General features: G+C 69.0%; 45 protein-coding genes (1 of these 45 running past the window's edge). 24 read left to right on the top strand and 21 right to left on the bottom strand.

The window, feature by feature from the left end; all coding sequences use genetic code 11:
- The 4 genes from JGU66_08925 to JGU66_08940 all read right to left on the bottom strand — a co-directional run.
- Positions 1–236 (bottom strand): hypothetical protein (locus tag JGU66_08925; protein ID MBJ6760885.1); only part of this gene is annotated, 236 nt, incomplete at its 3' end.
- A 267-nt stretch (positions 237–503) separates the two neighbouring features.
- Positions 504–1,340, bottom strand: a complete 837-nt coding sequence (locus tag JGU66_08930) for a fatty acid desaturase (protein ID MBJ6760886.1) — start codon at positions 1,338–1,340, stop codon at positions 504–506.
- A complete protein-coding gene (locus JGU66_08935) occupies positions 1,337–2,761 on the bottom strand; it encodes a cytochrome P450 (protein MBJ6760887.1) in 1,425 nt (474 codons plus the stop codon). The genes JGU66_08930 and JGU66_08935 overlap by 4 nt, the downstream gene beginning before the upstream one ends.
- Positions 2,762–2,778: 17 nt before the next feature.
- Positions 2,779–4,806, bottom strand: coding sequence for a lipoxygenase (locus tag JGU66_08940; GenBank protein MBJ6760888.1), 2,028 nt, complete (start codon positions 4,804–4,806; stop codon positions 2,779–2,781).
- A 268-nt stretch (positions 4,807–5,074) separates the two neighbouring features.
- Here JGU66_08940 and JGU66_08945 point away from each other — a divergent pair, with 268 nt between their 5' ends.
- A complete protein-coding gene (locus tag JGU66_08945) occupies positions 5,075–6,076 on the top strand; it encodes a hypothetical protein (GenBank protein MBJ6760889.1) in 1,002 nt (333 codons plus the stop codon).
- On the opposite strand, the gene hemH is transcribed toward JGU66_08945, so the two are convergent.
- The 6 genes from hemH to JGU66_08975 all read right to left on the bottom strand — a co-directional run bounded on the left by hemH (position 6,042) and on the right by JGU66_08975 (position 14,402).
- Positions 6,042–7,112: a ferrochelatase gene (gene hemH / locus JGU66_08950; protein MBJ6760890.1), complete on the bottom strand. Its 1,071-nt coding sequence runs from the start codon at positions 7,110–7,112 to the stop codon at positions 6,042–6,044. The two genes, JGU66_08945 and hemH, sit on opposite strands and share 35 nt — an antisense overlap.
- Before the next feature lie 12 nt (positions 7,113–7,124).
- Complete coding sequence (gene apaG / locus JGU66_08955) at positions 7,125–7,511, bottom strand: Co2+/Mg2+ efflux protein ApaG (protein MBJ6760891.1); 387 nt, start codon at positions 7,509–7,511, stop codon at positions 7,125–7,127.
- Positions 7,512–7,568: 57 nt separating this feature from the next.
- Positions 7,569–8,561, bottom strand: coding sequence for a TerC family protein (locus JGU66_08960; GenBank protein MBJ6760892.1), 993 nt, complete (start codon positions 8,559–8,561; stop codon positions 7,569–7,571).
- A 93-nt stretch (positions 8,562–8,654) separates the two neighbouring features.
- Entirely contained in the window at positions 8,655–10,799 is a 2,145-nt protein-coding gene (gene glgX, locus JGU66_08965; protein ID MBJ6760893.1) for a glycogen debranching protein GlgX, read from the bottom strand.
- A complete protein-coding gene (gene treY, locus JGU66_08970; protein MBJ6760894.1) occupies positions 10,796–13,903 on the bottom strand; it encodes a malto-oligosyltrehalose synthase in 3,108 nt (1,035 codons plus the stop codon). Before treY ends, glgX begins: the two co-directional genes overlap by 4 nt.
- A gap of 178 nt (positions 13,904–14,081) precedes the next feature.
- Positions 14,082–14,402 (bottom strand): SWIB/MDM2 domain-containing protein, encoded by a 321-nt coding sequence (locus tag JGU66_08975; protein ID MBJ6760895.1) that lies wholly within the window; start codon positions 14,400–14,402, stop codon positions 14,082–14,084.
- A gap of 310 nt (positions 14,403–14,712) precedes the next feature.
- On the opposite strand from JGU66_08975, the gene JGU66_08980 reads away from it, so the two are divergent.
- The 5 genes from JGU66_08980 to JGU66_09000 all read left to right on the top strand — a co-directional run bounded on the left by JGU66_08980 (position 14,713) and on the right by JGU66_09000 (position 23,519).
- Positions 14,713–15,690 carry an NAD-dependent epimerase/dehydratase family protein gene (locus JGU66_08980; GenBank protein ID MBJ6760896.1) on the top strand — a complete coding sequence of 326 codons (978 nt, stop codon included), beginning with the start codon at positions 14,713–14,715 and terminating at the stop codon, positions 15,688–15,690.
- 102 nt (positions 15,691–15,792) lie between these two features.
- Positions 15,793–16,458 (top strand): HAD-IB family hydrolase, encoded by a 666-nt coding sequence (locus JGU66_08985; GenBank protein ID MBJ6760897.1) that lies wholly within the window; start codon positions 15,793–15,795, stop codon positions 16,456–16,458.
- Positions 16,459–16,483: 25 nt separating this feature from the next.
- Entirely contained in the window at positions 16,484–18,094 is a 1,611-nt protein-coding gene (locus JGU66_08990; GenBank protein ID MBJ6760898.1) for a DUF2088 domain-containing protein, read from the top strand.
- Positions 18,095–18,111: 17 nt separating this feature from the next.
- Positions 18,112–22,494 carry an AMP-binding protein gene (locus tag JGU66_08995; GenBank protein MBJ6760899.1) on the top strand — a complete coding sequence of 1,461 codons (4,383 nt, stop codon included), beginning with the start codon at positions 18,112–18,114 and terminating at the stop codon, positions 22,492–22,494.
- A complete protein-coding gene (locus JGU66_09000; GenBank protein ID MBJ6760900.1) occupies positions 22,491–23,519 on the top strand; it encodes an NAD-dependent epimerase/dehydratase family protein in 1,029 nt (342 codons plus the stop codon). Before JGU66_08995 ends, JGU66_09000 begins: the two co-directional genes overlap by 4 nt.
- 4 nt (positions 23,520–23,523) lie before the next feature.
- Here the strand turns inward: JGU66_09000 and JGU66_09005 are convergent, their stop codons facing one another.
- Positions 23,524–23,679 carry a hypothetical protein gene (locus JGU66_09005; GenBank protein MBJ6760901.1) on the bottom strand — a complete coding sequence of 52 codons (156 nt, stop codon included), beginning with the start codon at positions 23,677–23,679 and terminating at the stop codon, positions 23,524–23,526.
- Positions 23,680–23,681: 2 nt separating this feature from the next.
- Positions 23,682–24,560 (bottom strand): GGDEF domain-containing protein, encoded by an 879-nt coding sequence (locus JGU66_09010; protein ID MBJ6760902.1) that lies wholly within the window; start codon positions 24,558–24,560, stop codon positions 23,682–23,684.
- A 184-nt stretch (positions 24,561–24,744) separates the two neighbouring features.
- On the opposite strand from JGU66_09010, the gene glgC reads away from it, so the two are divergent.
- Together glgC and JGU66_09020 are read left to right on the top strand one after the other, a co-directional pair.
- Positions 24,745–25,974: a glucose-1-phosphate adenylyltransferase gene (gene glgC / locus JGU66_09015; GenBank protein ID MBJ6760903.1), complete on the top strand. Its 1,230-nt coding sequence runs from the start codon at positions 24,745–24,747 to the stop codon at positions 25,972–25,974.
- Positions 25,975–25,982: 8 nt separating this feature from the next.
- Positions 25,983–26,528: a GNAT family N-acetyltransferase gene (locus JGU66_09020; GenBank protein ID MBJ6760904.1), complete on the top strand. Its 546-nt coding sequence runs from the start codon at positions 25,983–25,985 to the stop codon at positions 26,526–26,528.
- On the opposite strand, the gene JGU66_09025 is transcribed toward JGU66_09020, so the two are convergent.
- The 3 genes from JGU66_09025 to JGU66_09035 all read right to left on the bottom strand — a co-directional run bounded on the left by JGU66_09025 (position 26,521) and on the right by JGU66_09035 (position 29,527).
- Positions 26,521–26,943 carry a hypothetical protein gene (locus JGU66_09025; GenBank protein MBJ6760905.1) on the bottom strand — a complete coding sequence of 141 codons (423 nt, stop codon included), beginning with the start codon at positions 26,941–26,943 and terminating at the stop codon, positions 26,521–26,523. The two genes, JGU66_09020 and JGU66_09025, sit on opposite strands and share 8 nt — an antisense overlap.
- 152 nt (positions 26,944–27,095) lie before the next feature.
- On the bottom strand, positions 27,096–28,520 hold the full coding sequence (locus JGU66_09030; GenBank protein MBJ6760906.1) for an RtcB family protein: 1,425 nt from the start codon (positions 28,518–28,520) through the stop codon (positions 27,096–27,098).
- A 134-nt stretch (positions 28,521–28,654) separates the two neighbouring features.
- Positions 28,655–29,527 (bottom strand): SDR family NAD(P)-dependent oxidoreductase, encoded by an 873-nt coding sequence (locus JGU66_09035; protein ID MBJ6760907.1) that lies wholly within the window; start codon positions 29,525–29,527, stop codon positions 28,655–28,657.
- A gap of 58 nt (positions 29,528–29,585) precedes the next feature.
- Between JGU66_09035 and JGU66_09040 the strand changes: the two genes are divergently transcribed.
- Positions 29,586–29,987, top strand: coding sequence for a helix-turn-helix transcriptional regulator (locus JGU66_09040; GenBank protein ID MBJ6760908.1), 402 nt, complete (start codon positions 29,586–29,588; stop codon positions 29,985–29,987).
- Here the strand turns inward: JGU66_09040 and JGU66_09045 are convergent.
- Together JGU66_09045 and add are read right to left on the bottom strand one after the other, a co-directional pair.
- Positions 29,953–30,732: an SDR family oxidoreductase gene (locus JGU66_09045; GenBank protein MBJ6760909.1), complete on the bottom strand. Its 780-nt coding sequence runs from the start codon at positions 30,730–30,732 to the stop codon at positions 29,953–29,955. The genes JGU66_09040 and JGU66_09045 overlap by 35 nt on opposite strands.
- Before the next feature lie 84 nt (positions 30,733–30,816).
- Positions 30,817–31,977 carry an adenosine deaminase gene (gene add, locus JGU66_09050; protein ID MBJ6760910.1) on the bottom strand — a complete coding sequence of 387 codons (1,161 nt, stop codon included), beginning with the start codon at positions 31,975–31,977 and terminating at the stop codon, positions 30,817–30,819.
- Between the two features lie 35 nt (positions 31,978–32,012).
- Between add and JGU66_09055 the strand changes: the two genes are divergently transcribed.
- The 4 genes from JGU66_09055 to JGU66_09070 all read left to right on the top strand — a co-directional run bounded on the left by JGU66_09055 (position 32,013) and on the right by JGU66_09070 (position 36,712).
- The gene (locus tag JGU66_09055) at positions 32,013–33,098 is read left to right on the top strand and encodes a PQQ-like beta-propeller repeat protein (protein ID MBJ6760911.1); all 1,086 of its coding nucleotides are present in this window, start codon (positions 32,013–32,015) and stop codon (positions 33,096–33,098) included.
- A 55-nt stretch (positions 33,099–33,153) separates the two neighbouring features.
- Positions 33,154–34,386, top strand: a complete 1,233-nt coding sequence (locus JGU66_09060; protein MBJ6760912.1) for an FAD-dependent oxidoreductase — start codon at positions 33,154–33,156, stop codon at positions 34,384–34,386.
- The gene (locus JGU66_09065) at positions 34,383–35,222 is read left to right on the top strand and encodes a GNAT family N-acetyltransferase (protein ID MBJ6760913.1); all 840 of its coding nucleotides are present in this window, start codon (positions 34,383–34,385) and stop codon (positions 35,220–35,222) included. Before JGU66_09060 ends, JGU66_09065 begins: the two co-directional genes overlap by 4 nt.
- A gap of 71 nt (positions 35,223–35,293) precedes the next feature.
- Positions 35,294–36,712: a cytochrome P450 gene (locus tag JGU66_09070; protein ID MBJ6760914.1), complete on the top strand. Its 1,419-nt coding sequence runs from the start codon at positions 35,294–35,296 to the stop codon at positions 36,710–36,712.
- On the opposite strand, the gene JGU66_09075 is transcribed toward JGU66_09070, so the two are convergent.
- On the bottom strand, positions 36,684–39,005 hold the full coding sequence (locus tag JGU66_09075) for a UvrD-helicase domain-containing protein (GenBank protein ID MBJ6760915.1): 2,322 nt from the start codon (positions 39,003–39,005) through the stop codon (positions 36,684–36,686). The genes JGU66_09070 and JGU66_09075 overlap by 29 nt on opposite strands.
- Positions 39,006–39,127: 122 nt before the next feature.
- Here JGU66_09075 and JGU66_09080 point away from each other — a divergent pair, with 122 nt between their 5' ends.
- The 4 genes from JGU66_09080 to JGU66_09095 are packed head-to-tail and all read left to right on the top strand — an operon-like array spanning position 39,128 to position 42,115.
- Positions 39,128–39,598, top strand: coding sequence for a PaaI family thioesterase (locus JGU66_09080; protein MBJ6760916.1), 471 nt, complete (start codon positions 39,128–39,130; stop codon positions 39,596–39,598).
- Between the two features lie 42 nt (positions 39,599–39,640).
- Positions 39,641–40,363 carry a sigma-70 family RNA polymerase sigma factor gene (locus JGU66_09085; protein ID MBJ6760917.1) on the top strand — a complete coding sequence of 241 codons (723 nt, stop codon included), beginning with the start codon at positions 39,641–39,643 and terminating at the stop codon, positions 40,361–40,363.
- The gene (locus tag JGU66_09090) at positions 40,356–40,907 is read left to right on the top strand and encodes a hypothetical protein (GenBank protein MBJ6760918.1); all 552 of its coding nucleotides are present in this window, start codon (positions 40,356–40,358) and stop codon (positions 40,905–40,907) included. Before JGU66_09085 ends, JGU66_09090 begins: the two co-directional genes overlap by 8 nt.
- 8 nt (positions 40,908–40,915) lie before the next feature.
- The gene (locus tag JGU66_09095; protein MBJ6760919.1) at positions 40,916–42,115 is read left to right on the top strand and encodes an AraC family transcriptional regulator; all 1,200 of its coding nucleotides are present in this window, start codon (positions 40,916–40,918) and stop codon (positions 42,113–42,115) included.
- 34 nt (positions 42,116–42,149) lie between these two features.
- Here JGU66_09095 and JGU66_09100 read toward each other — a convergent pair whose 3' ends face one another.
- Together JGU66_09100 and JGU66_09105 are read right to left on the bottom strand one after the other, a co-directional pair.
- A complete protein-coding gene (locus JGU66_09100) occupies positions 42,150–43,340 on the bottom strand; it encodes a zf-HC2 domain-containing protein (protein MBJ6760920.1) in 1,191 nt (396 codons plus the stop codon).
- A gap of 43 nt (positions 43,341–43,383) precedes the next feature.
- Positions 43,384–44,055: an RNA polymerase subunit sigma-70 gene (locus tag JGU66_09105; protein MBJ6760921.1), complete on the bottom strand. Its 672-nt coding sequence runs from the start codon at positions 44,053–44,055 to the stop codon at positions 43,384–43,386.
- A gap of 426 nt (positions 44,056–44,481) precedes the next feature.
- Here JGU66_09105 and JGU66_09110 point away from each other — a divergent pair, with 426 nt between their 5' ends.
- The 4 genes from JGU66_09110 (at position 44,482) to JGU66_09125 (ending at position 48,562) form a co-directional block, all read left to right on the top strand.
- Positions 44,482–45,189, top strand: a complete 708-nt coding sequence (locus tag JGU66_09110; GenBank protein MBJ6760922.1) for a metallophosphoesterase — start codon at positions 44,482–44,484, stop codon at positions 45,187–45,189.
- Positions 45,190–45,395: 206 nt separating this feature from the next.
- The gene (locus tag JGU66_09115) at positions 45,396–47,159 is read left to right on the top strand and encodes a VWA domain-containing protein (protein ID MBJ6760923.1); all 1,764 of its coding nucleotides are present in this window, start codon (positions 45,396–45,398) and stop codon (positions 47,157–47,159) included.
- A 28-nt stretch (positions 47,160–47,187) separates the two neighbouring features.
- Positions 47,188–48,174, top strand: coding sequence for a hypothetical protein (locus JGU66_09120; GenBank protein MBJ6760924.1), 987 nt, complete (start codon positions 47,188–47,190; stop codon positions 48,172–48,174).
- 19 nt (positions 48,175–48,193) lie between these two features.
- Positions 48,194–48,562, top strand: coding sequence for a hypothetical protein (locus JGU66_09125; GenBank protein ID MBJ6760925.1), 369 nt, complete (start codon positions 48,194–48,196; stop codon positions 48,560–48,562).
- A gap of 8 nt (positions 48,563–48,570) precedes the next feature.
- Here JGU66_09125 and JGU66_09130 read toward each other — a convergent pair whose 3' ends face one another.
- A complete protein-coding gene (locus JGU66_09130; GenBank protein MBJ6760926.1) occupies positions 48,571–48,828 on the bottom strand; it encodes an acyl-CoA-binding protein in 258 nt (85 codons plus the stop codon).
- A 244-nt stretch (positions 48,829–49,072) separates the two neighbouring features.
- Between JGU66_09130 and JGU66_09135 the strand changes: the two genes are divergently transcribed.
- From JGU66_09135 to JGU66_09145, 3 genes are all read left to right on the top strand, one after another.
- Positions 49,073–50,893, top strand: a complete 1,821-nt coding sequence (locus JGU66_09135; protein MBJ6760927.1) for a hypothetical protein — start codon at positions 49,073–49,075, stop codon at positions 50,891–50,893.
- 32 nt (positions 50,894–50,925) lie between these two features.
- Complete coding sequence (locus JGU66_09140; GenBank protein ID MBJ6760928.1) at positions 50,926–52,749, top strand: hypothetical protein; 1,824 nt, start codon at positions 50,926–50,928, stop codon at positions 52,747–52,749.
- 73 nt (positions 52,750–52,822) lie between these two features.
- Positions 52,823–57,671 carry the 5' portion of an amino acid adenylation domain-containing protein gene (locus tag JGU66_09145; protein MBJ6760929.1) on the top strand. It continues 2,489 nt past the right edge of the window, so 4,849 of the gene's 7,338 nt are visible here — the first part of the coding sequence; the start codon lies at positions 52,823–52,825; its stop codon lies beyond the right edge, outside the window.

Raw genomic sequence — 57,671 nt, forward strand, 5'->3', positions numbered from 1 at the left:
AGCGCGCCCGCGCCCGCTCCCGAGTTGTTGTAGGCATTGCCGCCGCGCGCGCCCACGGCCTTCACGTTCACCGCGTAGACGTTCGCGGGCACCGTGAAGCTCTGGAGCCCACCCGTGTAGTTGAACGTCTGGGTTGTCTGCCCATGCGCGGAGCCCGACAGAAATCCCGTGGTGAGCACCGCCGATACCGCGAGGAACTTCGATATTCCGAGCCTGACTGAATGCGTCTTGGACATCGCGACCACTCCTGCCATGCGGGTTGTCGTGGCCGACACCGGCCACCGCGCAAGCCCATGAGCAAGAGACACGCCACCATGTGTATTGAAGACAACACAGACACCGCGCCCGAGCCCCAGCCTGGGACTCGGCTCGCGTGCGTCTCCATGGGACACAGGTGCGTCCTGGCAGGAAGCTGACGGGTCTACGGGAGCCCATGTCCAACCGGACTCACCGCGAGGAGGCGGGCCCCAGACGTGGCCCCGCCTCCCATGCACCGCCGAGCGTCAGGAGGCCACAGCCTCGGCGGAGGGCTCGATTTGAGCCTCCGTGTTGGTCCACACGAAGGGAATTCCCGGCTGCCGGTAGTGCGTGGCGGGGATGTCCTTCTCCAACTGCGCGTGCAACTCGGGGAGCTGCGACCAGTGCAGGCCATGCTTCGCATGGTGCGCCGTGTGGTAACCCAGGTTGCCCGTCAGCAGGTTGTAGCCCTTGTGCAGGATGTTGAAGGACGCCTGCGTGTGCTCGGTCGCCTCCAGGCCCGTGTGATGGAAATACGTGGCCCACACCGTGACGAACAAAGACGCGCACATGGGCAGCAGGAACACCCAGAGCGCGTTGTACCAGTCATGCCAGAACAGCGCGCCGAGCAGCACCACCTGCAACGCGGCCATGCTCGTGAAGATGCGCAGGACGCGCGGGTGCTCCAGGCCCACCTTGAAGGCGCGCGGATACGCGACCAGCGCCGTGATGAACGAGTACTCCAGCTCGCCCATCGTGGTGCCGTCCTTGCGCTTCCAGCGGGACTCGTCCTTCTCCTGGTCCAGGTAGTTGCGGTGATGGCCCAGCACGTGGTGCAGGAACCACGCGTGGGACGTCACACCGGTCTGAAAGGCAAACACCACCTCGAGGATCCGATTCGGCAGGGCATGCCGGAACATCGGGACGTGCTGGTGGTGGTGGTTCCACGCGCTGATCCACCCCTTCGGAATCACCCACAGGGCGAGCCACAGGATGGGGAACCACCAGCTCCGCGCCTGGAGATAGACGGTCAGGTCCAACGCGAAGGCACAGAAGAACAGCAGGACAGGGATGCGGTCTCGGGGATGCCGGAACAAGGTCATGCGGATTCCACTGCGGGGGTGTCGCCAGGGGGTTGGAGGGACTGCGGGGGCCGCTCCAACAGTCTACCGGTGACGCCCTTGGGAAGAACGACCCCGAAGAAGAATCCCTCCTCGAACGGGGCCGTGGAGTCCACTTGCACCCTCGCACGCGCCGCGAGGGTCGCCAGCGCCGTCTGGAGATACACGACGGCGAAGGCCCCTCCCACGCACGCGCGCGGCCCACGCCCGAAGGGGAAGAAGTAGCCGCTCCCCAGCGGGTCCCTCGCCACGCCGCCGTCGAGCCACCGCTCGGGGACGAACTCCTCGGCGCGGACCCAATGCGTCGGGTCCCGGTGAAGGTGCTGGTTGGAGATCATGATCATCGCGCCCGCCGGCAGCGTCACGCCCGCCAGCTTCGCGTCCGCCGCGGGCGTGCGGGTGAAGACCCGGACCGCGGGCAACAGGCGCATGGCCTCATAGGCGACCGCCTCCGCCCAGGGCGCCCGCCGGAGCGACTCGAAGGTCCACGGCCCCTCACCCAGCGCGGCGGCCTCGGCCGCGAGGCGGGCCTCCGCGGCGGGGAACTTCTGGAGCTGGTGGAACGCTCCCACCAGGGTCGTGCTCGAGGAGAAGACGCCGCCGTAGAAGAACGTCCCCAGCAGGTGCGCCAGCCGCTGCTCGGGCAGGTCCGGCATCTCGCGCAGCGTCCATGACAGCAGGTCCACCCCATGAGGGCGGGGCTTCGCCCGCGCGGCGCGGACCTTCTGGGCGAACAGGCCATAGAACCGCTCGCGCGCCTGCTCGAAGCCCTTGGGCAGGGAGACGAAGCGCAAGGGCAGCTTCGCCTGGATGCGCGCGTCCGCGCCCTTCGCCATCAACATGAAGTCGTCATAGGCCGAGTCGGGCAACGCCTCGCCCACCACCACGGTGGCGAAGGTGTCGAACGTCAGCCGCCGCAGCACGGGCGTGAGGTCCACCGGCCCCGCCGCGAACAAGCCCTCCACGGCCTGAGCGACAGTGGCCTGCATGGGCCCCACCTGCGCCGCCAGCCACGCGGGAGACCACGGCTGCTCCAGAGGGTCACCCCGGCGCTTCTCGGCCCAGTCCTCGCTCTGCTTCGCGATGAACATCGTGTCGTTCGTCACGGTGGGACGGACTTGATCGCTGATGGCGCCCTTCTCGAACTCCAAGCGGCGCGTCTCCATCACCTCTTCGATGAGCGCGGGGTCGTTGAGCACCACGCCCGGGCTGGCGCCCATCCAGATGAGCGTGACGCCGCCGTACTCACGGCCATAGCGCGCGCAGACGTCCCAGGGCGTGGCGCCGAGGAAATCCCCCAGCGTGCCGAGCACTCCGGGCGCGGGCCCGGGCAACGAAGCGAAGGCCTTGCGACGAGCGCCGAAGAACAGGTTGAACACGCCGCGAGAGAACAGGTTCGGCAAGGCGCCTCCAGGGCGTCTCAGACAGTGATGCCGCAGGGAATCCGGTCAGGCTGCAGGACGGTGTACGGCACATCGCGCTGGGCGTTGCGCACCTTCACGGCCTCGAGCTGGGCGCTCAAGCGCGCATGGAAGCGCTCGCGAATGGCGTGAAGCGCGGGCTCGTGGAAGTACTCCTCGTGCCAGCCTCCCGCGTGGAGCAGGTACTCCTCATCATCCCCGAAGCTGGAGAGCGCCCGGCCAATGGCCACCTGCCACAGCGTCTGGGATTTGGTGGGAATCATCGCGGCGATGTCCGCCGGCCCCAGCTTCCCCTTCTCACGCGGCGGCGCGCGGCGAAGGCACAGCGGGGCGTTGGGCACGAAGGCGTAGTGCTCGTACTGGAGATAGTTCACCGCGGCGTGCTGCACGCTCACCGAGAACAGGACGGTGGTGAGGATCTCCACCAGGTCCTCCACGCGGTGGAGCGTCGCACACGGCAACTTCTCCACGGGAAGGCCGTGCGCGGTGAGGTCCTCCCACCAGCGCTGCATCTCCCCATCGGCCACCAGGTCGGCGTCGGTCGCATAGAAGTGCCGCAGGACTCCGCCCACGTACTCCTCCAGCGCATCCCACAGCGGGAGCGACTCGTCGCGATAGGGATAGTCCGGCAGCACGGAGGGCTCCAACACCCCGCGCCGAGCCAGGTCGCGGCGCGGCTGGTTGTCCCGCAGGGTCCAGCGCGCGAAGCCCTTCTTGCCCAACTGGAGGTGCCCCTTGTCCGGGCCTCCCGTGGCGATGAAGTCGTCGAACACCGCGCCCTCGGCCAGCAGGCCCTTGCGCGCCCCGTCGTTGATGGCGAGCGTGTAGCGGAAGTGCCGGCGCAGCAGTTTGTAGACGGGATGCGGATCCGGCAGGTTGCGCATCGTCGCCAGGACGAAGGGCTCGGCAATGAAGTGGGTCCGCAGCGCGTGCGACACCATCTGGTGCGTGTTGCCCTCGCTGCACCGCACGTAGATTTTCGCGGCCAGCCAGTCGTACTCCCCATCGTTCGGCGTGAAGACGGGGTCCTGCCTCGCGTCGCGTCCCAGCTGGATGGCGAGCGGTCTCAATCGCTGGCTGTCATCCAGGAACAACAGACACCGGGCAGCGGGCGCCCAGCGGCGCTCCTCCTCGCCCTCCTTCCCCACCTTCCGGAACATCGGGATGTCTTCGAGGATCTCGAAGTCGATCAAGAAGACGCGCTGGGCCTCGAACGCGCCCGCCAGCGTCAGCCCCGGGGACAAGAGCCCGCGGACCTCATGGTCCGTCAGCGGCATTCCCTCGGGAAGCGCGCGCATGAGCGTGACATGGATGGGATTGATGCCCTGCACCGCTTGCCGCGCGAACTCGTGGTCGTCCTTCCAGCGGTGCGACAGCTGGGGCAGCTCGATGCCCTTGAAGAAGTCGAAGATGTCCACCAGCCCGTTCCACGCGCTCGCCAGCATGGGCAGATGCAACTGGATGGCGGCCAGTGTCTTGGCGATGACCACCTCGTAGCTGCCCTCGCGCAAGCCTCGGTAGAGCTCATCCTTCGGCAGCGGCCTCGCTTCGCTGATGTCGAGCGCGCCGGGCAGCCCTTGCGTGGCCTCGGGCGAACGCCAGACATACATCTGCTGCCGGACCTGGAGTTGCTCCAGTCGCGCGGACGCCTCGCGCTCGCTGCGCGCGTGCTGCGGAAGTCTCGCCGTTCCTTCCAGGACCTCGGCGTGGGCACCACTCAGAATCCAGCGGAAGAAGGGGAAGTGCCATTGCCGCTCCCCCGAGGACACCTGGACCGTGTCGAGCAGCCAGTCCCCCGCCACGCCACCCGAGTTGCTCAGGCGCAGGAGCAGCAGCTCACCCACGTCGCGGTCCGTGACGGAGTAGACCTCCTCCGAACCGGCCTCGAAGTCATTGTGAAAGCGCCGGTCCAGGGCATGCGACGCGCTCTCTCCCTCCGTCCCCACCAGGACGACGGAGATGGTCCCGTCCGTCCCCGCCCCCAACCGTGCGCTCGTGCGAATCGTGAGCTTGTACTCGACAGTCATGACCCTCTCGGCTTTCGCGGGCAGACCGTAGGACGCGACAAAAGTACCCGCAAATGAAGTCCCCCACCCTTTGGAATGCCTTGAAAGTACTGAAGTACACGCTCTCTTCGGCCTGTTGGGATGATCCGGAAGAAGGCAACGCCTGGAGCCCAAACCATCCCATGCGACAGGCGCGTCTCCCCGCGTCAATGCATGACACGGCCACTCGCCGGCTTGAACTCCCGTGGGGCCCTCGATATCCCGCGCCGGTACTCAGGAGCGTCCCAACGTGAAGCGAAGCCTGTCTGGATTGGTCGTCGCCCTCGCGCTCACCGCCTGCAAGGAAGAGCCGCGCGGGAAGATGGAGCCGATTGCCCGTCCCCCCACGCCCGCGGGTGCGCCGGCCGCTCCCGTGGCGAAGGCCGCAGCGGAGGTCCCCGCAGAGGGCTCCGTGCTGCTGCGCTGGAAGCTGGCCAAGGGCGACCCCCGGGTCTTCCGCCTGTCGCTCACGCCGGAAGCCGCCGCCGCCAGTGAGCCCGCCACGCCCCCCGCGCGCGCCGACAAGAAGAAGGGCCGCGACGCCAAGGCCAAGGCCGAGGCCCCCGAGCCCGCGCCGACGATGACGCCCACCGAGCTGACCTATCTGCTGGAGCGCACGAGCGGCGGGGACGCGCTGCTGCGAATCACTCCCGCGAGCGGCGCCCCAGACGAAGCCAGCCTGAGCGACCGCGGCTTCGTGCTGGAGGGACTCCAGGGCGCCACGCGCAACACCGCGACGCTGGTGCTGGAGCTGCCGCGTGACGCGGTCCGCGTGGGCGACACCTGGTCGCTGGCCACCGAGCTGGTGGTGCCCGACGTCTTCGGCCGCGACTTCCACCGCACCGCGAGCGAGCGCCACAACCGCGTGAAGCTGGCCGCCCTGACGCCCGCGGAGAACGGCGAGCAAGTGGCCGTCATCGAGTACGACCTGGGCGAGCAGCTCTCCGGCACCGTCCCTCCCGGCTACAAGCCGCCCGACGCGCGCCCCGGGGCCGACGAGGGCAAGAAGACCTCGGGCACGCAGGACGTGGCGGTGGACGTGAAGGTCACCGCGCGCGGCGAGTTCCTGGTGAAGGCCGGACACTGGCGCACGTGGGAGGGCACCTTCACCACCGTGACGAAGGGCCCCTCGCGCGCCGCCGTGCAGCTCCCCGCGGGCACGCAGAAGGTGCGCCTCAGCGCGATGGACGCCGCGCCCGCCGCGCCTTCCGCGCCCGCTACCCCGCCAGCGGCTCAGCCGGCCGCGCCGTAGCGCCGTCCGACGCGCGCACCAACTGGACCACCGCGTCCACCCACGCCGGGTGGGCGTTGAGGGAGGGGACGAGCGTCAGCGACTCTCCTCCGGCCGCCACGAACTGCTCACGCGCGCGCAGGCCCACTTCCTCCAGCGTCTCCAGGCAGTCCGCCACGAACGCCGGGCACATCACCGCGAGCCGCTTCACGCCGCGCACGGCCAGCTCGGGCAGCACCTCGTCCGTGTAGGGCTTCACCCACGGCGTCCGCCCCAGCCGGGACTGGAACGACACGGTGTAGCCCTCCGGCTTCAGCCCGAGCCGCTCCGCCAACATGCGCGCCGTCGCGTAGCACTGCGCGCGGTAGCAGTGCCGGTTCACGTCGGTGAGCGTGTCGCAGCACTTCGACGAGGCGAGGCAGTGGCTCCCGGACGGGTCGCTCTTGCGCATGTGGCGCTCGGGCAGCCCGTGGAAGCTGAACAGCACATGGTCCGCGCGGGCCTCGGAGATGACCGGCCGCGCCACCGTGGCGAACGCATCGAGGAAGCCCGGCGCGTCGTAGAACGCGGGCACCGCGCGCACGTTGGGGACGTCCCAGCCCTCGGTCATCACCTCGTAGAGGCGCGCCAGCGAGGACGAGGACGACGACGTGGCCTCCTGCGGGTACAGGGGCAGCACCGTGAAGTCCGTCACCCCCCGCGCGCGCAGCGACGCCACCGCGTCCGGCAGCGAGGGATTGCCATAGCGCATGGCGAGCGCCACCTCGTACTCGCCCTTCAGTTGCTCGGCCACCGCGGCGGTCAGCGCCTTGCTGTGCACGAGCAGCGGCGAGCCCTCCGGCATCCACACTTTGCGATAGGCCTCCGCGCTCTTGGCGGGGCGGAACGGCAGGATGAAGAGGTTGAGGAGCAACCAGCGGCCCACCGGGTGGATGTCCACCACGCGCGGGTCGCTCAAGAACTCGCGCAGGTAGCGCCGCACCGGCCCGGACTCGGGCGCGTCCGGCGTCCCCAGGTTGATGAGCAGGAGCCCCCGCTTCGCGCTTGGCATGGCCATGGAGCGCGGGCCTCAGTGCAGCGCGTTCGGCAGCGTGAGGGCGAACTCCGCGATGCGCGCATCGAAGTGCGTGCCATCCGGGCGCACCATCGCGTAGGTGCCGCGCATGGTGCCGAACGGCGTGCGCAGCATCGCCCAGCTCGTGTACTCGAAGCGCTCGCCCGGCCCCAGCTTCGGCTGGCGCCCCACCACTCCCTCGCCCTTCACCTCTTCGACCCGGCCCTCGGAATCAGTGATGACCCAGTGCCGGCTCTGGAGCTGCGCGGGTGCCTCACCCTCGTTCATGATCTCCACCTTGTAGGTGAAGGCGAACTGGCCGGACTCGGGCGCGCTGCGCTCGGGCCAGAAGGCTGGCCGCACGGTGATGCGAATGCCGTCGGTGGTGGCGGAGGAAGACATGTCTCCACATTTGGCCGGCGCGCCGCCGAGACGCAAGGAAAAGACCCGCCCGGGGGCCTAGCTCTTCACGCGCTTCCGGTCCTGCTCGGCTTCCGTCGAAGACGTGGACTCCGGTGACGTGGACTCTGGCTCGGGAGGACGCGGCCAGATGAACGACGCCCCAATGGCCAGCGCCAGGGTGCCCGCGATGACGCCCAGGGAGATGCCGGTGGAGACGTGGATGTCGAAGAACTCGATGAGCATCTTCACGCCCACGAAGGCGAGGATGACGCTCAGCGCCAGCTTCAGGTAGTGGAACCTGTCCATCAAGCTGGAGACCACGAAGAACAGCGAGCGCAGGCCCAGGATGGCGCAGACGTTGGACGAGTAGGCGATGAAGGCGTTGCCGCTCAAGCCCAGCACCGCGGGGATGGAGTCCACCGCGAACAGCAGGTCCGTGGCCTCCACCACCAGCAGCACGACGAACAGCGGCGTCACCTTGCGGCGGCCGTCCTCGGTGATGAAGAAGTGGCTGCCCTGCCCTTGGCTCGCCACGGGCAGCACGCGCCGCGCCACGCGCACCACCAGCCCCGCCTCGGGATCCGCCTCGTCGTCGTCATCCGAGACGAGCATCTTCACCGCGGTGAAGACCAGGAACGCGCCGAAGATGTAGAGGATCCAGTGGAAGCGCCGCACCAACTCCGTGCCCGCGATGATGAGGCAGGCGCGCATCACGAAGGCGCCAAGGATGCCCCAGAACAGCACGCGGTGCTGATGCTCGGGCGCCACGCGGAAGTAGCTGAAGACGAGCAGGAAGACGAAGAGGTTGTCGACGCTGAGCGCGTACTCGACCACGTAGGCCGTCAGCCACTGCGTGGCGTGGGTGCTCCCGGCGAAGTGCCAGATGCCGCCGGCGAACGCGAGGCTGAGGGACACCCAGACGAGCGTCCAGAGCCCCGCCTCCTTGGGCGTCACCACGTGTTCCTTGCGATGGAACAGCCCCAGGTCCAGGGCGAGCATCGCCAGGACGAAGACGTTGAAGCCCACCCAGATGGACAAAGGTGTTTGCACGTGCGTTTCCTGGCTCAGGACGAACCGGAGCGCACCCTAGTGGCGGGCGGCCCCCGGCGTCGACCCCTCCGTAACGCAGCGCGTGCCGGGTGGCTACTCCCATTCCGTGGCGGGACGTCTCAGCACCAGCACGGAGCGCCCACCCACCTGCACCCGGCCACCCGCGGGGGTGTGCGTGCGCTGTGACTCGCCGCATGCGGCGGTGTCCACCACCAGCTCCCAGTCCGCGCCCCACTCGAGCGCGGGCAGCAAGAAGGTGATGGGCTCGTGGTGCGCGTTCATCAGCACCAGCAGCGTGTCGCCGACGATGCGATTGCCCTCGTCATCCGGCGTGGCGATGGCGTCTCCGCCCAGCAGAAAGCCCAGGGAGCGGACGTAGGGCTTCTCCCAGTCGTCCTTGCGCATCTCCTTGCCGTCGGGCCGGAACCACGCGAGGTCCTTCAGCTCGCTGTCCCAGATGTGCGCGCCGCGGAAGAAGCGGCGCTTGCTGAGCACCGGCTGCTCGCGCCGCAGCTTCGCCATCCGCACGGTGAAGTCGAGGAACTGCCGCTGGGTGTCGCTCAAATCCCAGTTCACCCACGCCAGCTCGTTGTCCTGGCAGTAGGCGTTGTTGTTGCCGTGCTGGGTGCGGCCCATCTCGTCGCCGGCCACCAGCATGGGCACGCCCTGGGACAAGAAGAGCGTGGCGAGGAAGTTGCGCTTCTGTTGCTCGCGCAGCGCGTTCACCTTCGGGTCGTGCGTCTCGCCCTCCACCCCGCAGTTCCAGGAGTGGTTGTCATTGGCGCCGTCCCGATTGTCCTCGCCGTTCGCCTCGTTGTGTTTGTCGTTGTAGGTGACCAGGTCGTGCAGCGTGAAGCCATCATGCGCGGTGACGAAGTTCACGCTCGCGGTGGGCTTGCGCCCGGAGAGCGCATACAGGTCCGAGCTGCCCGTGAGCCGATAGCCAATCTCCGCCGCCTGCCGGTCATCGCCCTTCCAGTAGCGGCGAATGGTGTCTCGGTACTTGCCGTTCCACTCGCTCCACAGCACCGGGAAGTTGCCCACCTGGTAGCCGTAGTCGCCCACGTCCCACGGCTCCGCGATGAGCTTCACCCGGCTGAGCACCGGGTCCTGATGGAGAATCTGGAAGAAGGCCGCGCGCGTGTCATAGCCCTGCCGGTCTCTGCCCAACGTCGTGGCCAGGTCGAAGCGGAACCCGTCCACATGCATGACCTCCACCCAGTAGCGCAGCGAGTCCGCCACCAGCTTCAGGGCGTTGGGGTTCGTGGCGTTCCACGAGTTCCCGCAGCCGGTGAAGTCCATGTAGTAGCGCGGGTCCTTCTCCGCGAGCCGGTAGTACGCGCCGTTGTCCAGGCCCTTGAAGGACAGCGTGGGCCCCAGGTGATTGCCCTCGCACGTGTGGTTGTAGACGACGTCGAGGATGACCTCGAGCCCCGCGCGGTGCAGCAGCTTCACCATCCCCTTGAACTCGGCGACCTGCTCGCCGCGCGAGCCCGAGGCGCTGTAGCGCGCGTCCGGAGAGAAGAAGTTGAGGGTGTTGTAGCCCCAGTAGTTGGTGCGCCCCTTCTGCGACAGGAAGGGCTCATCCATGAACGCGTGGATGGGCAGGAGTTCCACGGCGGTGACACCCAGGCGCTTGAGGTGCTCGATGGCGGCCGGGTGCGCCAGTCCCGCGTAGGTGCCACGCAGTGACTCGGGCACTCGCGGGTGTCGCTTGGTGAAGCCCTTGACGTGCAGCTCGTAGAGGACCGTCTTGTGCCACGGCGTCTCCAAGCGCCGGTCCCCTTCCCAATCGAAGTCATCCGTCAGCACCACGCCCTTGGGCACGCCCCACGCGTCGTCGCGCAGGTCCGGCTCCAGGTCCTCGGCGCGAGGCGACGGGGCATAGCCATACAGCGGGGCCGTGGGGTCCACGCGGCCGTGGAGCGCGCGCGCATACGGGTCCACCAGCAGCTTGTGCGGGTTGAAGCGCAGGCCCTTCTTCGGCTCGTAGGGGCCGTGCACGCGCAGGCCATACAGCGCGCCCGGGCGCACGTCCGGCGCGTAGCCGTGCCACACGTGGTGCGTCATCTCCAGCAAGGGGAAGCGGCGCAGCTCGCGCGCCGGATTCGCGGGGTCGAAGAGGCAGACCTCCACCTTCCGGGCGTGCTCGCTGCAAACGGCGAAGTTGACGCCGCTCCCGTCAAACGTGGCGCCCAGGGGGAACGGCCTCCCTGGAAGCACCTCGGCCCGCCTCATCCCGCGCTCCTCTCCGGCTCCAGCAGCACCACCGGGAACTCCGCGAGCAGCGGCGCGAGGGGCAGCACGCCGCCGCCCGACCCACGCTCGGGCCGCACCCGCCGCCCCGTGAAGACATTGCGGAACATCATGCCCGCATATGCCTCGGGAAGGTCCAGGAACGTGCCGTCGTGGGCTCCCGCCAGCCCGCCCGGCGACTCCAGCGCGGAGAGCGTGAAGCGCGGCGCACAGGCCACCACCACGCCCGCCGCGTGCTCCCGCGCGAAGGCCACCCCCGCCTGGGCCCGAGGACCGGCGAGGTCCAGCGCCCGGTAGCCCCCCGCACGAAAGAGCGCGGGCCACCGCTGGCGCAGGCGCAGTCCCTCGGCCAGGAGGTAGAGCTTCGCCCGGCCGTCATCCAGGTCCCGCGTGAGCTGCGCGCACACGCCAGGGCGGTCCACCTCCGCGGCGGCGTCCAGCTCCGCGAGCCACCGCGCCCGCAGCGCGAAGTCCACGGGCCGGCGGTTGTCGGGATCCACCAGCGACAGGTCCCACAACTCGGAGCCCTGATAGGTGTCCGCCACGCCGGGCGAGGCCAGCTTGAGCAGGAGCTGGCCGAGCGCGTTGTGTTGCCCCGCCCGTTCGATGCGGCGCTTGAAGGCCTCCACGTCTTCCAGGAAGGCCGTGCCACGCCGAGGGTCGAAGCACGCGTCCACGAAGCGCGCCATCGCTTCGTCATAGGCGCTGTCCGGGTTGGTCCACGAGGTGCGGACCTTGGCCTCCTTGATGGCCTTGCCCATGTACTCGCGCACGCGGCGCTGGAAGTCGTCGCGCTCCGGGCCCGCGAGCACCGACCCCATCGGCCAGGCGCCCACGACCGTCTGGAAGAAGAGGTACACGTCGTTGGGACTCGGCGCGGGCCCCGAGGGCAGCTCCTCGACGAAGCGGGCGGTGAGCCGGCCCCAGCGACGCACGCGCTTGCGCCACTCCTCGGGCAGCTCGGTGAGCACGTGGATGCGCGCGCGCACGTCCTCGCTGCGCTTGGTGTCGTGCGTGCTGGTGGTGAGCATGCTCGCCGGCCAGCGCTCCGCGCGCTCCTGGTTGCGCAGGTGGAAGGTGGTGGCCCGCACGCCAAAGCGCTCCGGCTCTCCACCCACCTCGTTGAGGCTCACCAGCCGGTTGTAGAGGTAGAAGACCGTGTCCTCCAGCCCCTTGGCCATGACAGGCCCGGTGAGCTGTTGCAACTTCATGGCGAAACGCAGCATCCCCGCGCGCTCGGGCTCGGCCACGTGCTCCGGGTAGCGGCGCAGGAGGATGTCGCGCAGGAAGTCGAAGATGGAGGCGTTGGTGGTGGCGTTGCGCTCCTTGGCCCGCTGGATCGTCCACTCGATGTACTGCACGTCGCGCGCGTCCAGCTCGGGGCGCCAGCCGTCCACGTAGGTGCGATAGACGGGGAACAGCGCGATGAACTCGATGAGCGCGCGGCGCAGGCTGTTGAGCGTGAAGTCGCGCGTGCGGCGGTTCAGCTCGGAGATGCGATTGAGCTCGTGCGCGAGCACGTTGATCTCACTCGACATGGAGTCGCGCATGATGAGCCGCTTCTTCTCGTACACGAGCTCCGGGAAGTCCTGGCGTCCGCCGATGAAGCGCTCGTAGGTCTCCGTCAGGTGCGACTCCGCCGCGGGGTGGACGAAGAGGCCGCTCACCGCGTTGGCGAAGCGGTAGCCCGTGGTGCCGTGCACCGCCCACGACTCGGGGATGCGCTCGCGACCGCCTTGAATCTTCTCCACCGCGACGAACAACGACTTGCGCAGCGGGCTGTCGGGGTGCGCGGTCACCTCGGCGCGCCAGAGCTCGCGCAGCCGCGCCTCCACCTGCGGCCAGCGCGCATCGTCGGCGGTGCCTCGCGCCGAGAAGAGCGCGCGCGCCTTCTCCACGAAGAAGCCCTCTTGCAGGTCCAGGAAGTAGGCGGTGGGGTCGAACAGGCCGTCCGGATGGTCGATTCGCAGCCCGGTGACGCGGTCCTCGCCCAGCCACTGGAAGACGCGCTGGTGCGCCTCCAGGAAGACGTCCGGGTCCTCCATCCGGATGGCCGCCAGCCCGTTGATGTCGAAAAAGCGACGGTAGTTGATCTCCTCTCCCGCCACGCGCCAGTGGGCGAGCCGGTAGCTGCACCGCGCGAGCACCGCGTCCAGCAGGTCGAACGAGCGCGGATTGCCCGGGCTCCCGTTGAACACATGGACGTTCTCCTCCACGTACTGCGCCAGCTCGGGGCTCGCCGTCACCACCGCGGCCAGCCTCCGCTTGATGACCTCCTTCTCGCGGTGCCGCTCGATGACCTTGGCGCGCTCCAGCTCGGTGCGCGGCGGGAGGTGCTCGATGGCGGTGAGGATGGAGAGCAGCTCCACGAGGGGAGGAGCGTCCGCGCCCAGCCGCGCCTCCAGCCGCTCCAGGCCCTGCCGGAGAATTCGCCCGTACTGACGCGGGGCCACCGGCAGGAGGTGGTCGTAGTAGTGGAGGAAGAACGCCCCGTCACGGAAGGACAGGCGCAGCTCGCCGCGCTCCAGGACGATGCCGTACTGGTCTCCGAGGATGGGCAGCAGCACCTTGTCGCGCAGCTCGTCCTTCACCGGCCGCCAGTCGATGTCGAACGTCCGCGCGTAGAGCGAGGCCGGTCCATTCTCCAGCACGTCGAACCACAGGCGGTTGTCCCGCTCGATGCCCATGTGGTTGGGCACCACGTCCAGCACCTGCCCCATGCCGTGCTGGCGCAGCGTGGCGCCGAGCGCGGCGTGGTGCTCCGCGGTGCCCACCTCCGGGTTGAGCTGCTGGTGGTCCACACAGTCGTACCCGTGGGGGCTGCCCGGTGTCGCCTTCAGGTAGGGCGACGCATACAGGTCACTGACCCCCAGGCGCGCCAGGTACGGCACCACCGCGCGGGCGTGCTGGAAGGTGAACCCCTGATGGAACTGGACGCGGTACGTGGACAGCGGCGGAGCGCGGCGTGACGCCAGCGCCTCCTGGACCCGCGCGTAGAGCCCCCTGGCCAAGGCCTCCACCGCCTCGGCGTGGCGCGCGCCTCCGGCGGATGGAGGCCCCTCCTCTTCCAGCCCGTCGAGCAACATGCGGCTGAGAGGTAGGGCCTGGGCACCGCGCCCGCCAGCCGCGCCGGCGGACTTCGACGTCCAGCCAACGCTCCAGGGGCCCGAGATGACTGCCGACAAGCAGAGGGCCCGCCACGCATTCACGCGGGCGAGCCCTCAAGATACAGAAGCCGAAGCGACCCTCGCGGGTCCGGCTAGATCAGCTGAGCTGCTTGTTCACCAGCGAGGTCATCTCGAACATGGTGACGTTCTTCTTGCCGCCGAAGATGGGCTTGAGCTTGTCGTCGGCGTTGATCTGACGCTTGTTCTTGGCGTCCTGCAGGCTGTTCTTCTTGATGTACGCCCACAGCTTCTTGACGACCTCGGTGCGAGGCAGCGGCTTGCTTCCGACAATCTCCGCCAGCGCGGCCGAAGGAGTCATCTCCTTCATGAACGACGCGTTGGGCTTGCGCGCGGCAGGCTTGGCGGGCTTCTTGGCAGCAGCGGTCGTCTTCTTCGCAGCAGCTTTCTTAGCGGCCATTCGTCTTCAGTCTCCTCCCCTCCGAAGGGGACGTTGCACGGCCTGCTTTCCTCATCAAGCGAGAGCCGATGGCGGCGTAGTAACACGGCCGAGCCCGAAAAACAGCCGTCTTCCGTGCTTTTTCCCTCGGAGAATGCTCCGCGCAACGCATTTCGGGCCGAAAACTCGGCCCGGGAGCGGGTTCTCCGACGGGATTTTGGCGCCTCGACGCAGGCGGAGCCGCCATTCCGGCCCCTGCGGGCGCGCTCCCTCGGGGAAATGGGCCCGCCGCCCAGTGGACGGGATGTGCTTTTTCGGATGAAACAGCGCCATGAACGCCCTCATCACCGGTGCCGGAGGCTTCCTGGGAACCTGGCTGGCGCGAGCGCTCGCCGCGCGCGGCGACACCGTGGCCTGTCTGCTGCGGCGCACCACGGACGCCTCGGGACTGGAGGGTATCCCTTACACGCGGGTGGAGGGGGACGTGACGGACCCAGCCTCCCTGGCCCGCGCGGTGGCCGGGCGGGACGTCGTCTTCCACCTGGCCGGCATCCGCCGCGCCGCCGCCCGCGACGAGTTCATGCGCGTCAACGCGGACGCCACGCGCCTGCTCTGCGACGCCATGGTGGCCACCGGCACGCGTCCCCGGCTGGTGTTCTGCGGCTCCCTCGCCGCGCACGGGCCCTCCACCCCCAGCCGGCCCCACGTGGAGGAGGACCCCTTCCAGCCCTATGAGTGGTACGGCGAGAGCAAGGCCGAGGGCGAGCGCATCGCCTTCTCCTATGCGGACCGCCTGCCCGTGACGGCCACGCGCCCCCCTCGCATCCTCGGCCCCGGCGACAAGGAGAACCTCGCCTTCTTCAAGCTCGTGCAGCGCGGCATCCGGCTGGAGCTGACCGGGGGGCCCCGCCCGCTCACCATGGTGGACGTGGAGGACGTGGTGGACCAGCTGTTGCTCCTCGGCGAGCGGCCCGAGGCGCTGGGCGAGGCCTTCTTCTGCGCGGGCCCCGAGGCCCTGTCGCTGGAGGAGGTGGAGGACCTGGGGGCCCAGGCGCTGGGCGTCACGCCGCGGACCGTGCGGATGAGCCCCGCGGTCCTCAAGGCCCTGGCCACGGCCGCGGACGGCATCACGCGGGTGACGGGGCGCAAGCTTCCCTTGAACCGCAAGCTGGCGCGTCAGCTCACGGCCCCCGCCTGGACGTGCTCCGGCGCCAAGGCCGAGCGCCTGCTCGGGTTTCGGCCTCGGCGCGATTTGGCGGACTCCATCCGCCGCAGCGCCGAGTGGTACCGCGCGCAGGGATGGCTGTAGTCCGAGTCGCCGTGGGGCACCACGGGGCCCCGTGCCCTCCCGGCGTCGTTGACCTCACCCCCCCGGGGATGGGAGGAAGCCCGACGCCACATGCTCGCCAAAGTGCCCGCCAAAGCAGCTTTCTTCGATGTCGACGGGACGCTCGTCCGGACGAACGTCGTCCATGTCTACGCGTATTACGCGATGAACCGAGGTTCGCTGCGGGGCATCGCGGGCCGAACCCTGTCGACGGCGCTCAGTGCGCCGCTCTTCGGGGTGATGGACATGGTCAACCGCAAGGCGTTCAACGAGTTCTTCTACCGGTACTACGCCGGGTTGAGCGAGGACCGCCTTGTCACCATCGCCGAGGACATGTTCGAGGACGTCCTCAAGCCCGCCCTCTTCGAGCAGTCCCAGGACCTCATCGACGAGGCCCGTCGCAGCGGCTGCAAGGTGGTGCTCGTCACCGGAGCGCTGGACTTCACCATGCGCCCGCTGGCCCGCCACCTGGGCTGCGATGACGTCATCGCCAACAAGATGCAGTACGTGGGCGGCAAGGCCACCGGAAAGGTGATTCCGCCCATCATCGAAGGCGCCAACAAGGCCAACGCCATCCGCGCGTATTGCGAGCGAGAGGGCCTGGCCCTCAACAAGTGCCATGGCTACTCGGACAGCGCCTCCGACTACGCCATGCTCGCGGTGGTGGGTCGCCCCACCGCGGTGAATCCGGACCTGCGGCTGCGCTCGCTCGCGCGCGCCTACAACTGGCCCATCCTGGACCTGAAGTAACACCTCCCCCTTTCCCCCTCCATTCATGCGCCCGCTCAAGACGCTCCAGAAGCTGTACGACGAGGAAAGCCAGGTGGTCATCACGGAGAAGGGCAGCCCGCCTCGGGCGCTCTTCTACGGCGAAGGCTTCCTCCAGGAGGATTTGCCCGTGGGAACGCGGGTCATCTTCCCGCGCCCGCCCATGGCCGGCGTGCCCAACGTGAAGGCCGCCATCCGCTGGGCCATCAACCACCCCGAGGGCATGGAGCCGCTGCACGCGCTGCTCCGCCCGGGCATGCGCCTGACGTGCGTCATCGACGACATCAGCGTCCCCTTGCCCCCCATGGTCACCCCGGACGTGCGCCAGTCCATCCTCGAGGTGGTGCTGGAGCTGTGCGCGGACAGCGGCGTGGATGACGTGCACCTGGTCATCGCCAACGCGCTCCATCGCCGGATGACCGAGGGCGAGATGAAGCGCATGGTGGGCGACAAGATTTTCGACGCCTACTACCCGGACCGCTACTACAACCACGACGCCGAGGACCCGGACGGCATCACCGAGTTGGAGCGCACGTCGCACGGCGAGGTGGTGGCGGTGAACCGCCGCGTGGCGGAGAGCGACCTCATCGTCTACGTGAACGTGAACTTCGTGCCCATGAACGGCGGGCACAAGTCCATGGGCACCGGCGTGACGAACTACGCGTCGCTGCGGCACCACCACAACCCGAAGACCATTCGCGACTCCGACAGCTACATGGAGCCGAAGGCGAGCGCGCTGTACACGAAGAACTCGCGCATCGGGACGGTCATCGACCAGACGCTCAAGGTCTTCCACATCGAGACCACGCTGAACAACCGCATGTTCGGCTCGGCCACGGACTTCCTCGCCAAGCGCGAGGAGGACTACAGCGAGGCGGACCGGCTGAAGTTCCAGGCCCTGCGCTACACGCTGTCCAAGCTGCCGCGCGCGGCCGCGCGCAAGGTGCTCAGCGCCATCCCCGCGCCCTATGACGTGACGGGCGTGTTCGCGGGCGCCACCGAGCCCACCCACGCCAAGACGCTGGAGACGAGCTGGAAGCAGTACGTGGTGCCGGTGGAGGGACAGAGCGACATCGTCATCTTCCCCATCCCGTTCATCAGCCCGTACAGCGTCAACTCCATCCTCAACCCGCTGCTCGTGCAGGTGATGGGGCTGGGCTACTTCTACAACCTCAACCGCGGCGTGCCCCTCTTGAAGAAGGGCGGCGTGCTCATCCTCCTGCACCCGGCCTACGACGAGTTCGACCCCGTGCAGCACCCCAGCTACATCGAGTTCTTCCACCGGCTGCTGCCGGAGACGCGGGACTCCATGAAGCTGGAGCACAAGTACGAGAAGGAGTTCGCGGAGAACCCCAGCTACGTGCACCTGTACCGCAAGGGCAACGCCTACCACGGCGTGCACCCCTTCTACATGTGGTACTGGGGCGAGAACGGGCGCCAGCAGGCCGGCAAGGTCATTGTCGCGGGCGCGGAGAACAACCACGTCCCTGCCCTCATGGGCATGGACCGCACGGACACCCTCGCCGAGGCCATTGAAGAGGCCCGCGGCTTCATGGGTCGCTCGGCCACCATCAGCCTGCTGCGCATCGCGCCCACGGTGATGGTGGACGTGAAGTGAGGGAGTCGCGCACGGTCATGGGCTCCCCCCTTCCCGAACTCAACGTCACCGAGGCGTTCACCGGCAAGCGGCTGGTGTTCGTGGGCACCACGGGCTTCGTGGGCAAGGTCACCTTGTCCATGCTCCTGTCCCACTACGGCCAGGTGCTCGACAAGGTCTACGTCCTCGTCCGCAAGGGCAGCGCCGCGTCCGCGGAGCGCCGCTTCTTCGACAAGGTGGCTCCCAGCGAGCCCTTCCAGCCGCTGCGCGACGCCCTGGGCGACGCGGGCGCCATGGAGTTCATCCGCGCCAAGTGCGAGGTCATCGACGGTGACATCACCGACCCCTGGGTCGGCCTCACCGAGACGCAGGTGACGGAGCTGCACGGCAAGGTGCACGCCATCGTCAACTGCGCGGGCCTGGTGTCCTTCAACCCATCGTTGGAGGTGGGCCTCAACGTCAACACCCACGGCGTGAAGAACGCGGTGGAGCTGGCGCTCAAGTGGGCGGTGCCGCTCATCCACATGTCCACCGCCTTCGTGGCGGGCAACCGCGACGGGCTCGTCTTCGAGGACGAGGAAGTGCGCGGCTACTTCCCCAAGCGGGGCGAGCTGGACGGGCGCGACTTCAGCCTGGAGCAGGAGCTGGCGGACGCGGAGAAGATCGTCGCGCGGCTGCGTGAGCAGGCCGACGACCGCGCCCTCACGTCCACCTTCCGCAAGAAGGCGTTGGACCGCCTAGAGCAGGAAGGCCGCGACGCCACCGACGAGAAGACGCTGCGGCTGGCCGTGGGCCGCGAGCGCAAGCTGTGGCTGACGGGCGAGCTGGTGCGCGCCGGCATGGAGCGCGCGCAGCACTGGGGCTGGCCCAACACGTACACGTATACGAAGTCCCTGGGCGAGCAGGTGATGGCCGGCACGCCGGGCCTGCGCTACGCCATCGTGCGGCCCTCCATCGTGGAGAGCGCGGCGCACTTCCCCTTCCCCGGGTGGAACGAGGGCTTCACCACCTCCGCGCCGCTGGCCTTCGCGGGCATCAAGGGCCAGCGCGGCATCCCCGCTGGTGACCACACCATCCTGGACATCATCCCGGTGGACCAGGTGGCGGGCGCCACGTTGGGCATCACCGCGCACTCGCTCCAGGTGGAGGAGCGGCGCGTGTACCAGCTCGCCTCCGGCGACGTGAACCCGTTCTACGCGAGCCGCTCCGTGGAGCTGGTGGGCCTGTACCGCCGCCGCTTCTACCGGAACAAGGAGACGGGCAACTCGCTGATGAACGCGCTGCGCGCGCGCATCGAGCCGCAGCCGGTGAGCAAGCAGGAGTTCCAGCTGCTCAGCGCGCCCATGATGGCCAAGGGCGCTCGCTTCCTGAAGAAGTCCATCGATGAGCTGCGCCCGACGTGGGGCGCGCCCACGGTGAACGCGCTCTTGGACAAGGCGAAGGTCGCCCTGGACGACGTGGAGGAGCAGGCCACCAGCCTCACGGGCCTCATCGACCTGTTCCTCCCCTTCCTGTGGGAGAACCGGTACGTCTTCCGCTGCGACAACACCCGCTCCGTCTACGAGAACATGGTCGGCGCGGATCGCGCGCGGATTGGCTGGAGCCCGGACCGCATCGACTGGCGCGAGTACTTCCTCGGCACGCACCTGCCCGGCCTGGAGAAGTGGGTGTTCCCCGGCCTGGAGGACGAGCTGGAGAAGCGCACCGTCATCCACGCCCACCGCGACCTCCTGGAGCTGTTCGAGGCCACGGTGCACGCGTACCGCCACCGCGTGGCGTTCCGCATGGCGGCGAACGAGAAGGAGGAGCGCTTCACCTTCGGCGAGGTGCACCGCTATGCGGCGCGCGTGGGCAGCTACCTGCTCGCCCATGGCGTGAAGCACGGCGACCGCGTGCTCTTGTTGTCGGAGAACCGGCCCGAGTGGGCCATCAGCTACTTCGGCATCCTGCGCGCGGGCGCCACCGTGGTGCCGGTGGATCCGGCCCTCACGGAGGCCGAGGTCGTCAACATCGCGAAGCGCGCGCAGGCGAAGCTCTGCCTCGTGTCCGAGCAGACGGCGGCGGACTTCCCCGGCCTGTTCGCGGCGCTGGGGGATGGCGTCGCGGTGGCGAGCCTCGCCGAGGCCATGACGGGAGATCCGGCGCACCCGGATCGCATCGGGCCGGTGAAGAAGTCCGCGTCCGCGGATGACGTGGCCAGCATCATCTTCACGTCCGGCACCACGGGCACGCCCAAGGGCGTGATGCTCACGCACCGCAACTTCGCCTCGCTGGTGGCGAAGCTCGCGGGCCAGTTCAACGTGGGCGTGGGCGACGGCGTGCTGTCCGTGCTCCCGCTGCACCACACGTTCGAGTTCTCGGCGGGCCTCCTCACGCCGTTCTCGCGCGGCGCGGAAATCACGTACATCGACGAGCTGACGTCGGACCGGCTGGGCGAGGTGTTCGAGACCGGCCGCGTCACCGCGATGATTGGCGTGCCGGCGCTGTGGCAGCTCCTGCACCGGAAGATCACCCAGGAGATGGCCAGCCGCCCGCCCGTGGTGGAGCAGGCGCTCAAGGCGCTGATGGCGGCCAACGGGGAGCTGCGCAACCGCAGCTCGTTGAACCTGGGCAAGCTCTTGTTCTGGCCGGTGCACCGCAAGTTCGGCGGGCGCATGAAGGTGCTGGTGTCGGGCGGCTCGGCGCTGTCGGAGGAAGTGCACAAGGCCTTCCACGAGCTGGGCTTCACGATGCGCGAGGGCTATGGCCTCACCGAGGCCGCGCCGGTGCTGTCCGTCTCCGAGCCCGGCAACAAGCGCACGCCCGGCAGCGTGGGCAAGCCGCTGTCCGGCATCGAGGTGAAGCTGCTCAACCCGGACACCGACGGCATTGGCGAAGTCCTGGCCAAGGGCCCCAACGTAATGGCGGGCTACTTCGGGGACCGCGAGGCCACCGAGGCCGTGGTGAAGGAAGGCTGGCTGCACACCGGTGACCTGGGCCGCCTGGATGACGACGGGCGCCTGTATCTGGTGGGCCGCGCCAAGGACGTCATCGTCGACGCCAACGGCAAGAACGTCTACCCGGACGAGTTGGAGGAGCTGTACCAGGAGCACACGCACATCAAGGAGCTGTCCATCGTGGGCCTGCCCGACGAGGCCGGCGGCGAGAAGGTGGCGTGCCTGTGCGTGCCGGACTACGGCGACCGTCCGCGCGAGGAAGTGCGGCGCGAGCTGGACGAGCACTTCCGCAAGGTGAGCGGCGGCATGCCGTTCCATCGCCGCGTGAAGGTGCTGCGCTTCTGGGACGGCGAGCTGCCCCGCACCTCCACGCGCAAGGTGAAGCGCAAGCTGGTGGTGGAGGAGCTGCAGCGGTTGGACCGCATGGCGGCCAGCGCTGGCAAGGCGCGCGAGAAGGCGCAGGCGGCGACGGGCGGCGTGGCGGACTGGCTGTTCCCGCTCATCGCCGAGGTCTGCCACAAGCCGGTGGGCGACGTGAGGCCGGACGCGCAGCTCATGGGCGACCTGGGCTTCGACTCGCTCATGCTCACGGAGCTGTCCGTGGCGCTGGAGGGCGCGGGCGTGCCGCTGCCCGCGGTGGAGGACCTCACCCAGGTGCAGACGGTGGAGGACCTGCGCAAGCTGGTGGTCAGCTCCGGCCGGCGCCCGGCCAAGGAAGTGCGCGCCAAGGACATCCGCCAGGAGAACGAGCGCGCGGAGGACGTGGAGATTCCCGTCCCCGAGGCCGTGGCCACGGTGGGCCGGCAGCTGCTCGCCTTCGGGCAGAAGGTGCTCTACGGCGGCGTGTTCGACGTGAAGGTGACGGGCAAGCCCTTCATCCCGCAGAACCGCAACTTCCTCGTCATCGCCAACCACGCCAGCCACCTGGACGCGGGGCTGGTGCGCGTGGTGCTCGGCGAGCAGGGCGAGCGCGTGGTGTCGCTGGCCGCGCGCGACTACTTCTTCGACACGCCCCTCAAGCGGGCGTGGTTCGAGAACTTCACCAACCTCATCCCCATGGACCGGCAGGGCTCGCTGCGCGAGTCGCTGCGCGTGGCGGGCGAGGCGCTGCGCCAGGGCTACAACGTCCTCATCTTCCCGGAGGGCACGCGCTCTCCCACGGGTGAGCTGCTCGAGTTCAAGCCCACCCTGGGCTACCTGGCGCTGACGTACGGCGTGGACGTGCTGCCGCTCTACATCAAGGGCTCGTACGAGGCCCTGCCCAAGGGCTCCATGTTCCCCAAGGCCAAGGAGCTGGAGGTCCACGTGGGGCCGGCGCTGGACCACGCGGGCCTGAAGGCGCGCACGCTGGGCATGGCGCGCTCGGAGGGCTACCGGTACGTGACGCGCATCGCGGAAGAGGCGGTGCGGTCGCTGCGGGATGGCCGCGTGCTCAACCTGGAGCGAGTGGACTCGCGCCCGATGACGGAGGGACAGGACTCGTGAAGCTGCTGGTAACGGGAGGCACGGGGTTCCTGGGCGTTCATCTGGTGCCCAGGCTGGTGGCCGCGGGACATCAGGTGCGGCTCATCGGGCGCACGCGGCCGACAGGCCCGGCGTTCGCGGGCACGGAGTTCGTCCAGGGCGACTTGAAGGACCGAGACGCCGTGCGCCGCGCGCTGGCCGGCGTGGAGGGCGTCTATCACCTGGCGGGGCTCGTCTCCTTCCAGGCCAAGGACGCGCGCAAGATGTTCGAGCTGCACGTGGACTGCACGCGCGAGCTCTTGCGCGACGTGCGCGAGGCGGGCATCCAGCGCGTCATCCTCGGCTCCACCTCCGGCACCATCGCGGTGTCCGAGGACGAGTGCGTGCGCAACGAGGAGGACGACTACCCCATCACCGTGGTGGCGCGGTGGCCGTACTACCTCTCGAAAATCTACGAGGAGAAGCTCGCGCTGGAGTACTGCCGCAAGCACTCCATCCCGTTGGTGGTGCTCAACCCGAGCCTGCTGATGGGGCCGGGGGATGACCGGCTGTCCTCCACGTGGACGGTGGTGAAGTTCCTCAACCGCGAGATTCCGGCCATGCCGGGCGGCGGCATCTCCTTCGTGGATGTGCGCGACGCGGCCGAGGGCTTCGTCGCCGCGCTCACCCAGGGCGAGGTGTACGGCCGCCACCTGATGGGCGTGAACATGACGATGGCGGACTTCTTCCACCGGCTGGAGCGCCTCACGGGCGTGGCCGCGCCCCGGCTGAAGCTGCCCTCGGTGGTCAACGTGCTGGGCGGCCAGCTCCTGGAGCAGTGGGCGAAGCTGCGCGGCGCGAAGCCCACGTTGGATCCGCAGGAGATTGAGATCGGCGAGCACTGGTTCTACCTGGACGCCGCCAAGGCCGAGCGCGAGCTGGGCTTCCGAGCGCGCGACACGCACGAGACGCTGCTCGACACCGTCCAGTACATCTACGGGAAGATGCCGCCGCAGAGCCTGCCGGGCACCAAGGGCCGGCTGGGCGACCTGCGCGACGGCACCTGAGCCGCTACGGCGACCACCGGCGGGCCGCTTCCACCAGACGGCCCGCCGTGGGGTTGTGCTCGCGCTGGCTCCAGGCCCACGCGGCGCCCAGGAACGCCACGCCCAGCACGACGAGCAGCAGCCGCGCCATCACCGAGGGGCCTGCGCTCGACGCGGCCACGCTCACCCCACCACCCGGTTGCGGCCCGACTTCTTGGCCTTGTACAGGTTGGTGTCCGCCACCTTGATGAACGGCGTGGGCTCGTTCATGTCGCCGGACATCTCCGCGATGCCGATGGAGATGGTGACGGGGATCTCCTTGTCCTCGAAGATGAAGACCTTCTCCTCCACGAGGCGGCGGATCTTCTCCGCGAACAGGCGCGCCTTGTCCGGCCCGTCCTCGGGCATCACCACCGCGAACTCCTCGCCGCCGTAGCGCGCGAAGCACTGCTCGCGGCGCACCAGTCGCTTGATGGACTGGGCCATCTCGCGCAGCACGTAGTCCCCGGCCAGGTGCCCGTGGACGTCGTTGATGTGCTTGAAGTGGTCGATGTCGAACATCATCAACGACAGCGTGCGCTGGTACCGGTGCGAGCGGCCCATCTCCCGCTCCAGGTACTCCAGGAAGTAGCGCTTGTTGTTGATGCCCGTGAGGCCGTCCGCGATGGTCAGCGTGTAGATGGTCTCGTGGTACTGGGTCTCGATGTTGTCGCCATCGAGGAACTTGAAGATGGAGCCCCCCACCTTGATGAGGTCGCCACTGCGCAACGGGTGGGCTTGCAACACCTCCTGATCATTCAGGTAGGTGCCGTTGGTGGAGCCCAGGTCCTCCACGAACATCCGCCCCCCGCGGCCCAGGATGCGGGCGTGGCGGCGGGACACGTTGTCCAGCTCCACCACGATGTTGTTTTGTTGGTCTCGGCCAATCGTGAACTCGGCGTCCTCCAGGACGTACTTCTTCCCGAGTTCCGGTCCGTGGATCTGCACGAGGCAGCTGTCGGTGCGCTCACTGGGAACACCGAGGCTGCTGATCTTGGTGACTCGCGTTTGGTCGCCAGACATCGGCCGGCACGCTACCACGGGTGTGTCCAGGGAAGCCATGCAAGCCCGGCGCGCCTCTCATGCCTTCCTCCTCCCACATGGGTAGGGCCCACGCGGGGTCGCGGTTGGACACTCAACGAAGGTCGCCAGGGAAGCGGGCGTGCCTGTTGTCGCCCGAAAGCGCGCGGGTAACGTGCCCGCCCCTATGTCCAAGCAGCTGGCCATGATTCTGGCGGGGGGCGCGGGCACGCGCCTGGAGCCCCTCACCCGCGAACGCGCGAAGCCGGCCGTCCCATTCGGAGGGCGCTACCGCATCATCGACTTCGTCCTCTCCAACTTCGCCAACTCCGGCGTGTACCGGATGAAGGTGTTGACGCAGTACAAGAGCGACTCGCTCAACAACCACCTGTCTCGCGCGTGGCGGATGACGGCCTTCCTCGGACATTACGTGGAGGCGGTGCCGGCGCAGATGCGGACGGGGCTGGATTGGTACAAGGGCAGCGCCGACGCCATCTATCAGAACCTCAACATCATCACGGACGAGGAGCCGGACGTCATCTTCGTCTTCGGCGCGGACCATGTGTACCGCATGGACATGCGCCAGATGCTCGACTTCCACCTGGCCAAGAAGGCCGCGTGCACGGTGGCCGCCATCCCCGTGCCCATCGAGCAAGGCAGCGAGTTCGGCATCATCGACGTGGGCCCGGACGGCCGCATGCGCCAGTTCCTGGAGAAGCCCCGCACGCCGCCGCCCATGCCGGGCAACCCGAAGATGTGCCTGGCCTCCATGGGCAACTACCTCTTCACCACGGAGGTGCTGGTGCAGGAGGTGGTGCGCGACGCCGCGGACGAGTCGAGCGCGCACGACTTCGGCAAGTCCATCATCAGCGAGCTGTACAAGCGCGCGCCCGTCTACGTGTATGACTTCGCGCAGAACGAGGTGCCAGGGCAGGAAGCCAAGGAGCGCGGCTACTGGCGCGACGTGGGGAACATCGACGTCTACTTCCAGTCCAACATGGACCTGGTGGAGGTGGACCCCATCTTCAACCTCTACAACGACCGCTGGCCCATCCACACGCAGTCCCACAACTATCCGCCCGCGAAGTTCGTGTTCGCGGACCGCGCCAACAAGCGCGTGGGCCACGCCATGGACTCGCTGGTGGCGGAGGGCTGCATCATCTCCGGCGGCGAGGTGAACCGCTCGGTGCTGTCCCCCAAGGTGCGCGTCAATTCCTACTCGGAGGTGGAGGACAGCATCCTCTTCGAGAACGTCACCATCGGGCGGCGCTGCCGCATCCGCCGGGCCATCATCGACAAGAACGTGGAGATTCCGCCGGGGATGACCATTGGCTACGACCTCGCGGAGGACAAGCGGCGCTTCCACGTCACACCGGGCGGCGTGGTCGTCATCCCCAAGGGCATGAAGGTGGCCTGAGGCGCGCCGTGGGCACGTCGCGAATCCACCTGAGGCTGGCGCGCGAGGAGGACCGACGCGCGCTGTGGCGCATCCACACCCGAGCCGTGGTGCTCCGGTGCCGGGATGCCTACTCCCCTCAGGAAGTGAGCACCTGGGTGGGGCAGCTCAAGCCCGAGGGCTACCTGCTCCCGTCAGGTCACCGCACGGTGCTGGTGGCGGAGCGCGGCGAGCAGCCCGTGGGCTTCGGCCAGCTCGACGTCGTCTCCGGAGAGTTGGAAGCGCTGTACGTCACCCCGGAGGAGACGGGGCGCGGCGTGGGCACCTTGCTCTTGGGCTCACTGGAGCGGACGGCGTGGCTCGCGGGCGTGTCCGAGCTGCGCCTGGACGCGAGCCTCAACGCGGAGGGCTTCTACCAACACCGAGGCTACACGGCGCTGTGCGCGGCGCGGCGGGTGCTCACCGCCGAGGTGCGGCTGGCGTGCGTGCGGATGCACAAGCCTCGGCCTCGTGCCTCGCTCGCGCAGGAGGCGCGCGCGACAGTGCCGCGCGCGCCCGAGACGAGCCTCAGGTGAAGCAGGCCTTCACGTCGTTCTTGTTCAGCACGACGATGGCCCAGATGCCCGGGATGAGCCCCAGACAGGTGCAGGGCCCACAGCACGGAAGGCACGCGACGATGGCGGACGCCATCGCGAGCCCGTAGCTCTGAAGGTTCTTCATCTTCAGGGCCCCGAAGAAGACGAACGCGTTGAGCCCCGCCCAGAAGCCCACCGAGAGCAGTTGGAGTCCCTTTCCGAGAATGGCGCGAAGCACGCGCTCGGCCTCCGGCGTCATGTTGGGCGAGTTGCGGATGATGTCATCCACCTGGGCGGGATTCGTGGGATGCAGCAACGTCGTCAGTGCCCAGAGGATGGTGAGGCCCGAGAGCACCATGAGCAGGATGGCGGGGATGGCCACCGCGTTGCTCGCATCCAGGCGCGACGGCCCCATCTCAGGATCCACGGCCCCCCCGAAGTTGTCCGTCATGCGTCCTCCGCTGCATCCAGTGCAGGCACGCGTCGGACGAGAAGCGTCCGAGCGGCGCGCCATTCAAGATCGCGAAGGTGGGGACGCGCCAAGCAAATAGACGCGTCCCCAGGACTTCAGGCCTTGAACGTCAGCAGTGGCCGCAGCCGAGCCACCTCGCCCACGATGTCCGCCTCGACCTGCGAGGCGACCACCGGGCCAATGGGCTTGTACGCGGCGGGGGCCTCCTCCACGCGGCGCTCGGCGCGCAGCGAGATGCAGTCCACGCCCGTGAGGCCCAAGGCCGTCTCACTGTGGTCCGCCCCACCCCGCGCCATCTCGAAGCGCGAGCGCGCTCGGCCCGCTCCGTGCGACGCGGACTCGAGTGCCTGGGCATTGCCCCGCCCCACCATGAGGTAGGACGTCGCGCCCATGGAGCCCGGGATGATGACGGGCTGCTCCAGCCCCGCCGGGCACGCGCCCTTGCGCGCCAGCCAGCCTCCCTCGTGCGGCAACGTGAGGTTGTGAGGCACGTCATAGACGAGCGGTGCCTCCACCTCGCCGAACAGCTCGCGCAGCGTCTGGCGCAGCAGCTCGGCCAGGAGCAGGCGGTTGAGGAACGCGTAGTTGGCGGCGGTGGCCTCGGCCGTCAGGTACGCGGCCACCTGCGCCTCGTCCGCGAGCGGGAGGATGCCGCTGTCCGGCAAGGGCACTCCCGTGGGCCACGCGCGGCGCGCACGCTCCTGCCACGCGATGCCCACGTGGCGGCCCACGTCGCGGCTGCCCGAGTGGATCATGAACGCGAGCTGTCCCTCGCGAACACCCCACCGCCACGCGCGCACGCGGTCGTCCACGGCTTCCACGCGCTGGACCTCCACGAAGTGATTGCCCCCGCCCACCGTGGCGAGGCCCGCGTCGCGAACGATGCCCTCACGCGTGAGCGCCTCGGGTGCCCACGCGGGGTCACCACGCAGCGCGCCACCCAGGTGGACGCGCGCCAGCTCCTCGTCGAGCTGTGAGAGGTCCGCTCGACTCGCGCACCCCAGTGGCGTGTCCAGCGTCTCCACGAGCCAGCCCGGGAGCCCCTCGCGCAGGAGCGCCTCGGAGGCACGCGAGGACATGGCCACGTCCCGCGTCCCGAAGAAGTAGTGCCCCTTCATGCGCTCCACGAACGCGTCGCGCTTCGAGAGGAAGTCCTCCACGGAGACGTCCGCGACGTGCAGTCGCATGCCGCAGTTGATGTCGGTGCCCACCGCGCCCGGTACCACCAGCCCGCGCGTGTGCAGCACGGAGCCGATGGCCACGCCCGAGTCTCCGGGATGGAAGTCGGGTGTAGCGCGCACGCGCAGCACTTCGCCCCCGCCGGGATGCTTGAGGGCAGCGAGCTGCGCGAGTTGCTTGAAGGCCTTGCCCTCGACGGGCAGGTCAGGAGGAAGAAGCACCTCGGCGGGAGGCGCGTGCGCATCGCCGAGAAGACGGACGGAATAGAGGTGACCGTCATAGGTCACCTCGAGCCCCTCGCGGGCGAGCGCCCGGAGAAGCCGACGGAGATTCGGCTGCATGACCCTGCTCAGGATTGACCCCGATGCCCGCGGACGGGCTTCGGGGGGACGTGGCGAATGAGAAGGAGGACCTCGGGTCAGCAGCCGCGGTCGCCGGACGGCGCGAGGCCGTCGTCGGCGCGCAGGGACGCAGCTCAGTCAGGAGTCTGACGCGAGGGCTTCGTCCACGGAGCACCCAGCAGCTCCCGGTAGGAGGGCGGCTGCCCACCCTGGAGGTCGTGCACGCCGTAGCGTCGCCCCAGCTCGGCGCCGATGAGCGTCTGGCCCGAGAGCGTCATTCGCGCCGGGTCCCGGAACAGCGCGTGGATGACGCGGCCCGAGTACATCGGCGACTCGGGACGAAGCTCGGGAGGGAACGCGTGCGGATTGTCCTCCACGAGCCGCGCATAGCGCTCCGTCGCGACGAGCCCCGGCCACAGCGACACCGCCACCACGTCATGCGGGCGCAGTTCGACGGCCATGTCCGCCGCCATCTTGTCCAACCCAGCCTTGCCCGCGCCGTAGGCCGGCCCATACAGGTAATTCACCGAGCCATACGCGGACACATTCACGATGAGCCCACCGCGTTGGCGAACCATGAAGGGCGCCGCGAGCGCGCTGGCCACGTAGTGAGAGCGCAGCCCCACGTCGAGCAGCGCCAAGACCTCGAGCGACTTCTCCCAGAAGGGCTCGGGCGAGAAGAGAGACTCAGGCAAGGCCGTGGCGTTGTTCACCAGGATGTCGAGCCGACCGGACTCCTCCCCCACCCGCGCGAACAGCGCGCGAACCTGGGCGTCGTCGGCGTGGTCGCAGCCCACGGCGATGCCCCGCCCTCCCGCGGCGGTGACCGCATCGGCGGTCTCTTGGAGGGTTCCGCGGAGCGAGGCGCCTCCCGTGTGGCGCAGGCGCCCCGTGACATAGACCGTAGCCCCCTCGGCTCCGAGCGCGAGGGCCACGCCCTTCCCGATTCCTCGACTGGCTCCCGTGACGACCGCGACGAGGGCTTCCGACGATGCGTGTGCGTTCATCCCCAGGGTGTCGCGCACGCGTGCGGTGCCGGGGAAGCAGGCACGTTAAAGTAACGGCATGCCCGCGGTGTTCAAGAACCTCGCGCCGCCCGAGCAGGCGTGCCCGGTCAACCTGCTGATGTCGCTGCTGGGTGGCCCATGGACCATGTACATCCTCTGGACGCTGCTCGATGAAGGCCCTCAGCGCTTCGGCGCGCTGAAGCGCCGAGTCTCGGGCATCTCCGCGCGCGTGCTGACCGAGCGGCTGCGGAGGCTGGAGGCAGAGGGCTTCGTGCACCGCCTCGTGGAGGACGTCGTCCCTCCCGAGGTGACGTACGCCCCCACCGAGCGACTGCACCGACTGCGCGACGCCATCGCCCGCCTGCGCGAAGTCGCCACCGAGTGGCACGCGGACTCGGGCCGCCCCCGCCGTCACGCGCCCCGGCTCACACCACGGGAGACAGCCCCCCGTCCACGTTGAGCGCCACACCGCTGATGTAGCTGGCCCGCGCGGACAGCAGGAAGGCCACCACGTCCGCGAACTCCTCCGAGCGCCCGAGCCGCCCCAACGGCACGCCCGCCTCGCGCGCCTTCTCCGTGCCGAACACCGCGAGGGGCTGACCCGCCTTCTGCGCGCGTCGCTCCCACTGCGCGCTGGCGATCATCCCCACCAGCACCGCGTTCACGCGAACGCCCTGCGCGCCCAGCTCCTTGGACAGCACCTTGGTCAACGACATGCCCGCCGCGCGAGTGACCGACGACGGCGCGCTGTGCTGGCCGGGCGCCTTCGCCTTGATGGACAGCACGTTGACGATGGCCCCGCCACCCGCGGCTTCCAGATGAGGAAGGACCGCGCGCGCGGCGCGGCTCGCACCGAACAGCTTGAGCTGGAGATCCGCCTCCCACTCCGCGTCGCTCACCGCCACGAAGGGCTTCGCTTCGGCCGTCCCCGCGTTGTTCACCAGACCGTCCACGCGGCCCCAGCGCGCGTGCGCGGCGTCCACGAAGCGCGCGAGGTCCTCGGCGCGCGACACATCTGCGGGGACCGCCAGCACGTCTCCGCCCTCGGCGCGCAGCGCGGCGGCCGTGGCCTCCAGCCGCTCGACACCTCGGGCACAGAGCGCCACCTTCGCGCCCTCTTGGACGAGCCGGCGGGCCGTCGCCGCGCCCAGCCCGTCCGAGCCACCCGTCACCAACACGACTCGACCGCTCAGCTCCAGGTCCATCTCGTGTCCCTCCCGGCGGGGCCGGGGTGCGCGCTCCAGAACGAAGCGCCCCACCCGGCCCGACTGGGCGAACACGCTAGGGCATCACGCCGGCTGCTTCACGGACTTCGGGCGCTTCTCGAAGGCGGCCAACGTCGCGGCAATCTCCTGGTTCACCATCCGGAGCATGTCCTGCTTCTCTCGGAACGGGAGGAACGCGCTCTTGAAGCCGGAGACGATGATGGTGGCCAGGTCCTCCAGCGACAGGCCCAGCGACTTGTGCGCGACCCACAGCTCCTTCGTCACCGTGGTGTCGGTGATGAGGCGGTTGTCCGTGTTGATGGTCACCCGCAGGCCGTAGTCGAAATAGAACTTCAGCGGGTGCGCATCCAGGCTCGGCACGGTGCCGGTCTGCACGTTGGAGGTGGGGCACACCTCCATGGGGATGCGGTGGTCGTTCACGTAGTTGAGCAGGTCCCCGTCCTCACGCAGCCGCGTGCCATGGCCAATGCGGTGCGCGCCCAGCGAGTGGATGGCCTGGGAGATGGACTCGGGCCCGTAGGCCTCGCCAGCGTGCGCCGTGCAATTGACGTTGTTCTTGAGGATGAGGCGGAAGGCGTCCAGGTGGTCCTTCGCGGGGAAGCTCGCCTCGGCGCCCGCGAGGTCGAAGCCGATGACGCCGCGGTTCTTGTACGCCACCGCCAGCTCCGCCAGCCGCATGGACGTCTGCGGATTGATGTGGCGGATGCCGCAGACGATGACGCCGCACTTGATGCCCGTCTCCTTCTTCGCCTGGCGCAGACCCTCCAGCACGGAGTCGATGACGGTGGTCATCTTCAGGCCCTTCTGCAGGTGCAGCGCGGGCGAGTAGCGGACCTCCAGCCAACGGACGTTCTCGGCCGCCGCGTCCACCGCCAGCTCATAGGCCGCGCGGTACAGCGCATCGGCGGTCTGGAGCACCGACAGCGTCACGTCGAACGCGACAAGGTACTCCTCCAGGCTCTTGCACACCTGGCCCATGTGGATGGCGCGCGCGAGGCTGTCCTCGGTGTCCGCGGGCAGCCGGACCTTCTGCTGCTCGGCCAGCTCCAGGATGGTCTTCAGGCGCATGGACCCGTCGAGGTGACAGTGCAGGTCCGTCTTGGGCAGCGCGTGCAGCAGCTCCTCGGTCACCGCCAGCGTGGGGGGCGGGGTGATGTCGGTCCGCCGGGCCGAGGAGGGGATGCCGGTGGCGTTGGGGATGTCGTCGTCGCGAATGGTGGGCATGGTCGAAGTTCCTTCCTTGCGCCATCCTCCAAACCATGTCGCCCCGCGTCTGTCCATGCACACCCCGGCACTTCGCGCTGGCCCTGACGCTGGCCGTCATGGCCTGCCACGAGCCCGCGGAGCCGGTCTTTCGGGCCTCCACCGATGCCTCCGCCCGCGCCGGGCTCCTTTCCCTGGAGGACGGCGTCCTCGCCGCCAACGAGGCCGGCGCCGTGATCCGCCTGGACCGGGCGGGCGCCGTGCGCTGGCGGGTGGCCCTGGGGCGGGAGGTGGCGGCCCGTCCGGTCCTCGCCGGAGACAATGTCATCGTGGGAACGGTCGGTGGAGACGTGGTGAAGCTGGCCCTCTCGGACGGCGCGGAGCGCTGGCGACTCACTGGGGAGCCCCCCGTCCTCACGGCCCCGGTGACGGACGAGGCAGGAAGCACCGTGTATCTGGTCGCCCCGGACGGCGCCGTACGGGCACTCTCCGTGGAGACAGGGCAGGTCCGCTGGCGGCTTCCAGCCCCCAAGGCCGAGGAGGCCAGACTGGCCCCCGCGCGTGGACCTCCCGCGCCGGTGATGGCCGAGGGACTGCTCCTCCTCGCGCTCGGCGACGCGGGCCTCGTGGCCGTGTCTGCCCAAGACGGCGCGGTCCGATGGAAGCAGCCCCTCACCGGGGTCCTGGGGTTGGAGGTGGAGCGCGGCGGGCTCTTCGCGGGCACCCGCTCCGGGCGGGTGGTGGCGCTGTCGCTCCGAGACGGAAGCACGCGCTGGAATCAGCAAGTGGCGGAGACGCTCACCGGCCCACCGACGCGACTCCTGGGCACGGTCTGGGTGGGCGCGGGCCCGGCGCAGCTCGTGGGACTCGCACCCGCGGACGGTCACGAGGTGGCGAGGGTGACGCTGCCCGCGCCCCTCGTCACGCAGGTGGGCACGGCGTTCGGGACGCTGCTGCTGGTGCCCACGAACGAACGCGAAGGACGGCTCGTCGTGCTCAAGGCCCCCGCGTGGGACGTGGCGCTCAGCCTTCGCACGGACACGTCGCTGCGAACGCGCCCCGTGGTGCAAGGCGCGCAAGTGTTCCAACTCGGACAGGATGGGCGCGTGCTGTCCTGGAAGCTGCGCGTGCCCGAGCCGTGACCCCACCTCACCCCCGTGGGATGGTGCCGAGCACACGCACGCAGGGGGCGCGAACATGACCACCGAGACGCAAGAGACCCGGTGCTGCATCGTGGGTGGAGGCCCCGCCGGGATGATGCTGGGCCTGCTGCTCGCGCGCGCGGGCGTTGACGTGGTGGTGCTGGAGAAGCACGCGGACTTCCTCCGCGACTTCCGGGGCGACACCATCCATCCCTCCACGCTGGAGTTGATGCACGAACTGGGTTGGCTCGAGGAGTTCCTCGCCCTGCCCCATCAACAGGCCACCAGCCTGCGCTTCCAGAGCGGTTCGCACGACATCGTGGTCGGCGACTTCACGCACCTGCCCACGCACGCGCGCTTCATCGCCTTCATGCCGCAGTGGGACTTCTTGAACTTCCTCGCGCGCAAGGCCGCGGCGTACCCGGGCTTTCACCTGCGCCTGCGCGCGGAGGCCACCGAACTCGTGCGACAGGGTGACGCCGTCGTCGGCGTGCGCGCCACCACGCCATCAGGCCCACTGGAGGTTCGCGCGGACCTCGTCGTCGCGGCGGATGGCCGAGGCTCGAAAGTGCGCGAGCAGGCCGGCATGTCCGTGGAGGAACTGGGCGCCCCGATGGACGTCCTGTGGTTCCGCGTCTCGCGCCGACCGAGCGACCCCGTCGACCCCTCGGGTCGCTTCGAGGGCGGGCAGTTCTTCATCCTGATCAATCGCACGGACCAGTGGCAGTGCGGCCGGGTCATCGCGAAGGGCTCGGCCGAGCAGCTCCGCGCGCGCGGCCTGGAGCCATTCCGTGCAGAACTCGCGCGGCTCGCCCCCTTCCTCGCGGACCGCGTGGGCGAGATTCGGACCTGGGACGACGTGAAGCTGCTCACGGTCCAGGTGAACCGGCTGTCCACGTGGTACCAGCCAGGGCTGCTGTGCATCGGGGATGCGGCCCATGCCATGTCTCCCGTGGGCGGAGTGGGCGTCAACCTCGCGGTGCAAGACGCGGTCGCCACCGCGAACCTGCTCGCGACGCCACTGCGCGAACGCACCGTGCGCGTGGAGCATCTGCGTCAGGTCCAGCTCCGCCGAGAACTCCCCGCGCGGCTCACACAGCGCGCCCAGGTCCTCATTCAAGACCGAGTCATCGGCCCGGTATTGAAAGGCGAGGCCACGGGCAAACTGCCCTGGCCTCTGTGGCTGCTGAGCCATATTCCCCTGCTGCGGCGCGTGCCCGCCCGGCTCGTCGGCATGGGCGTCCGCCCCGAGCACATCCACACGCCTGCCTTGGAGCAGCATCGATGACGCTGACAACCCACGACGCGGGCTCACTGGCCCTGGCCCCTCTCGCGGCGCTGTTCGAAGCATCCTTCGAGGGCTACCTCATCCCCATCCGCGTCACTCCGGCGCAGCTCGCGACGCGGGTGCGCAGCGAGCAGATCGACCTGGCGCGGAGCCTCATCGTGACGCGGGATGGAACACCGCAAGGACTCTGCCTCCTGGCCCGCAGGGGAGACACCGCACGCGTGGCCGCCATGGGGCTCGTGCGCGAGGCGCGTGGCACGGGGATGGGACGCGCGCTGATGGACGCGGCCATCACCGCCGCCCGGGCGTGGGGCGCCGAGCGACTGCGGCTGGAGGTCTTCGAGCGCAACGAGGCCGCACGCCGGCTGTACGAACGCGCGGGCTTCCAGGTCATGCGTCGCCTCGCGGGCTGGGAGCGCCCCCCTCGGCCTGCTGAGTCCACGATGCCGCTGACAGCGATGCACGCGGGGCAGCTCGCACGCGCGATGTGCGCGGAGCCGGAGCGAAAGTGGCCCTGGCAGATCACCCCCGAAAGTCTCATCTCCGCGAGCGAGACGCTGGTGTCCTACGCACTCGGCACGCCCGCCCAGGCCTGGGCCATGGTGGACGCGAGCGCACCGGAGACGGTGTCGCTGCGCATGCTCTTCGTGAGCCCCGAAGCCCGTCGCCGCGGGTTGGGTCGGCGCCTGGTGGATGCACTCCAAGCACGCCACCCAGGGCGGCGGCTCTTCGTTCCGCCGTTGGTCCCCGAGGACTTCGCCCTCTCGGTCCTCCCGCGCCTCGGCTTCACGCGCACGGGGTTGGACCAACTGGAGATGGAGCGACGGCTCACATAAGCAATCGTGCGCGGGCGCACCGGGTGGCCCTGGCTCCCGGGCAACCCCGAGGCGGAGGATGGGTCTCCATCATGTCCACCGCCTCCGCCCACGCTCCCGTCGCGTCCGTTGCTCCTCCTCCGCCCGGGCCCCGCACGGAGCCCCTGCTCGGCAACATGCGCGCGCTGCGGCGAGCACCGCTGGACTACTTCCTCGCTCAGGTGCGCGAGCATGGCGACGTGGTGCGCTTCTGGCTGGGCCCCAAGCCCGTCACGCTGGTGGCCCATCCAGACGGCGTGCGCCACGTCCTCCAGGACCACGTGCGCAACTACAACAAGCAGACCCGCGGCTTCGCCGTGGTGCGCGAGTTGCTCGGCCAGGGCTTGCTGACCAGCGAGGGGGACTTCTGGCTGCGGCAGCGTCGGCTCGCGCAGCCCGCGTTCCATCGACAGCGGCTGGCCAGCTTCGCGCGAACCATGGTGGAGGCCGCGGAGGAGCTGGCCACGCGGCTCGACGCGCGGTGCGCGCAAGGGGCCCCCTTCGACGTGGCGGAGGAGTTCAACCACCTGACCTTGAGCGTCACCAGCCGCACGCTCTTCGGGGCGGACATCGGCGCCTCGGTCTCGCGAGACATCGGCGAGGCCCTCGCGCGGGTGCAAGATTTCGCCAACGCGAGGCTCACGCAGCTGCTGCCCCTTCCCCGCGCCCTGCCGCTGCCCTCGCACCTGCGCATGCGGCGGGACCTCGACATGCTCGATCGCGTCGTGCGCGAACTCATCGAGCGCCGTCGCGCGGACACGGGGGCGCACCACGACCTGCTCGCCATGCTCATGGAAGCGCGCGACGAGGACACCGGCGAGCGCATGAGCGACACGCAGCTGCGCGACGAGGTGATGACCCTGATGGTCGCGGGCCATGAGACGACCGCCAGCGCGCTGTCCTGGACGCTGGTGCTGCTGTCTCGGCACCCCGACGTCCGCCGCCGACTGGAGGCCGAGCTGGCCCAGATGCTCCAGGGACGCAGCCCCACGGTCGAGGATCTCCCCAAGCTCGCGCTCACCCGCCGCGTCATCGACGAGTCGATGCGCCTGTATCCTCCTGCGTGGATCAGCTCGCGCGCAGCCATCCAGGACGACGTGATTGGCGGCTACCACATCCCTGCGGGCAGCTTCGTGCTCGTCAGCCCGTGGGTGACGCACCGGCATCCCCGCCTCTGGGAGAACCCGGAGGGCTTCGACCCGGACCGCTTCCTGCCCGAGCAGGAGCGCGAGCGGCCTCGGTTCACCTACTTCCCGTTCGGAGGTGGGCCGCGCCAGTGCATCGGCAACCAGTTCTCGCTGATGGAGATGGTGCTCGTGCTGGCCACGCTGGTGCCGAGGCTGAAGCTGGACCTCGCCCCGGGCCACCCGTTCGCGCCCGCGCCGGCCATCACCCTGCGCCCGAGGCCGGGCGTGTGGGTGACGGCCTCGCGCCCGCGCGCCGCTACCCCGGCATCAGGAACCGGGCAATGACGCGCTTGAGGCCCACGCTGCCACCAAACTCCACGGTGACCTTCGCGTTGGGGCCGCTGCCCTCGGCGGACACGATTCGGCCCGAGCCGAACTGTTCATGGCGCACGCGCATCCCGCGCACGTCGCCCCCAATGCCATCCATGTCCGAGGTCTGCGAGTAGGAGCGGTCCACGCGGGGCCCGTCGTCCTCGTCCCACGAGCGCTTGCGCGGCGCGACCGGCACCGCGCGCGGAGGCTGTGGAATGTCGCGCTCCTCCATGCCGAACAAGGCCTGGGGCACGTCTCGAAGGAAGCGGCTGGGCGGGTTGTAGCGCAGCTCACCAAACAGGGAGCGGCACTGCGCCAGGCTCACGAAGAGCCGCTTGCGCGCGCGGGTGAAGCCCACGTAGCAAAGCCGCCGCTCCTCGGCCATCTCCTCGCCGGTATCCGGGTCCTCGCTGTTGAGCGCGCGCGAGTGAGGGAAGACTCCGTCCTCCATGCCCGTGAGGAACACGGCGTCGAACTCCAGGCCCTTCGCCGCATGCAAGGTCATGAGGGCCACGCGCCCCTCGCCCACCTCGGCGTCCGCCTCGCCCACGAGGCTGATCTGCTCGAGGAAGGCCTGGAGCGCCGGCACGTCCGCGGTCAGCGGAGCCGCATCCAGCTCGGGCGGCACCGGCTGCGCATCCGCGGCCTGGGCCGCCTCCGCCAGAGCCACCATCGCCGCCGCGCGGTTGAGGTCGAACTCCTGCGCGGCGCCCAGGAACTCGCGAAGGTTCTCCGCCCGGGTCTCGGACTCGTCGCTGCCCTCGGCGACGAGCGTCTCCACGAGCTTCGTCTCCTGGAGCATCTGATCCACCGCGCTCGCCGCGTCCTTGGCGGTCTGCGCGAAGGTGTGGAGCGACTCCAGCAGACGGCGCACGCCCGCCAGCCGCTTCACCGCCGTGGAGTTCAGCGAAGGAATCTCGGACGGGGTCGCGAGCGCCTCGTAGACGCTCACCCCGCGCGTGTTCGCCCAGTCCGTCAACCGCTCCACCGTGGTGTCACCAATGCCGCGCGCCGGGGTGTTGATGATGCGCAGCAGGTCCGCGTCCGAGCGCGGGTTCACCATCAACCGCATGTACGCGGAGGCATCCCGCACTTCGGCGCGGTCATAGAAGCTGCGTCCGCTCACCAGCGTGTAGGGCACGCGCGCCAGGCGCAGCGCCTCTTCCAGCACGCGGCTCTGCGCGTTGGTCCGGTAGAAGACGGCCATGCTGGAGAACTTGATGAAGCCCTCGCGCTGCACCGCGAGGATGCGGCGCGCGACCTCCTGCGCCTCCGCGCGCTCGTCCCGGTTGAGCAGCAGCGTCAGCGTCTCGCCCCGGGGCCGCTCGCTCCAGAGCTTCTTGGGCATGCGGCGCTCGTTCTTCTCGATGACCGAGTGCGCCGCCTCCAGGATGATCTGATCCGAGCGGTAGTTCTGCTCCAGCTTCACCACCCGAGCCCCCGGATACTGCAGGGGGAAGTTCAGGATGTTGTCCACGTTCGCGCCGCGCCACCGGTAGATGGACTGGTCATCGTCGCCCACCACCACGAGGTTCGCGGACGGCGGGGGCGCCATCCACTTGAGGAACGCGTACTGCACGGGGTTGGTGTCCTGGAACTCATCCACCAGCACGTGCGTGAAGCGCGTGCGGTAGCGCTCCAGCACATCCGGCCGCGTCTGGAACAGCTTCACCAAAAGCAGCAGCAGGTCCCCGAAGTCCACCGCGTTCGCGGCGCGGAGCAGGCGCTGGTAGGAGTCATAGACGGTCTTCACCACCACGCCGCGCACGTCGTCCGCGTCGACGTGCATGTCCTCGGGCAGGCGCGCCGCGTTCTTCTCCTGGTCGATGCGATGCAGGATTTCGCGCGGCTGCATCACCGGATCCACCCGCGACTCACGCATCGCGCGCTTCACGAGCGTGAGCTGATCCCCGTCGTCGTAGATGACGAACGAGCGCGTCAGCCCCACAGACTCCGCCTCGCGCCGGAGGATCATCGCGGCCGCCGAGTGGAAGGTGCTCACCACCAGTTCGTTCGCCTGTGGGCCCAGCAACTGGGACAGGCGCTCGCGCATCTCGCGGGCGGCCTTGTTGGTGAAGGTCACCGCCAGGATGCGCCAGGGGAAGACGCGGCGGACCTTCACCAGGTGGGCGACCCGGCGGGTGATGACGCGCGTCTTGCCGCTGCCAGCGCCGGACAGCACGAGCAGGGGGCCGTCGCCGTGCAGCACGGCCTCGCTCTGGGGCGGGTTCAGGTCTTCGAGGAGGGCGGATTCGTGGGGGTTCACGGGTGCGTCCAAGGGGAGCCCTTGCTTCTAACGTCTTTCCCTGTCGGGTGGGCGGCCTTCCAGCACGGCCCCCCACCTGCCGGGCCGCCAGGTGTCCGGAACGGCTATAACGAAACAGGCCCATGTCCGACGCCCCGTCCCGCCCCTCCCAGGCACAGCTCGACCGCTACGCCGAGCTCTTCAACCAGAGCGCCACCCTGAATCACTTCGGCGCCACCCTCTCCTTCCCCGAAGGCGCCAAGGTCGTGGTGACGCTCCCCCGCATTCGCCCCGAGCACCGCGGCGGACTGGGCGGCAACGCCGTCAACGGCGGCATCCTCGCGGCCCTCTTCGACCTCGCCATCGGCTGCACCCCCGCCTTGCGAGACCCCACCCGGCGCTGCGCCACCATGCAGCTCTCCATGAGCTTCGAGCGCCCCGTCCACGGCGACACCCTCCGCGTGGAGGCGACGGTCGATCACGGCAGTCTCTCGACCCTCTTCGCCACGGCCCGCGTCCTCGACAGCGAGAACCGCGAGTGCGCCCGCTGCCAGGGCATCGTCCGGGTCTCCTCCGCCCCTTGGGCCTCCGGCGAGAGCCCCGCCATCAACTGACATCCACCCACTCCAAACGACATCTCGCACGCCTTCGCCGATATGGCTCCCCACGACGCACGTTCAGAGGGCACCGGAGCGCAGGCAGGCTCCGGAGACCCATCTGACCGACGGGAAGACGGCATGAGTGCAGCCGTGCAGGGCCTGCGGATGACGGCGGTTCGTGTGCGCGAGGAAACCGAGGAGTCCGCCGAGGCACCGCGTCGGGAAGACGAACTCCTGGCAAAGCGTGCGTTGGCGGGAGAGCGAGCGGCGTGGGATGCGCTCATCGCGCGCCATGACCGTCGGGTCATGGTATCGCTGTTGTCCAAGGGCGTTCGGGCAGACCGGGCGCGAGAGCTGGTCCAGGAGACCTGGGCGCGGCTCATCCTGCAACAGCAGCGTGGCCTGCTGACGGAGCTCCGCCTGCCGAACCTCGCGCTCACCCAAGCCACATTCCTGGCCGCGGATGACGCCCGCCGGACGCGGCGCGAGTCGCTCAGCGGCTCGGTGGATGAGCTGGCCGAGCGACAACACCCGGTGGACCCCGCCGCCTCCGCCGAGAAGAGATTGCTGTCCGAGGAGCAGTTGTCCCGGGCCCATGCGGCGCTCGCCGAGATGTCCCCGAGCGCCCGGAACGTGTTTCTCCTGGCCTGTGATGGCCAGGAACTACCCCATGCCGAAGTCGCGGCGCGCGTCGGGTTGTCGACCCAGCGAGTGCGGCAGATCCTGTGCGAGGTGCGCAAGCGGTTGCGCGCCGCGCTCGAGGAGGAGACCCATGCTTAAGGCTCACCTCACCCGCGACGACGCGGAGCAATACATCCTCGGGGCGCTGGCCCCCGAGAAGGCCGCCGCGCTCGAGGCCCACACGGTGGAGTGCGAGCCGTGCGCGCTGCTGCTGCAGGAGGAGGCCCTGCTGGAGGAGCAGACCCGCGAGATCGCCGCGACGTTCGCCCCGCGCGAGCACCGGGTCCTCCGCCCCGCAGCGTGGGGAGGACGGCGCATGGCAGCCGGAGCGGTGAGCGCCCTTCTGGCGGCCGCGGCATCGCTGGCGCTCGTGGTGCATCGAGGCGGCACGACACCCACGAGCCTGCCGCCCAGCGCCCACGCCAGCGCGGGCCCCGTGGTGGAGTTCGACGAAGGCGCGGAGATCCCGCGCGTCGTCATGGTGGCCTGCCCCGACCTGGCGACGGAGGCCGAGTGCACCGAGTCGGCGGTCGCCCGAGGACTGCTCGTGCTGTCCCCTGGTGGGGTGGCCGAGGTTCCTCGTTACGAGGGCCACAGTGGCTTCCCCACTGGCGCGCTCCCTTCGGGGCCTGCGTCCCTGTGAGCGCACGCGTGATGACCTTCTTCAAGAGCTGTCGTCCGCTGCTGCTCGCCCTGCTGGCCACGACCGCCGCCGTGGCGAGCGCGGAGCCGACCGTGCCCGCCGCCGCGTCCCAGAAGCCCAAGCTCCCGGTGGGCTGGTACGTGACGGAGAGCGCCCCGCAGCACTACGAGGCCAGCGTCGAGACCTCCAACCCCTGCGAAGGCGCGCGCAGCGCGGTGCTGCGCTCGCGCACGAGGGACGCCAACGGCTACGGCACGTTCATGCAGGCCTTCGGCGCGCAGGACTTCCGAGGCAAGCGCCTGCGCTTCTCCGCCAACATGCGCGTGAGCGACCTTCAGGGCTGGGCGGGCTTGTGGATGCGCGTGGAGGGCGCGGATCCCCGACTACCCCTCGCCTTCGACAACATGCAGTCGCGCGCGCTGGTGGGGACGACCCGCTGCAAGCGCTTCGACGTGGTGCTGGACGTGCCTCAGGAGGCGACCACCGTCATGGCGGGCCTCATCATGAGCGGCACGGGTGAGGCGTGGCTGGACGGCGTGCGGTTCGACACGGTGGACGCCTCGGTGCCGGTGACGGACCTGCTCGCGTCCCGTCCCGTGCTCCCTCCGGCGCCCAAGGGGATGGAGGCCGAGCCCGTCGTGTCGAAGTACGACATGGTCGCGCTGGGGCGCGTGGGCGACATCTGGTTCAACCACGGCCGCGTCAACGGTCACCCGACCTACATCCGACAATCCACCGGCACCTGGCAGACCCCGAGCGGAGAAGAGCTGTTCGAGCACGGCATCGAGGTGAACGGGACGCTGGGCCAGCGCGACGTCAAGGTGAAGGTCACCTCGGGCGGCCCCGTCACCACCATCAAGGGGACCTGGGGCCCGGACGACGTCTTCATCGAGTTCAGCGCGAAGAAGCTCACCATGCAGTGGGGCATCTACACGCGCGAGTTGGTGCGAGACCTGGAGACCCCTTCCGGCGCGCAGTGCAATCGCTACCTCACCATCGAGGGCCCTCGCGAGACGGACGAGATCGAGTTGTGCGGTGCGACCCTGGGGACGCGGCCACCCTTGACCCAGTTGGTGGCCGCCTTCCTCGAAAATGGCTTCCGCCCCATCGCCCGCAACAACTCGCTGCCCGTGCCCCTGCCGCCCATCGACCGGCGGACCAACGTCCAGTCATCCGAGCGGTCCGGCACTCAGCGCATGTCGCAGTGACAGCGGCCCGGCCCCCTCTTCCCGGGCCCCGGCACTAGAAAGCGAAGTCCCGCTCCAGCGTCTCGCCTCCCGCCTGCACCGTGAGGTGAGCGGAGTGGGCGCCCGTGGCGGAGGCCGTCGTCAGGTCGAAGGACATGCCCTCGGGCCCCTGCACGGGCTTGAGTGAGGGGCGGCCCGGAGACAGGAACACCGCGGCCGTCACCGCGCGCGCGCCCAGAGGCTGCACGAGGAGCCGAACCCGCTGACGCTCCCGCACCAGCACCACGCGGAAGTCACGCCGCTCATCCAACACCTCGCGGTGCTCCGGATGACGCGCGGCCATGGGACGAGGCGTGGCCGGAGTCCGCGACGTGCGCGCTCCCGGCATGGCGGGGAGACCTTCCTCCTCCAGAGACAGGGCCTCCTCGATGGCCACGTCACCTTCATCCAGCGCCAGCACGGCCTGGGCACACTCGCCGCACTGGGCCGTATGCGCATCCACCCGGGCGCGCTCCTCGGCGCTCATCATGCCCAGGTCGAAGCGCCAGAGTTCTTCTTCAGTCAGGTGATACCGCGGGGGCGCATCCACCAGCGCGGTGTCTTCGATGTCCGCTCGGCACTGCGCGCAATCCCTCACATGCGCCGAAGCGTCCTGCGCCTTTCCCGCCCACAGGGCCACCAGGTCGTCGCACTCGGCACGCCCGGAATACCACCAGGCACGGGCGCGCTCCGCGGAGTCCAGGAGGTCACGCTCCTGCCGACGCTGCGGATTGAGGGGAATGAACCAGCGGGCTCGCGCCTGCAGCGCGGAATCCAGATTCGCCAGGGCGGCCAGGAAGCGCTCGCGATGCTGGGCGCTCTCACCTTGCAAGGCACCGTGGAGAGACTCCCAGGTGGCCAGCGCGTGGGCTGTCGACGCCGCGCGGTCTCGAGCGGCCAGGCCTTCCAGCGAGGAGGCGCGCCACAGCTCCGCCTCATCTCCCCCGTCCCCCAGCGCCACTTCCATCGCCTCCTCGGCGGCCCGCAGGAGCGCGGTCTGAAGCGCCTGCGGTTTCTGCTCGTGGAGCCAGGCCTCGACTTGAGAGCGGCCCAGGCGCCTCAGGGCAGCCTCCACGCCCTCCGTGCCGAGCACCGTCGAGCGCCGGAGAACCTCTCCCGCTGCCTCGAGCACCTCCCCCACGGAGGTAGACCCCGAAGCCAGACGCGCGCGCCTGGCCTGGTACCGAGTGAGCGCCTCGTCGCTCATGACGACAGCCCTCCGGCGCCTCGTGATTTGAATTCACGCATGCTCATGCTTCCTCCTCGGGGCTCGCTTCGCCCTGCAGCTCGAGCAGGTACAGCCGCAGATAGGCCTGCGCTCGACTGACGCGCTTGTAGGAGTTGACCACGGTGATGTTCAGGCGACGTGCGCATTCCTCGTGATCCTCCACGTCCTCGTGGTGATAAAGCTCCCATGCTCCAGCCTCCTTTGGGTGTTCCTGCTGGAGCCGCGCGTACGCGGCCCAGTAAAGCTCCTGAGCTTCGGCGCGCTCGTCCCGGCGCTTCGAGCCCTCCACCGCGCGGGCGATCTCCGCGGGAGACTCCTCCATCGCGTCGTCCGGATTGACGGGCGCGTGCGCGAGGTCCTCCCGGTTCCGCCGGTAGAAGTCGATGGCCACGTGCTTGACGATGCGCAGGAAGAACGTCTTCGGCGACGCGCTCTTGCCGGGCATCTGCTCAGACACGCCACGGAACTGATCCAAGCCGCGGGCGATGAACTTCCCCACCGCGTCCTGGAAGAGCTCATCCGCATCCGCGGGTGAGCCCCGGCCATAACTCGCCTGAATCTTGCTGACGACGTACCGCGAAGGACGGGCCCACCGCGCGCACAGCGCTCCGAGCGGGCCACTGAACGGCTCACCCGAGTTGCGGCGGCGGGTCACCTCCGCGAACAATTCCTCATCCGAGAGCTGCTCGTACACCGGAAGGACCTGGGAGCTGCCCCAGGAGCCTTGCTCCCAGGGGGTTGGATTACGGGGATGTGGCGCGGCAACGTACCACGTTGGCATCCTCAGGCAGCCTCCGATGAAGCGAGGGCACCCGCGACCCGGACGACCGGACAATCGGGGCACCGTGAAGGGGCCCGACGCAAGGACGATGGGTTCCTGACAGTCGAACGTCCCGGGCAAGAGCCCCAGCGGAAAAAGCCCCCCTGTCAGGCAATCCACCGCTCGCCGTCCCTCGCCGCAACGCTTTCGAGCGCCCGGCCGAGCAGGCCCCACAAGCTGTGGTTCAACTCCACGCATGTGCCTCTGGCACGTGTCCGCCGGCGGTCCGGCACTGAATTTTGGATTCAGACCCACGGCCTGCTCACTCGGGTGCTCACTTTCCTTTCGGAGTCCCCCGTCATGTCCGCGCGTACCATTGTCATTGGCGACCTCCACGGCTGCTACCACGAGGCCTTGGAGCTGCTCGCCAAGGTCGGCGCGACGCAGAGCGACCGCGTCATCTTCGCGGGCGACCTCGTGGACCGTGGGCCTCAGCAGCGCGAGTGCGTGGAGCTGGCCATGCAGCACGAGGCCATCCTCGGCAACCACGAAGAGAAGCACCTCCAGCAGCGACACCGCGCCGACGAGAAGCTGCTGCCCGACCACCTGGAGACGCGCCGCGCGCTAGAGCCCCGTCACTTCGATTGGCTGGAGCGACTGCCGCACTATCTCCGGCTACCCGAGCACAACGCCGTCGTGGTGCACGCGGGCATGATGCCCGGCATCCCCGTGGAGGCACAGGACCCGTATCACCTGCTGCATGCACAGTGCATCCAGCCACCCTCCAAGAAGAGCTACTGGCCCTCCAAGGCCCCCGAAACCGCGACCTTCTGGACGAACCACTGGCGCGGACCGGAGCGGATCATCTTCGGCCACACGGTGTTCGACCGACCGCTTGTCACCGAGCACGCGGTGGGAATCGACACGGGCTGCGTCTACGGGCGCTCGCTGACCGCGGTGGTGCTGCCGTCCTGGGAGCTGGTCTCCGTGCCTGCTCGGGACACGTACCGGGGTGGCAAGTCCGTCGCGAGAATCCCCGTGCACGGCGACGTGTGCGCCTTCTCCTAGGTCCTTCGGCGTCTTCTCATTTCTGCGTCTTCAGTTTCCTCGACTTCGCGCCCGGCCGCTGAGGCCCCACAAGCACCCATTCATCCAGTTGTCGCGGGTTCGAATCCCGCCGGGGCCACTTCGTGGCCTCGTAGCTCAGCCTGGTAGAGCGCTGGCAAAAATGGCTTCAGCACTCGGGCGCACCTTTTCCCCGGAGGGGGACTCCCATGACCACGACCCAGAACCCGACGTCCCTGCCGGAGGCGCATCGTGGCCCCGCCGAGCGCTTGCTCGAGCTGGTCCTCGGTGGCTCGGCGCACCTGTGGCACAACCGGCCGGGCCTCAACGTGTCCGGCACCTGGTATGCGGCCGCGCATGCCACCCCGCAGCAGCGCGCACGCGGCCGGCCCGTGGCGCCGGGCTTGTTCGCGCCCGCGGCGGTGAACCTCTACCGACAGCTCCTCGACATCTATCGGCTCAACGCCGAGCTGATGGCGCACTTCGCCTCCTACGCGTTGACGCAGACCGACTGGCGCGACCTCAAGGTCGCCACGTGCGCGCTCATGCTCGTGCAGGAGCACGCAGGTCAGCCCGTGCGCGGGGACCAGGGGGAGATCGCCTTCCATGACGACGACTGGCGCGCCATCGGCGAGGCCATGGTGCTGCACTACGAGCGCAAGTCCCTGCGCATGCTGACGCCCAAGTCGGTGCTGCGCGTGGCCGAGCTGCTCGAGCACCCGGAGATCGCCCAGCTCAACCGGGCCGCGGGCTTTGGTGATCCGGCGTCCCGCAAGGCGCCGCTGGGTCGCTGGAAGCGCGTGGCCACCCGGTGGCTCGCGGCGCGCGAGTCGAACCTGCCCATGCTCCAAGGGCTGGTGAAGGCGGGCTACAAGGAGACGCTGAAGAAGCTGGCGCGCAAGGCGGGCTACAAGCCGTCCTCGCCGACCTTCTTCGAGGTGCTCGGGTGGAAGCAGAAGCAGTCCTCCGGGGGTCACCGCGCGGTGGGCCTGGAAGGGCTGCGCCTGGTGAAGCGTGAGCGCTTCGATGGCCTCAGCGAGGCGGAGATCTGCGAGTGGATCAGCCTGGAGCGGCTCTCCTACAAGGACGTCGTGGGGCGCTTGCCGAAGGACGTGGGACTGACGCCGGCCATCCTGGCGGCGGTGCTCCCGTCCCTCTCGGATCGCGACCTGCGCATGATGACGCCCACGCTGGAGGAGCTGGGGCTGTTGGAGGACTCCGCCGTGAAGGCGCGGTGGGAGAAGGCCGTGGCCACGGCGACGGATCAGCGTGCGCTCAACATCGCGAAGAACGTGCGTGGGCAGGCCCTGCGCCAGAAGCTGGAGGAGGCGAGCGACAACGCCGCGCGGCAGGCAGTGGCCGAGGCGACGGCGGAGACAGACGTGCGAGTCATGTTCCTCGTCGACAAGTCGGGGTCCATGGAAGGCGCCATCGAGCAGTCGAAGGAGGCGCTCGCGCGAATCCTCGCGGGCTTCCCCTTGGACAAGCTGCACGTGGCGGCGTTCGACACGATGGGCACATTGCTCAAGCCCAAGGCGGCCAACCGCGCGGCGGTCCAGCACATGTTGGGCAGCCTGAGGGCATCCGGCGGCACGGTGCATGGCGCCGCGGTGCACGCGCTGCACCGCGACGGCGTGAGGGTTCCCACCGAGGCGCGGCTCGTCGTCATCGTGGTGGGAGACGAGGCGGGCGAGGCGGGCGATCAGTTCGCTCGGGCGTTCCGGGACTGCGGCTACACCGTGTCCGCCCTGGCGCTGATGGTGAGTGTGGTGGGAGCGCGAGGCAACACGGTGCGCACGTGCGCCACGCAGCTTCGCGTGCCGTTCAGTGAGGTGCAGGTGGAGCAGTTCGCGGATCCGTACCAGGTTCCGCGGGTGCTCAAGGCGTTGCTGGACGCGCCCGCTGCCACGGGAGTCAGCCAGTCCGGCTGGGTCGAGCGTGTCATGCGGACCCCGTTGTTGAAGGTGGCCTGAGGTCGTCAGGCCTCACTCGGAGGCGGACGTGGACTACCGGAAGTTTCTCGGAAAGGCGCAGTCGATGGTGCTGCCGTATTGCGGCGGCGGGACCGTCGATGCGCCTTCACGCCGCCTCCGCGTCACCACTCCGGTCCAACCGGGCTGGTGGCGCTTCGAGGTGCAGGGGCGCCATGCGACCGCGCGAGAGGTGGCCGAGCCGGAGGGCTTGGACTCATGTCCGCGCGTCCGAGGACACCTCTGGGGAACGCGCCTCGTGCGCGACGGCGCGGTCGCGGAGCGCCTGGAGCTGATGCCGGAGGAGGAGCCGCCCCGCTTGTCGTGGGTCGTCGCCCGTCGCTGGCATGGCGGCACGCTCCTGTTCGATAGCCTGGAGTTCGAGAGCGAAGCAGAGGACGGCGCGCGGCGGGCCCTGGAGGAAGGACGAACCCTGGCCGGAGCCAAGGGCGTCAGCGCGTCCCTTCGCGCGGCCTTCGGCTATGCCGTCGTCGACGCAGTGGCGCGGACGCAAGGCATTCACTTCGCGCCGGCGGAAGTGCGCGGCAAGGTCCTCGCCATCTCGGAAGGAGGACGCACCGAGGCCGAGGCCGTTCTCTCGCGGCTGATCACCGAACGCGAGGTCCATCAACGCGCCCTGGCTCAGCGAGAAGCCGCGCGCGAGCAAGCAGCACGCGCACAGACACAGCCGCTCCACGCACGACCAGCCACGCGCCCTCAAGGACGAAGCTCACGTGTCGAGGCGGAGGGCCACCCGTCTGAGCGCGTGGAGCGCGCGCTGGAGAGCGCGGGCGCGCGGCTCTATGCCCAGCGCCGGCTGAGCAACGGGCTGCTCGAAGTGACCTATGGCTTCATGGACGAGCGCTTCGTCTCCGTGGTGGACGCCCAGACGCTTCAAGTACGAGACGCCGGGGTCTGCCTCGCGGGCGCGGATGACCGGGTGACGTTGGAGAGCCTGCCCTCGGTCATTCGCGAGGCCATCGAGTCGGACGTGCTGGTCATCACCCGACACGCCTGACCCCGACAGGAGTCACGTCATGCCCCACGCCACCTTGCGCGAAGTCTGTGCCCTCATCGGGCGAGGGGGTGGGGTGCTCTGGAGCGATGCGTCCGACAGCCCCATCCTGCTGCCGGACTCCCGCGCGCGCTGGGAGGCCATCTGGCGCCTTCGCGAGGAGCTGGAGGAGATCGCCCACAGTCATCCCGTGGGACCTCGGGGGTTCTCCCACGAGGACGAGACGACGATGCGCGCGCTCACCGAGGCGCTCGGGCGCGCCGTGCGCTTCTCGGTAGTCGCCCCCGACGGCATGGTGGCGCGCATCGGGAGCGAGGACGTACACCTCACCGCGGAGCCCGAGTGGGCCGCGTGGTTGCGCCGCGCCTCGGGCATGCACGAGGCGCCGTAACGCCAGCGTCAGCCGCCGAGCAGCCGGTTCACGAGCGCGACGTAGTCCTTCTTCGCGGTGTCTCGCGGCAGGCTCTTGCGCTGGGCCCACGCGTCGTACTTCGCGCGCCCCTTGATATCCAGCATCCCGGGACGCTTGCCCTGCACATCCCCCTCCGTGGCCTGCTTGAAGAGGGAGTACAGGGCCAGCAACTGCTCGGTGGAAGGCTGGCTGGGAAGCGTCTTCACGCGCTCCTGCGCGGAGCGGAAATCATCGTCGAGGGCCATGGCGTCTCCTGGTTCGCACGACCATAGCAACGCGCGGACACGACGCGGGTAGCGCGCCCCCCGCCGCTCCACGTTCCATCCCAGATACGGACAGGGCCGCGGGCAAAGCAACGCCCGACCCGCACGTTCCGTATCGGTTTCGCGGGGAGTTTCATGTCATGGAGCAACCTTCCAGGACATGGATTTTCCACGAATGTCAGAGCAGATTGCTTTGTCTAGCGACTCACGAGATTGTGAGAATTCCATGATTCTTTACGACGAGAGCAACCTCTCCCAGCTCTCCTGGCCCGACACCTCCGAGGGGCGATTCGCGCGGGACTTCCTCTCCCCGCTGCTGCGCCAAGGCACCTCGGCCTACGTCTCGGACCGCACCACCCTGCGCCTGGTGCAGGTGGATGACCTGGTCCTCCCGCTGGCCATCAACGACTCCGAGTACGACAACTCAGCCCTCTTCTCGACCTTCTCGCGATACATCACGTTGCAGTTGTCCGCGGTCACCGCCGAGGCGTGGGGACCGTTCCGCGCGTGGCTCGTGCGCGGCGTGATGAAGACGCTGGGGCTGCTGCTCAAGGCCTCGAAGATCGACCGGTGCGTCTACGTGGACCACTGGCTGATGCTGCGCAACCTCGGCGTGACGCTGTCCGCCGAGCAGGTGCGGCGGCTCTCGGACTTCCTGGCGTCACGCTTCCCCAAGCACGCCATCGTCTTCCAGGCCGTGAATCCGGCCACCCACGCGCCGCTGCTGAACACCTTGAAGGACCAGGGCTACGACTTCGTCTACGCGGCCCACACGCGCATGCTCGTGCCCTACAAGGCCGAGGTCAGCCGGCAGGTGCGCGAGAACCGCCGACGCGACGCGCGGCTGCTCGAGGCCGCGGGCTATCAGCTCGTGGATGGCCGGAAGATGCCGGACTGCGCGCCGAGACTCGTCGAGCTGTACCGCGCGCTGAACGGCGAGAAGTACTCGACGAACCTGCAGTTCTCGACCGAGTTCTTCGACACCACGCTGCGCGAGGGGATCCTCGAGTACCGGCTCGCGGTGAAGGACGGGCGCATCGATGGCTTCTACAGCTTCATGGTCAGCCACGACGTCGTCTCCTCGCCGGGCTTTGGCTACGACCTGAGCCTCCCGCAGGACCTCGGGCTGTATCGCGGGCTCGTGTATCACCTGATGCAAGAGGCGGTGGATCGCGGGCTGACCATCGAGCTGGGCGCGGGCGCGGATCAATTCAAGAGCTTGCGCGGCGACAAGGGCGTGCCCCGCTACAGCGCGGTGTACCTGCGTCACCTCCCAGAGTGGCGCAAGGCCGGATGGAGGCTGCTCCAGCGCTTCGCCAACGGCGGCCTGCTGCCCGCCTCCAAGGGATACCTGGGCGGAATCGAAGGCGAGCCGCCCGTGGGCTTCGACGGCATGCCCGACACGTTCTCGCCCCCCATGCCCATGGGCCCGCGCGAGGCGGCGACGGCGCTGCGGCAGGAGTTGGACCTGCTGGAGCGAGGACTCGACGAGACGGCCGGACTCGAAGGCGAAGCGCTGGCGCGGAGCCTCACGCCGCTCGCGGACAAGCTCCACAACTGGCCCCAGCCCACGCTGCGTGTCCTCGAGCTGCGCGAGAAGCTGGCGAAGCGGGAGCAGGAAGCTCGGCGCAAGGACTCCGCGCGCCCGAAGGCCGAGCAGCCCGCGGCCTCGGAGCAGGCACAGCAGCTCCTCGACGCCGCCACACGCATGGGGGAGACCGCCCTCGTGGCGCGACACCTGGGTGACGCTTCCGCCCAGCACCTGCGCGCGGTCGTGGAGTGTCTGCGACAGGCCCCAGGTCCCACCGCGGTGGTCCTCACCGCGTGTCGAGGCGAGAAGGTGGTGCTCGTCACCGCCGCGACACAAGCACTGCTCGCGCGCGGCGTGGATGCCAGCCAGCTCATGGCGCAGGTCGCGCCCTCGGTGGGCGGCAAGGGTGGAGGTTCACCCGACGTCGCCTGGGGCGGAGGCTCACGCCCCGATGGCATTGACGCTGCGCTCAGCGCCGCTCGCGATTACCTCCAGGCGAGTCTTGGCAGTCATTGAATTCCGTGTCGCGTCACCGGACTCACCCGACCATGCACCTCTACGACGAGACCCAGATCGAGGCGGCCCCTTGGCCAGACACCGAGGAAGGCCGACAGGCGAGAAGCTTCCTCGTGCCGCTGTTCCAACAGGGCCCTCAAGCCTTCTTCGAAGACAAGGCCAGCATGCGATTGCTGGCCATGGATGACCTGTGCATCCCGCTGTCCGTCACCGAATCGCCACACGACAACTCGTATTTCTTCTCGATGTTCGCGCGCTACATCACCAGCCAGCGCGCCGCCATCAAGACAGGCAATTGGAGCCCCGTCGCCGGCTTCGTCGCCAGCAGCGCGCTGTGGGGCGTGGGGTCTCTGCTCAAGGCCGCGCAGATCGACAAATGCGTGCAGGTCGACAACTGGCCCACCATGCGCAACATGGGCGCGGCCCTGGACGCGGACCAGGTGAAGCGCCTCACCGAGTTTCTCGTGTCGCGCTTTCCGCACCACGCGATTGTCTTTCCCGCGCTGAATCCCGCCACGCACTCCCCGCTGCTCAACCACTTGAAGGGGCACGGCTACGAGTTCGCGTACATGACGCATACGCGAATGCTGCTGCCCTTCGGGTTGGAGCTGAGCCGACGCGCCTTTGAGAACCGTCGCCGCGACGGCCGCATCGTGGAGACCACCGACTACTCGCTCGTCGAAGGGAAGGATGTTCCGGGCTGCGCCCCTCGGCTCGCCGAGCTGTACCGGATGCTGAATCGGGAGAAGTACACGACCAACCCACCCATCACGACCGCGTTCTTCGAGGCGGCGCTGCGTTCGGACAAGTACCGCATCCGCCTGCTCGTGAAGGACGGGCGTGTCGACATGTTCTACGGCGTCACCATCAAGGACGACGTCGTCAACTGCGCGCTCTCTGGCTACGACATCACGCTGCCGCAGGAGTTGGGGCTGTATCGCATGCTCAACAACCTCCTGATGATGGAGGCCCTCGACCGCGGGCTCGCCATCGAGACAGGCGGCGGCGCGGATCAGTTCAAGACGCTGCGCGGCGACCGGCCTCTTCCTCGCTACAACGCGGTGTACCTGAAGCACCTCTCCGCCCGCCGCAGGGGCGGATGGAGGCTGGTGCAGCGACTGGCCAATGAGTCCCTCCTGAACGTGAGCCGCGCCCGGCTCAAGCAGGTGGACGGAGACGAGAATGTCGCCGGCTTCGACGGCATCCCCGAGACCTTCGCGCCCCCGTTCCTGAGTCCGCGCGAGTCTGTCCAGCTGCTGCGTCAGGAGTTGGACGCGCTGGAGAAGGCGCTCGACGAGGCCGCCGCGCTGGAGGGACTGGAGCGCGTCCACCGGCTCTCCGAACTGTCGAAGCGCCTGGAGAACGAGCAACTCCCCCGCGCCCGGGTCGCGGAGCTTCGCCAGCGCTGCGAGTCGCTCGCGTCGGCGATGCAGAAAGACAAGCGCGCGCGAAAGTCCGCGGGGCGAGCGCAGCGCGCGGAACAGGCGCGTCAACTCCTGGAGCAGGCTTCGAAGCTGGGCGACACCACGCTCGTCGCGAAGCACCTGGGCGAGGCCCCGCTGCATCACCTGCGCACGTTGGCGGAGCTGCTGCGCAAGTCGGCTCCAAACGCCGCGGTCGTCCTCGCGGCGACCCAGGGCTCCACCGTCGCGCTCGTCACGGCCGCGACTCGGGACCTCATCGAGCGCGGAGTGAACGCGGGCATCCTGCTCGCACAGGCCGCGCCCTCGGTGGGCGGCACGGGCGAGGGAAGCCCTGAGATTGCGTGGGCAGAGGGGCCTCGACCGGAGGGCATCGCGGCGGCGCTGGACGCCACCCACGCCTTCCTCCAGGCCCGGCTGAACCCTCCGACCTGACAGCTCCACCCCATCCTTCAACCCGCGACAGAGCCGCTGGCTGCGCCGGCTCTGCAGAGAGGTGTGTTCCACGATGGCTCCGACGCAAGAAGACAAGCGGGCGCGGCTGGCGAGGCTCCTGCGCGACAAGACACAACCTCATCGGCACGCGCCGCCCTCGTTCTCCCAGGAGCGCATGTGGTTCCTGGATCAGTGGAGCCCCGGCAGCGCGCTGTTCAACATGCCCGCGGTGGTGCGCCTCACGGGCGCGCTCCACCTGGACGCGCTCAAGGCGAGCCTCCAGCAGTTGGTGGATCGCCACGAGCCCCTGCGAACGGTGCTCCCGGAGCAGGATGGCCAGCCCATCCAGATCATCGCGACCACGCAACCGCTGTCGCTCACCGTGGTGGAGCTACAGGATTACCCGCCCGCCGAACGGGAAGCCCGCGCCTGGGAGCACATCGCCGCCGAAGCACGGCGGCCCTTCGCGCTGGCCCAAGGTCCCCTCATGCGCGCCACGCTGTATCCGGCGCATGCGCATGAGCACCTGCTGCTGCTCAACCTGCATCACATCATCGCGGACGGCTGGTCCATGGGCGTGCTCGTCCGGGAGCTGGCGGCGTTCTACGTCGCCTTTCTCGAGGAGCGCCCCGCGACCCTGCCTGCACTGCCGCTCCAGTACGCGGACTTCGCCGCGTGGCAGCGACAGTGGTTGCTCGGTGGCGTGCTGGAGGCGCAGCTCGCCTTCTGGCGTGCTCGGTTGGATCCACACTCCCGCATCGAGCTTCCCGCCGACAAGCCGCGCCCCGCGACGCTCGGAAACCGAGGCACACGGCAGGTGTCGCTGCTCTCGCCCTCGCTCACGCAGGCCCTGCGGGACTTCAGCCAGCACGAAGGCAGGACGCTGTTTGTCATCTTGCTCGCGGCGTTCGACGTCCTGCTCCATCGCTATACCGGACAGACGGACCTGACGGTCGGGACACTCGTCTCCGGTCGCGGCCGGGCCGAGGTAGAGGGTCTCATCGGCCTGTTCATCAACGCCCTTCCCTTGCGCACCGCACTGTCCGGCAGCCTCACGTTCCGCGAGCTGCTGGAGCGCGTGCAGGACACGACGCTCAAGGCCTACGACCACCAGGACGTGCCCTTCGAGAAGCTGGTGGAGGCCCTCAAGCCCGAGCGCAGCTCCAGCCACCTGCCCATCGTCCAGGTGATGCTGATCCACCAGAACGCGCCCGCCTCGCCGCTCCAGGCACAAGGGCTGCGCATGGAGCCGCTGCCCGTCACCACCGAGACGACCAAGCACGACCTGACGCTGTACGCGATGGAGCTGCCCGACAACCTCCAGCTCAGCGCCGAATACAACACGGACCTCTTCGAGGCGCCGACGATGGTCCGCCTCCTCGGGCACCTGCGCCTGCTCCTCGAAGGCGCGCTCGCGAATCCGGACGCGCGCATCGCGGACCTGCCTCTGATGTCCGAGGCCGAGCGACAGCAGGTCCTCGTGGAGTGGCATGGCGCGCGGGACGCATTCCCTCGTGACGCGTGCATCCACACGCTCATCGAGGCCCAGGCCCAGCGCACCCCGGATGCCGTGGCGCTCACCTTCGAGGGCCAATCCCTCACGTACCAACAGCTTGACCAACGTGCCAATCAGTTGGCGCACCATCTGCGCGAGCACGGCGTGGGCCCAGAGTCGCGCGTGGGCCTGTGCTTGGAGCGGTCGCTGGAGCTGGTCATCTCCCTGCTCGCCACGCTCAAGGCCGGCGGCGCCTACGTGCCGATGGACCCCGGCTACCCGGCGCAGCGCCTGACCTGGATGCTCGAGGATGCCCGGCCCACCGTCCTGGTGGCGCAACAGCACCTGCTGGCCGTACTCCCTCCGCACGACGCCCGCGTGGTGTGCGTGGACACCGAGGTAGAGGCCATCGCGCGCCACCCGAGTCGCGCGCCCGAGCCCTGGGCCACGGCCGATCACCTCGCGTACATCATCTTCACGTCGGGCAGCACTGGCCGTCCCAAGGGCGCGATGAATGCGCATCGCCCCGTCGTGAACCGCCTCTGGTGGATGCAGAACGAGTACCGCCTGGGCTCGGAGGACGTGGTCCTTCAGAAGACGCCGTTCAGCTTCGACGTGTCGGTCTGGGAGTTCTTCTGGCCGCTCATGGTCGGCGCGCGGCTGGTGGTGGCTCGCCCCGGTGGACACCAGGAGCCCACCTATCTCACGCGGATCATCGAAGAGGCGCGAGTCACCACGCTGCACTTCGTCCCGTCCATGCTCCAGGTGTTCCTCGAGGAGCCTGGCGAGGCGCGCTGTCATCCCGTGAAGCGAATCGTGTGCAGTGGCGAGGCGCTGCCCCTGGAGTTGAAGGAGCGCTGTCTCCAACGACTCCCGCATGTGGAGCTGCACAACCTCTACGGCCCCACCGAGGCCGCCGTGGACGTCACCGCCTTCGCCTGCAAGCCCGCCGATGGACGACGCTCGGTGCCCATCGGTCGACCGGTGGCGAACACCTCTATTCGACTGCTCGATTCGCGCATGGGGCCTGTGCCCGTGGGAGTCGCCGGCGAGCTGTTCATCGGCGGCATCCAGGTGGGGCGTGGCTATCAATCGCGCCCGGACCTCACCGCCGAGCGATTCATCCCCGACCCGTTCAGCGAGACTCCGGGCACGCGGCTGTATCGCACCGGAGACGTGGCGCGCTGGCTGCCCGATGGCAACATCGAGTACCTGGGCCGCGCTGACTTCCAGGTGAAGGTGCGCGGTCTGCGCATCGAACTGGGAGAGATTGAAGCCGCGCTGGAGCAACAGCCGGGCGTGCAACAGGCCGTGGTGCTCGCGCGCGAGGACATCCCCGGAGACAAGCGACTCGTGGCGTACGTCACGGGCCGGGGTGGGCCGAGCGCCGTGGATGCCGAAGCCGTGCGCACCGCCCTCGCGGCGCGGCTGCCTGAGTACATGGTGCCCGCCGCCTTCGTGGTGCTGGAGGCGCTGCCGCTCAATCCCAATGGCAAGGTCGAGCGCAAGGCCCTCCCCGCTCCCTCATTCGAGCGCACCGAGGAAGCCCGCGTGGCGCCGAGCACGCCCACGGAGCGCGAGGTCGCCGCGCTGTTTGAAGAACTGCTCAGCGTGCGGGACGTGGGCGCGAAGGATGACCTGTTCCGCTTGGGCGGCAACTCACTGCTCGCGACCCGCGTCCTCGCTCGACTGCGGACCCGCTTCGGCGTCGAGCTGCCCTTGCGCGTTCTCTTCCAACACTCCACCGTCCAGCAGCTCGCGAAGCTGGTGGATGACACCCGCGCGATGGGGACCGAGCACGCAACGCCCACCGCCATATCTGACAAGCGCGAGCGGCGCCCGGCCATTCCCTTGAGCGTGGATGACGCGCCCGAGGGCACCGCGCTCGCCTCCACGACAGCACCTGAGGAAGGGCCTGCCGCCGAGATCTCTCCAGAGGAAAGGCATCGCGTCCTCGTGGAGTGGAACGACACCTCCGCGGACTTCCCTCGTGGCGTCTGCATGCACCAGCTCGTGGAGGCCCAGGTCCAGCGGACTCCCAACGCCGTGGCGGTGGTCGCGGGCGGGGCTCGGATCTCCTATCGGCAGCTCGATGCTCGCGCCAACCAGCTCGCGCGACACCTGCGCTCGATGGGCGTGGGGCCCGAGGTCCGAGTCGGGCTGTGTGTCGAGCGCGGGGTGGACATGGTCGTGGGGATGCTCGGCATCCTCAAGGCGGGAGCCGCGTACGTCCCGCTCGACCCCACGTATCCTCGCGAGCGACTGGCGTATCTGCTGGAGGATGCGCGGGGCCCAGCGCTCGTCGCGCACTCGCATCTGCTCGCGTCGCTGCCTCCGTACGACGCGCGAGTGGTCTGCCTGGATACGGAGCGGGAAGTCCTGGCTCGCGAACCCAGCGGACCGCTCGAATCCAACGCGACGTCGCAGAACCTCGCCTATCTCATCTACACGTCGGGCAGCACGGGACGCCCCAAGGGCGTCGCCATCACACACCACAGCGCGGTGGCCTTCCTCTCCTGGGCCCACGCCATCTACTCGGCCGACGAGCTGCGCGGCGTGCTGGCCTGCACGTCCGTCAACTTCGACCTCTCCGTGTTCGAGGTCTTCGCCCCATTAAGCCGAGGCGGCACCGTCATCGTCGCGCGCAATGCCTTGCATCTGGCTGAGCTGCCCGAGGCCTCCGAGGTCACCCTGCTCAACACGGTGCCCTCCGCCATGGCCCAGCTCCTGAGGCTCGGGGCGTTGCCGCCGTCGGTCCGCACCGTCAACCTCGCGGGCGAGGCGCTGCCCGCGCCCCTCGCACGACAGGTCTTCGAAGTCCCCACCGTCGAGCACCTGTACAACCTCTACGGCCCCTCCGAGGACACCACCTACTCCACCTATGCCCACGTGCAGCGCGGCGAGGTGCCCAACATCGGCCGGACCATCACCAACACCCGCGCCTATGTGTTGGACGCACAGCTCCAGCCCGTGCCCATTGGTGCCACAGGCGAGCTGTACCTCGCGGGAGATGGCCTGGCGCGCGGCTACCTCCACCGGCCTGACCTCACCGCGGAGCGCTTCATCCCCGCGCCCTTCGAGCCCGCCGGCTCTCGCATGTACAAGACAGGCGACCGCGTGCGGTATCGCGAGGACGGTGCGCTCGAGTACCTGGGCCGCAATGACTTCCAAGTAAAGATTCGCGGCTTCCGCATCGAGTTGGGCGAAGTGGAGACCGCGGTTCAAGCACAGCCCGTCGTGCGCGAGGCCGTGGTGATGGCGCGCGAGGACCACGCCGGCGACAAGCGGCTCGTGGCCTATGTCGTCGCGCGCGAGGGACAGACGCTGGACGTCACGACGCTGCGGCAGAGCCTGCGCCAGCGGCTCCCTGAGTTCATGGTCCCCTCGGCGCTCGTCGTGATGGACGCACTCCCGCTGAACCCCAATG

The sequence above is a fragment of the Myxococcaceae bacterium JPH2 genome (genome assembly GCA_016458225.1).
In the GTDB taxonomy this organism is placed as follows: Bacteria; Myxococcota; Myxococcia; order Myxococcales; family Myxococcaceae; genus Citreicoccus.

Bases quoted from the DNA above. Each gene is read 5' to 3' on its own strand.
- JGU66_08930 (MBJ6760886.1), bottom strand. From the start codon at position 1,340: ATGACCTTGTTCCGGCATCCCCGAGACCGCATCCCTGTCCTGCTGTTC.
- JGU66_08940 (MBJ6760888.1), bottom strand. From the start codon at position 4,806: ATGACTGTCGAGTACAAGCTCACGATTCGCACGAGCGCACGGTTGGGG.
- hemH (MBJ6760890.1), bottom strand. From the start codon at position 7,112: ATGGCCATGCCAAGCGCGAAGCGGGGGCTCCTGCTCATCAACCTGGGG.
- apaG (MBJ6760891.1), bottom strand. From the start codon at position 7,511: ATGTCTTCCTCCGCCACCACCGACGGCATTCGCATCACCGTGCGGCCA.
- glgX (MBJ6760893.1), bottom strand. From the start codon at position 10,799: ATGAGGCGGGCCGAGGTGCTTCCAGGGAGGCCGTTCCCCCTGGGCGCC.
- treY (MBJ6760894.1), bottom strand. From the start codon at position 13,903: ATGTTGCTCGACGGGCTGGAAGAGGAGGGGCCTCCATCCGCCGGAGGC.
- JGU66_08975 (MBJ6760895.1), bottom strand. From the start codon at position 14,402: ATGGCCGCTAAGAAAGCTGCTGCGAAGAAGACGACCGCTGCTGCCAAG.
- JGU66_08980 (MBJ6760896.1), top strand. From the start codon at position 14,713: ATGAACGCCCTCATCACCGGTGCCGGAGGCTTCCTGGGAACCTGGCTG.
- JGU66_08990 (MBJ6760898.1), top strand. From the start codon at position 16,484: ATGCGCCCGCTCAAGACGCTCCAGAAGCTGTACGACGAGGAAAGCCAG.
- JGU66_08995 (MBJ6760899.1), top strand. From the start codon at position 18,112: ATGGGCTCCCCCCTTCCCGAACTCAACGTCACCGAGGCGTTCACCGGC.
- JGU66_09010 (MBJ6760902.1), bottom strand. From the start codon at position 24,560: ATGTCTGGCGACCAAACGCGAGTCACCAAGATCAGCAGCCTCGGTGTT.
- glgC (MBJ6760903.1), top strand. From the start codon at position 24,745: ATGTCCAAGCAGCTGGCCATGATTCTGGCGGGGGGCGCGGGCACGCGC.
- JGU66_09025 (MBJ6760905.1), bottom strand. From the start codon at position 26,943: ATGGGGCCGTCGCGCCTGGATGCGAGCAACGCGGTGGCCATCCCCGCC.
- JGU66_09030 (MBJ6760906.1), bottom strand. From the start codon at position 28,520: ATGCAGCCGAATCTCCGTCGGCTTCTCCGGGCGCTCGCCCGCGAGGGG.
- JGU66_09035 (MBJ6760907.1), bottom strand. From the start codon at position 29,527: ATGAACGCACACGCATCGTCGGAAGCCCTCGTCGCGGTCGTCACGGGA.
- JGU66_09040 (MBJ6760908.1), top strand. From the start codon at position 29,586: ATGCCCGCGGTGTTCAAGAACCTCGCGCCGCCCGAGCAGGCGTGCCCG.
- JGU66_09045 (MBJ6760909.1), bottom strand. From the start codon at position 30,732: ATGGACCTGGAGCTGAGCGGTCGAGTCGTGTTGGTGACGGGTGGCTCG.
- add (MBJ6760910.1), bottom strand. From the start codon at position 31,977: ATGCCCACCATTCGCGACGACGACATCCCCAACGCCACCGGCATCCCC.
- JGU66_09055 (MBJ6760911.1), top strand. From the start codon at position 32,013: ATGTCGCCCCGCGTCTGTCCATGCACACCCCGGCACTTCGCGCTGGCC.
- JGU66_09060 (MBJ6760912.1), top strand. From the start codon at position 33,154: ATGACCACCGAGACGCAAGAGACCCGGTGCTGCATCGTGGGTGGAGGC.
- JGU66_09065 (MBJ6760913.1), top strand. From the start codon at position 34,383: ATGACGCTGACAACCCACGACGCGGGCTCACTGGCCCTGGCCCCTCTC.
- JGU66_09070 (MBJ6760914.1), top strand. From the start codon at position 35,294: ATGTCCACCGCCTCCGCCCACGCTCCCGTCGCGTCCGTTGCTCCTCCT.
- JGU66_09080 (MBJ6760916.1), top strand. From the start codon at position 39,128: ATGTCCGACGCCCCGTCCCGCCCCTCCCAGGCACAGCTCGACCGCTAC.
- JGU66_09085 (MBJ6760917.1), top strand. From the start codon at position 39,641: ATGGCTCCCCACGACGCACGTTCAGAGGGCACCGGAGCGCAGGCAGGC.
- JGU66_09090 (MBJ6760918.1), top strand. From the start codon at position 40,356: ATGCTTAAGGCTCACCTCACCCGCGACGACGCGGAGCAATACATCCTC.
- JGU66_09100 (MBJ6760920.1), bottom strand. From the start codon at position 43,340: ATGAGCGACGAGGCGCTCACTCGGTACCAGGCCAGGCGCGCGCGTCTG.
- JGU66_09110 (MBJ6760922.1), top strand. From the start codon at position 44,482: ATGTCCGCGCGTACCATTGTCATTGGCGACCTCCACGGCTGCTACCAC.
- JGU66_09115 (MBJ6760923.1), top strand. From the start codon at position 45,396: ATGACCACGACCCAGAACCCGACGTCCCTGCCGGAGGCGCATCGTGGC.
- JGU66_09125 (MBJ6760925.1), top strand. From the start codon at position 48,194: ATGCCCCACGCCACCTTGCGCGAAGTCTGTGCCCTCATCGGGCGAGGG.
- JGU66_09130 (MBJ6760926.1), bottom strand. From the start codon at position 48,828: ATGGCCCTCGACGATGATTTCCGCTCCGCGCAGGAGCGCGTGAAGACG.
- JGU66_09135 (MBJ6760927.1), top strand. From the start codon at position 49,073: ATGATTCTTTACGACGAGAGCAACCTCTCCCAGCTCTCCTGGCCCGAC.
- JGU66_09140 (MBJ6760928.1), top strand. From the start codon at position 50,926: ATGCACCTCTACGACGAGACCCAGATCGAGGCGGCCCCTTGGCCAGAC.